The organism is Sphingomonas faeni (genome assembly GCF_003053745.1).
GTDB lineage: Bacteria > Pseudomonadota > Alphaproteobacteria > Sphingomonadales > Sphingomonadaceae > Sphingomonas > Sphingomonas faeni.
On sequence record NZ_QAYE01000002.1, the window covers coordinates 344,469 to 402,139 of the forward strand.

Consider the following 57,671-nt stretch of genomic DNA (forward strand, 5'->3'; position numbering starts at 1 on the left):
CGGTATCCATTCGTTCTCCAGGCGATCAACAGCTTTCCGTTTATGATGTCTAGTGGCGAAGGTGGCGGGCGTCTATCGTGCGGTCAAAGCATAGGAGTGCAGCATGGCCGAGATGATCGAAAAGGCAGGTCTGAAGATCGCCGCATCGCTCGTGGACTTCATAGAGACACAGGCGTTGCCGGGGACGGGTCTCGACGCCGCCGCGTTCTGGCAAGGCGTGTCCGATATCTACGCCCGGTTCGCGCCGGAAAACGCCGCGCTGCTCGCGGTTCGCGACGACCTTCAGGCCAAGATCGATGCCTGGCACGAAGCCCGCGCCGGCAAGCCGATCGACCAGGCCGAGTATCAGGCGTTCCTGCGCGAGATCGGCTATCTGGTCGACGAGCCTGCGCCGTTCGCGGTCGCTCCGACCAATGTCGATGCGGAGGTCGCCTCGCTCGCTGGTGCGCAGTTGGTGGTCCCGATTCTCAACGCGCGCTTCCTGCTGAACGCGGCGAACGCGCGTTGGGGGAGCTTGTACGATGCGCTCTACGGCACGGATGCAATCCCGGGCGCGGCGTCCGGCAAGGGCTATGACGCCGCCCGAGGCGCGCAGGTGATCGCGTGGGCGAAGGCGTTCCTGGATGACGCTGTGCCTCTGGCGATCGGGTCATGGACCAACTGGACCGGCGGGACGCCGCAGCTTGCCGATCCGAGCCAGATCGTCGGGCATGCGGGCGACAATATCCTGTTGAATCACAACGGCCTCCACATCGAGCTTGTGATCGATTCTCAGCATCCAATCGGTCGCGACGACCCTGCGAACCTCGCTGACGTCGTGCTCGAATCTGCGCTCAGTACGATCGCCGATCTCGAGGATTCGGTCGCCGCGGTCGATGCCGAGGACAAGGTGGCCGCCTATGCCAACTGGCTCGGGCTGATGAAGGGCGACCTGACAGCCAGCTTCGACAAGGGCGGGCACTCAGTCACGCGCAGGCTCGAACCGGACCGCCACTACACCGCCCCCGACGGCAGGGCGTTCACGCTCCCCGGCCGCAGCCTGATGTTCGTCCGCAATGTCGGCCACCTGATGACCACGCCTGCGATCCTTCTCGCTGACGGCAGCGAGGCGCCCGAGGGTATCCTCGACGGCATCGTCACGTCGCTCATCGCGCTGCACGATCGGAACGGCACGGGACCGATCCGCAACAGCCGCGCGGGCTCGATCTACATCGTCAAGCCGAAGATGCACGGCCCCGACGAAGCCGCGTTCACCAACCGGCTGTTCGACGGAATCGAGGACCTGCTCGGCCTCGCGCGCCACACGATCAAGGTCGGCGTGATGGACGAGGAGCGGCGTACCTCCGCCAACCTGGCCGCGTGCATTGCCGCGGTGAAGGATCGCGTGGTATTCATCAACACTGGCTTCCTCGATCGCACCGGCGACGAGATGCACACCTCGATGCGCGCCGGTCCGATGATCCGCAAGGGCGAGATGAAGGCCTCGTCGTGGATCAAGGCGTATGAGGATCGCAACGTCCAGATCGGGCTCGCCTGCGGGCTCAGCGGCAAGGCTCAGATCGGCAAGGGCATGTGGGCCGCGCCGGACCGGATGGCGGATATGCTCGAGCAGAAGATCGCGCATCCGATGACCGGCGCGAACACCGCCTGGGTGCCGTCGCCGACCGCCGCGACGCTGCACGCGACGCATTACCACCGCGTCGACGTCTTCGCGCGGCAGGTGGAGCGCAAGGCCGAGCCGATCGCCTCGCTCGATGCGCTGCTGACGATCCCCGTCGCGACCGGGCACAACTGGCAGCCGGACGAGGTGCGCGAGGAACTGGAGAACAATGCGCAGGGGATCCTCGGCTATGTCGTGCGCTGGGTCGACCAGGGCGTCGGCTGTTCGAAGGTGCCCGACATCCACGACATCGGCCTCATGGAGGACCGCGCGACGCTGCGGATCAGTTCGCAGCACATGGCGAACTGGCTGCTTCACGGGGTCGCGACGCCCGACGAGGCGGATGCCGCGCTGCGGCGGATGGCGGCGAAGGTCGATGCGCAGAATGCGGCCGATCCGCTGTACCGGCCGATGGCGGGGCACGAGGACGACAGCCTCGCGTTCCAGGCCGCTCGCGCGCTCGTGTTCGATGGTCTCACGCAACCGAGCGGTTATACCGAACCGCTGCTCCACGCGTTCCGCGCGCGGGCAAAGGAAAGGGACGCTGCCTGATGCCACTCTACGCGATCGAGGGGAAACGACCGACGCTGGCCGACGGCGTCTGGGTCGCGCCGTCCGCCGACGTCATCGGCGACGCACGGCTGGGGGAGGGGGCGAGCGTCTGGTTCGGGGCGGTGATCCGCGCGGACAACACGCCTATCCTCGTTAGCGCGTGGACCAATATCCAGGAGGGTGCGATGCTGCACTCCGATCCGGGCGCGCCGCTGACCATCGGCGAGGGCTGCACCATCGGCCATCACGCGATCCTCCACGGCTGCACGATCGGCGACAACGTGCTGGTCGGGATGGGCGCGACGATCCTCAACAACGCGGTGATCGGCGACGATTGCCTGATCGGTGCGAATGCGCTGGTGACGGAGGGGAAGGTGTTTCCTGCGGGGAGCCTGATCGTTGGGGCGCCCGCGAAAGCGGTGCGCGAGCTGTCTCCGGAAGCGATCGCCGGGCTAAAGATGTCCGCTGCGGCGTACGCGGCCAAGCAGCGGGTCTACGCCGAGGGTTTGAGGTTGGTCGAGGTATAAAACCCTCCCCCGCAAGGGGGAGGATCGTGAAGGCGGACCCTTAGAAGCTCAGCCGGCCACCGAGCGACAGCACGACAGCCGACGCATCGCGAAGTGCGCCCGAAGTCAGGATGTTCGTCTGCGCGGCGGTGCCGACATAGGCAGCCGTCCTGCGGTCGATCGTGGTGTTTTCGAAATCGACATACTGCGCGGCGGCGTCGAGCGCGATGCGCGAGGTCAGCTGGTACGACCCACCTGCCGCATAGGTCCAGCGGTCGGCGTCGGGCACGCGGGCATCGCGCAAGCCGTCCTGCGTGGGCGTCTTGGTGCGCTGGACACCCGCGCGGATCGTCGCCTTGGGGGTGACGGCGTAGTCGAAGCCGCCCGCGAGGCTCCAGCTGTCCTGGTAGTTTTCAGGGATCGCGGTGTTCAGCGGGGCGCCGAGATCGATCGTGTCGAACTTGCTCCAGTTGTACGCGACGACCTGTGCGTTGAGCGTCAGCGCATTGGTGGCGCGGATGCGGCCGGCGACGATCACCTGGCCCGGCGTGTTGAAGCTCGCCTTGGCGTTATCGATCGAGACGTTCGAGCTTGCCAGCGGACCGACCAGCCCAGTGATGTTCAGGCTGCCCTTCAGATTGTGGCGGATGCTCGACTTGTAGCTGACGCCGACGGTAGCGAAGTCGTTGTGAAGCTGCACGCCTGCGGTCCAGCCGAAGTCCCAGCCGTCACCCTTCAACTCCTGGAAGCCGTCGGGCAGCGCAGCAGACAGGTTGGGGAGGGCGTTGTTGAGCGTCGCGTCGGTATATTCGACGTTCAGCGCACCACCGACACGCAGCCAGTCGGTCACGGCAACACCGATCGACGGCTGGATATCTATCGTCCGCAGCCGGGTCTTGTCGGCGCTGTAGCGTGCCCAGCTGTTCGCTTCGTAATTGGTGGTGAAGCTGAACGGCGACGTCACCGCGACGCCGATCGCGATCCGGTCGGTCAGCGGATAGGCGATCGCGCCCGACGGAACGACACCCTTGTTGATCGGATCGCTCGAGATGCGGTTGCCGCCGACCGGCGCATAGTTGAACCCGGTTGGCCGGCCGGTCGTCGGCGAGAAGGTCGGGCGGCCGATGAGCGTGCCGGTGTCGACGACGTCGCCCTTGGGCAGGATCGCGCTCGCGCTCAGCGTCGCGCTGCCGTCGCGGATACCGGCGATCGCCGCGGGGTTCCACCACAGCGAGTCGGGTCCGGTATCGGCGCCCTCACCCGAGAATGCGCGACCGGCGCCACGCGCGGACTGTGCCTGGAGATAGAAGGCGTCGGCGTAGGCTGTGCTGGCGAAGCCGAAGGCGGACACGAGAGCGGATACCGCGAGAAGCGGAGCTTTGGTGCGAAGCATCATGGGTAAGGTCCTGAAAGCTATACTGATATTATGGAAGAGGAAGCGCCGCTTCAGCGCACACGCGTCCAGGTCTGGGTCTTGCAGAGCGGGAAGAAGACGCAGCCGCGCAGCTTCAGCTGGTTCGCACCCAGGGGCGTGATCTTGCCGCTATAGGTCTTGCCGTCCTCGGCATTATAGACTTGGCCACTGCTCCAGACACCGTCCGAGTCCGACTTGAACCCGCTGAGCATCTGCATGCCCTGGATCGGGCGGTTGCGCAGCGCGGTGTTGGAATTGTTCGCGTCCTTCATCGAAGGATTGGCGCGCAGCGCGTCGGAGGTGAGGATCTTGCCGCAGATCGACGGGCCGCAGCGGGCGATCTCGACGATGGCGTTGTGCGTCTCGGTCTTCCAGCGGCCGATGACGGTTTCGGGCGTGGCGGACGCGCCGGCGAGCAAGGCGGTGGCGATCAACAGGGACATCTTCTATCCTCTCCTAGTGTCGTTGGGCGCGCCGTATGCGTACGGTCGCTAAAATCTCGTAAAGTCGGCGACGTTACCGCGACTTCGTTGCCGTATACGGCAGTTATCGGCCCCGACTAGAATTGTACGAAGACAAGTCAAGTCTTCTTACTGATTTCGGGCGGTGAAAAAGTGTTCATGCGCACGGTGTGCCCCCGCGCAGGCGGGGGCCCAGGATCACGAACGCAACGCTGCTTGACCCTGGGCCCCCGCTTTCACGGGGGAACAGTCTTAGTTGCGGAGTGGTTTGCCAGTCTGCAGCATGTGCACGACTCGCGCCTGCGTCCGCGGATCCTTCACGCTCGCCATGAACGCCGCGCGCTCGAGGTCGAGCAACTGGTCTTCAGTCACGGTGTCGACAAGATCGGCCTCGCCGCCGGTGAGCACCTCGGCAAGACGATCCGCGACGACGAGGTCGTAGTCGGTCGCCATGCCCTTCTTGTGGAAGTCCGCCACTGCCATGTTCAGCCCCGTCCGGCCGCTCGCGCCCGCCAGGCGGAAGGTCGGCTTCTCCGGCGGCGTATAGCCCTCGACCAGCGACAGCGCCTTGGCCTTCGCATCCGCCAGCAACCGGTCGCGGTTCATCGTGATGCCGTCGGCCTTGCGCAGGATCATCATCTCCTTCGCCTCCGCCGCCGACTTGGCGACCTGAGCGGTGGAGACCGCCTGGAACACTTTTGTCAACACCGGCATCGGCCCGTTCGGGAGCGTGCGCGACTTCGTCCAGCGGTCGAGCATCTCGCCATTGCCGCCCCAGCCTGGGACGAGCCCGACGCCGCACTCGACGAGCCCGGCATAGGTCTCGGCATGCGCCTGCACCGCGTCGGAGTGGAGCAGTATCTCGCACCCGCCACCCAGCGCGAGGCCGGCGGGCGCGCTGACGACCGGGAAGGGCGCGTATTTGAGCGCCTTGTACGCCTGCTGACCACCCGAGACGCTGGCCTCGACCATGTCCCAAAGGCCCGCACCGACCGCGAACATCGCAGCGCCGAGGTTCGCGCCCGCCGAGAAGTTCGACGCCTCGTTATACACCACCAGCGCCTTGAAGCGCTCGCGCACGACCGGGATCACCTCGTTGATGAGCGCGACGACCTGATCGTCGAGCGCGTTCATCTTGGTGTGGAACTCGAGCGCCGCGACGCCGTCGCCAACATCCCAGAGCGACGCCGACAGGTTCGTGAGGATCGGCTGCGAGCGGAGCTTGATGTCCTCCAGCAGTTCGACACCGTCCGCGCGCGGCACGTCGGCATACTCGCCGCCAGCGGTGAGATACTGACGCTGCCCGTTCTCGACACGGTAGAACGGACGATCGCCCGCAGTTGTCAGGATCGCCGGAACATCGCGACCTTCCTCGGCAAGGCGAGCGGCGAGCACGCCCGGCCCCATCCGGTCGATCAACTCGAACGGCCCGTATTTCCAGTTGTAGCCGAGCTTCATCGCGTCATCGATCGCGACGATATCATCCGCCGCTTCACCGACGAGCATCGAAGCATAGGACAAGACGCTGCCGAGGATCGTCCACGCATAGGTGCCGATCTTGCCCGGCTCGGCGATCAGCGCGGCGAGATCCTTGCCGGTCTTGCCCGGCAACTCCACGGGCTTGGCTTCCGCACGGTACTCGCCGGTCGCGAGGTCAAGCGACAGCTTGGTGCGCGTCGCCTTGTCGAAGCGGTAGAAACCACCCTTGCCCTTGCGGCCGGTGAACCCTTCCGCGATCATCTTGTCGACCAGCGGCAGCGGGCGCACCGTATCGAAATACGGATCGCCCGCGGGGAGCGTCGACGAGAGGCTCTTCGACAGCAGCGGCATCAGGTCGACGCCGACGAGATCCACCAATCCAAAGATCCCGGTCTTAGGCACGCCCATCGGACGACCGCCGATCTGGTCGGCTTCCTCGACGGTCAGCCCCTGGTCCATCGCCGCGTTGATCGCGATCGCCAGCCAGTAGGTGCCGATGCGGTTGGCAATGAACCCTGGCGTGTCCTTCGCGCGGACGATCCGCTTGCCCATGAAGCGATCGACGAAATCCTCGACCTTCTCCGCGACCGCGACGTCAGTTGCCACGCCGCGGACGATCTCGACCAGCCGCATGTAGCGCGGCGGGTTGAAGAAGTGCGTGATGAGGAAGTCGGCCTTGAACTGGTCGGAACGCCCCTCGACGAGGTTGCCGAGCGGGATCGTCGAGGTGTTCGACGACACCGCAGTGCCGGGGCGCTTCAGCGCTTCGAGCTTGGCGTACAGCGCCTGCTTGATGTCGAGCCGCTCGACGATCGCCTCGACGATCCAGTCGCATTCGGCGACGCGACCCAGATGATCGTCGATGTTGCCCGTCTCGACCAGCTTGGCCGCGCGCTTCGACATGAACGGAGCGGGATCGGTCTTGAGCATCTTGGCGACCGCGCCCTTTGCCACTGCGTCGCGGTCGTCGCCATCGCGGGGGACGATGTCGAGTAGCAGCACCGGGATGCCGGCATTGGCGACCTGCGCGGCAATGCCCGCGCCCATCACGCCTGCGCCGATGACGCAGACCTTTTTCACAGCATCGACCATCATGCGCGCTCCAGCACCGTAGCGATGCCCTGACCGCCACCGATGCACTGCGTCGCGAGCGCATACCGCCCACCCTCGCGCGCCAGCAATGCAGCCGCCTTGCCGACGATCCGAGCGCCGGTCGCGCCGAGCGGATGACCGATCGCGATCGCGCCGCCGTCGAGGTTGATCGTCTCGTCCTTCAGTCCGAGATCGCGGATGCAGGCGATCGCCTGGCTCGCGAACGCCTCGTTGATCTCGACCACGTCGAGGTCGGCGACGGTGATTCCGGCGCGCTCCAGCGCCTTCTTCGACGCGCCGATCGGGCCGAGCCCCATCGTCTCGGGCGCACAACCCGACACGCCGATCGACTTGATCCGTGCGAGGATCGTCAGGCCGTGCTTCTTGGCGAACTCTTCCGAGGTAACCAGCACTGCCGACGCGCCATCGGTCAGCGGCGAGGACGTGCCGGCGGTCACAGACCCGTCCGCGCTGAACGCGGGCTTCAGGCCGGCGAGCGCTTCGGTCGTCGTGCCGGCGCGGATCGTGCCGTCCTGGCTGACCGGGCCCGCCTTGGTCTGGATCGTCACGATCTCGTCGGACAAGCGGCCATCAGCGCGCGCCGCGGCAGCCTTGTCCTGGCTCTTCACCGCGAACGCGTCCTGCTCGGCGCGCGTGATCTGGTAGTTGCGCGCGACGTTCTCGGCGGTCTCGCCCATGCCCATGTACGCGCCGGCGCTCTTCTTCGCGAGCTCGGGGTTGGGGAGGGGGTTGTAGCCGCCCATCGGCACGCGGCTCATCGATTCGAGGCCCGCGCAGATGAACGCCTCGCCCGCGCCGACCGCGATCTGGCCGTATGCGATATGGATCGCGCTCATCGACGAGCCGCAGAACCGGTTGACCGTCATGCCGCCGACCGAGATCGGCAGGTCGGCGATCTGTGCGATCAGCTTGGCGACGTTGAGGCCCTGCTCGCCTTCGGGGAAGGCGCAGCCGAGAATGATGTCCTCGATCTCGGCCGGATCGACGCCGGTCTTGTCGAGCAACCCGCGAATCGTCTGCGCGGCGAGATCGTCCGGACGGACGCGGGCGAGATCGCCCTTGCCGGCGAGGTGGAACGGCGAACGGGCGTACCCGGCGATGACGACGTTGGTCACGATGATCCTCTCATATTGCGGTCGACCCGGTTAACGCTTGCGGGTTACCCTTAAGGTGCGATACCTCACCTTTACGTCAAGGTGAAGCGGCCGACAATATGGCTTACGCACACTGAGCAATGGAGAGCGAGATGCAGGACACTTCCGGGGGCAAGGCGATCGGCGTTCCGTTGCTGGGCGAGCCGCGGCTGCTGGGCGACATGCTCGACCTGTCGGTGCAGCGGTTCGGGTCGCGCAACGTGCTCGACTTCATGGGCCGGACGCTGACCTATGCCGAGCTCGGCGAGTCGGTCGACCGGGCAGCGCGGGGGCTCCAGGACATGGGCGTCGTGAAGGGCACGCGCGTCGCGCTGTGCCTGCCGAACACGCCCTATTATCCGATCCTGTTCTTTGCGATCCTCAAGGCCGGCGGCGTCGTCGTCAACGTCAACCCGCTCTATGTCGAGCGCGAGCTTGCGCATCTGCTCGAAGACTCCGGCGCAACGATCATCGCCACCTGCGACATCGCCGAGATCCACGCACGCGTGCTCAAGGTCGCGGGGCAGATGGGCGTGAAGCACGTCATAACCTGTCCGATCGCGGGCGCGCTGCCGACATTGAAGTCGATCGCCTACCGCATCTTCAAGCGCGCTGAGATCGGCCAAGCGTCGAGCGATGCGCGCCATTCCACGTTCGACTCGCTGCTCAAAGCGAAGGGTGCGCCGTCACCCGTTACCGTTTCCCCGGACGAGGTCGCGGTGCTGCAATATACCGGCGGGACGACCGGCGAACCCAAGGCCGCAATGCTTAGCCACGGCAATCTCGTCGCCAACGCCGATGCGATGGTCGTGTTCGTCGGTGGCGAGCAGCCGCACCAGGACCGCGTGCTCGGCGCACTGCCACTGTTCCACGTCTTCGCGCTGACCACCGTGCTGACCTATTCGATCCGCACCGGCGCAGAAATGATCTTGCTGCCGCGCTTCGAATTGCAGCAACTGCTCAAGACGATCGAGCGCACCAAGCCGAGCTATTTCCCCGCGGTGCCGACGATCTATGCGGCCATTACGACGGCCGCCGAGACGCAGAAGATCGACCTGTCCTCGATCCACGCCTGCATCTCGGGCGGCGCGCCGCTGCCAGCGGAGGTGCGGATCGCGTTCGAGGCGGCGACGGGCGCGAAGCTGTGCGAGGGGTATGGCCTGTCTGAAGCCTCGCCGATCATCACCTGCAACCCGATCGATGGCCTCAACAAGCCAGGCTCGGCGGGGCTGCCCTTTCCCGGCACGACGATCGAGATCCGTGACCGCGAGGACCCGACCCGGCTGCTGCCGGTCGGCGAGAATGGCGAGATCTGTGCGCGCGGTCCTCAGATCACGCATGGCTATTGGCACAAGCCTGCCGCCACCGCGGACCTGTTCGCGGACGGCGCGCTGCGCACCGGCGATGTCGGGCATCTCGATGCGGACGGCTATCTGTTCATCGTCGACCGGATCAAGGACCTGATCCTCGCCGGCGGCTACAACGTCTATCCGCGCGTGATCGAGGAGGCGCTGTACGAACACCCCGCGGTGCTCGAAGCGGTGGTGATCGGCGTCCCCGACAGATACCGCGGCCAGGCGCCGAAGGCCTTCGTCGTACTGGCCGAAGGGACGGTCGCTACCCCGCTCGAACTGCGCGATTTTCTGCGAGATAAGATCAGCAAGATCGAGCTTCCCCGCGAGGTCGAAATCCGCGACAGTCTCCCCAAGACGCTTATCGGCAAGCTATCCAAAAAGGAACTTGTCGCTGAAGAGACCGCAAAGGCGGCGGCGTCGGAGGCGAGGGGAGTGGACGCGTGAACGACCGACAGGACGATCTTACCGGCATACAGGAAGTCTCGCGCATGCTCGGCGTGAGCGCGCGGACGTTGCGGTTCTACGAGGACAAGGGGCTGATCGAGCCCTGCCGGATCGGTACGACGCGCGTCTACACGCGGCGCGAAGTGGCCCGGATGCAGTTGATCCTGCGTGGCAAGCGGCTGGGTTTCACGCTGCGCGACATCGAGGAGTTCCTCGACCTCTACGACGCCGATCCGCAGCACGTGGAGCAGATGCGCGCGCTGGCCGAACGGTGCCGACAGCGGATCGACCTGCTCGACGCGCAACGCGAGGCGATCGTCCAGACGCGCGATGAGCTTGAGAAGATCGAGCACGAGGCGCTGGCGCGGATTCCGGCGGGGACGGTCTAGGGCCTACGGGACGCGACCGCCCTGAAACTGCACCACCCCTCGAAACTGCACCACCCCGGCGAAGGCCGGGGCCCAGTTGGAGAGGTGGCAATAACGAAGCGCAGCGCGGGTCAGCAACGTCCCCCCAACTGGACCCCGGCCTCCGCCGGGGCGGGGTTTGTCGGTGTGATAGAGGGACGCTAAAATCTCCGCCCGCCAGGGAGAGGTGGCTGGCACGTGCCAGACGGAGGGGGCGGACAGGGAAACCGATGTTCCGTGTCCTCCCCATCCGCCACCTTCGGTGCCACCTCCCCCTTGCGGGGGAGGATCGCAAGGGTTCTTGAGCTTAAAGCCCCACCACACCCCCGTCGGTCTTCGTAATCACGATCGTCGAGGACCGCGGCCGCGACGGCGTCGTCACCGCGCCCGCCTGGTTGGCTGGCCAGCTGCTCGTGATGTTCGTCGGTCCGCCATTCTCGCCGGGATGCTGAATGTTCACGAACAGCGACCGGCCGTCCGGCGTCGTATGGATACCGGTGATCTCGCACTCCTTCGGCCCGACCAGGAAACGGCGCAGTGCCGCGCCCGGTGCCTTGCCGACCCGCGTCGTTACCGAGCCGGTCGCCGCACCGATGTTGTTCGTGACCGTCCGCGTACCGCCATCGTTGACGATCCCCGGCACCGAGGCGAGCAGCATGCAGTTGGTGGCGTCGGTGTACGCGCCGTCATCCGTCTCGATCCACATGACCGGTGCGATCGTACCCGACGCGTTGCTGGGCAAGCCAAACCACAGGCCGTCGGGCGACGAGAAGTCGTTGGTCGCATCGAGACCCGACAGGTTGATGTTGGTCGCATCCAGATCGGAGCCGGCACCGAACGCATAGATGTCCCAAGCGAACGTCGTTGCCTCGGACGTGTCACCGGTCTCGCGCAGGCGGATGATGTGGCCGTTGGCGTTACCCGTGGTCTGGCCGCCCGTGGTCTTGGGATCGACATAGGCGCGCGGGTTGGGCGCGTCCGCGGTAGCCACCGTGCGCGACGAGTTGTTGGTAAGCGTGCAATACATCTCGCCGGTCGCCGGATTCACTGCGGTCCACTCCGGACGATCCATCCGGGTCGCACCCAGTGCATCCGCCGCCAGCCGCGTGTTGATCAGCACATCGACCTGGCTTGCGAACGGATAGGCTGCGTTGGCCGAGGTGAGGGGCCCCTGGCCGAAAACCAGTGGGAGCCACTGGCCGCTACCATCCGCTGCAAGCTTTGCGACATAAAGTGTGCCTGCATCGAGATACTTGTCCCCGATAGCGAGACGGTTCGCTGCGCTTGCATCCGCCACAGACCACGGTGTCGCTGATACGAACTTGTAGATGTACTCGTTCTGCGCGTCGTCACCCATGTAGAAGGCCGGCTTCACGCCCGCGATCGTCCGGCCGATCTCGCAGCCTTCATGGTTCATGCGACCGAGTGCGGTCCGCTTGCGCGGCGTCGAGGCTGCGTCGAACGGGTCGATCTCGACCACCCAGCCGTACTGGAAGATCTCGTTGCGGAAATCTCCTGTGCCATCGGCGGGCGCGCCAGCCTGCGCGGTGATGTTCCAGCGCGAGTAGACCGTGCTGGTCGTGTCCGCTGGCGTGACCGTCGACCAGCCATAGTTGCCACCGGTGTTGTTCTCGCCCTTGCCGTAGCGCGTCAGCGAGGTGTTCGCCTTTACGCCCACAGGGCCAGTTGCCGCGCGCCGCGCCGCGTCGCCGATTTCACGCTTGAAATAGCCGACCCAGTTCTCTTCGTTGGTCAGGTACGTGTGCCAAGGCATTGTACCGTTTGCACAATTGTTGATCGTGCCGCGGCCCGTGGTGGCATCTGGCGAGTAGCGCGTCTTGAGGCTGTCAGCGCCGCGCACCGGCCCCGAGAAGCTCATCGGCGTCAGCGGCGTGATGCGGCGATTGAACGACGAGGCGGTCGTGTAGCTCCAGGCGGCGGCGCGGTTGACCTCGATGACCGACACGCCGTGGCACTCCATCTCCTTCAGCGCCTCGGCTTCGGGACGGACGCCGGCGGTGGTGGTCGGGCCGTTCGGATGCAAATAGGCTTGCGTGATGTTCTCATGGTTGAGCACGAGCAGGCCGCGCGTGTTGCCGTTGGCGTCAGGCGTTCCGGTCGCGGACATGCCGAAATAGCTCATGCCGTCATGATGATCGCCCGCGCGCTTCGAGAAGGTCGCGTCGGTACCGTCATTGGCATACGCGCCAACGCCGCTGCCGATCGGATCACCGAGCCGGTACAAGACCGTCACCGCGTAACCCGCAGGCACTGCAACGACATCCGCAAGGCTCTTCGCAACGGCCGTGAAGCCCAACGAGGCCGCGCCGACGGTCACGCTTGTCGTCGCGCTGACCGAACCGCTGGCCGAAACTGCGGTGAACTGGAAGCTGAGGACGGTCCCGGCAGCAGCACCCGGTACGACGAAGGTCGCGGTGGCAGTCGACGCACCGGCTAGCGTGACGGCGGGGCCGGCGGTCTGAGTCCAGATCACGCTGTCGACCTGGCCGATCGCTGCACCGGTCAGCGTCGCGACGCGGCCTGCGGTCGAGCTGCCGCCGGCGGTCGCCGTCACCGTGACGGGGCTCGAGCCGTTGCCGTCATTGTCATCGTCGCACCCGGTCAGCAACATACCGCCGAACACCGCCGCGGCGGTCGCGGACATGCCGCCCATCAAGGTCTGGCGACGCGAATAGCGCGTTTCGATCAGGTCGTTGATATGCGGATTGGCGGTCGGGTTGGTGTCGATATCGCCGTCGGTATAGATGGTTTCGAACGTCATGCTTGGTCCCCCCGGGGATGGTTGCGTGGTGTGTAACGATGCGTGGAAATCAGAATTTCGCGCCCAGCTCGACGCCGTAGAAGCGTGGCTCGCCGGCGATGTAGGTCGGGATGCCGAAGCCGCCGCCGGTGTTGCCCGCGTCGATCAGGTACCGCTTGTTGGTCGCGTTCCGGACGAAGCCGCCGACACTGTAGCGACCTTGCGCGAACTCGACCCCGGCGCGCGCGTTGACCAGCGTGTAGCCGGGCGTGCTGATCGCGGGGTTGTTCGGCAGCTCGAAGAACGCCTTGGCGCGGTAGGTGACGCTCGGCGTGGCGTAGATTGTCGCGCCGCCGACCGGCAGGCGAAGGATCACGCCGCCCGACGCGGTCGTGTCCGGCTGAAGGCGGAAACGGTTGCCGGCGAACACACCGTTCGCCGCTTCGTCGCCGATGCCGCCGTCGATGTAGGCAAACGTCCCGAATACCGAGAGATACGAGGCGAGTTTCAGATTGCCTTCGAGCTCGACACCGAGGTTCTTGGCGGATCCGGCGCTCTGCGTCGTGGTCACGCCGTTGTTCGTCACCGACACCTGGAAGCCGTCATAGGTCTGGTAGAAGACCGATGCCGCGCCGCTGAACGGACCGACGCGTCCCTTGATGCCGCCTTCGTAGTTCCAGACGTTCTCCTGCGGGACGACCTGCAGGTTGGGGCCGACGCCGAACGCGGTGCGCTGCGCGGCGAGCTGAACCACCGGCGAACGGCGCCCCTTGCTGATCGTGGCGTAGAGATTGACCGCCTCATTGAGCTTCAACAGCGCATTGAAGCGCGGCAGGATCGCGGTGAAGCTCTTCTCCGCGACGAACTTGTTGCCGTTGGTGTTGGCCGTGCCGAGCAGGCTCGACTCGATGCCGAGGGCAGCCAGGATCACCGAGTTCGGCTGGACCGACGAATAGCCTGACTGGCGGTCCTCGATCAGGATGCGCGCGCCGGCGGTCAGTTCGAGCGCGGGTATTGGAATGTACGTCGCGTCGGCGAATACCGAGTAGGTGTCGTTGTTGCCGTAGTTCGTGAACTCCGCGGCGTAAGGTATTGCCGTTGCTCGACCACCTGTGAGTGCTGCGGTTGCGCGCGTCGCGGGAACCGTGCCGTTCGGTGCGACGCATCCGGTCCCGGTCGGGATGCCGGCGCCGTTCAGCGCCGAGCGGATCGGGGCGTAGGCGGGCGTGACCGAGCAGGCGAGATACGTGCCCTCTTCGGTCGCGAACGGAACGCGCTGGAAGCCGTTCTCGAAGAATGCGTTCCAGCCGACCGAGGCGCGGTACTTCGGCCCTTCGAAGGCGAAGCGGCTCTCATGGCTCCACTGGTCGCCCTTCGCGTCTTCGGCGAACTCAAGATAAGCGGCGGGCCCACCATCCGCGTCGAACACTTCGAGCGCGTCGAACTTGCGATACCCGTTGACGGTGGTGAAGGTGATCCCCGGCGACAGCTCCGCGGTGATCGTCAGGTTCGCGTCATAGACATTGCGGTCGAGACCGAGCTTGCGCGCGCCCAGAACCGCGGCGCTGTACGGAGAGCCGGAGAGTTCCGCATAGCCATAGTCGCCGGTCTGGCCGCCGGTCGGGGCGTGCGCGCGGCTCTTGAATGCGGTGCCGGGGTTGCGCTGTCCGTCATAGGTCAGGACGAGGTCGGCGGTGATGCTGTCGCTCGGGCGATAGCGGAGCGAACCGCGGATGCCGCGCTGGTCCTGGCCGTTCAGATCGTCCTGGTCGACGCCGCCCTGGTTCTGGTTCGGCACGTTCGCGTCGCCGGCGATGTTGCGGACGTAGCCCTTGCGATATTTATACGCGAAGGCGATGCGACCGGCGAGCACGTCGTTGCCCGCATTCAGAAAACCCGACACCTGGGTGCGGTCGAAATTACCGTACGTGCCGTTGATCGCGCCCGATATGCCGGGCTCTGGCTTGGCCGACACAAGGCTGATCGCGCCGACCGCAGCCGCGGTGCCGAACAGGGTCGCCTGCGGACCCTTCACGACTTCGATCCGCGAGAGGTCGAACAGGTCCTGATAGGCGCCGCGCGAACGGCTGATGTCGATACCGTTGTAGTATAGCGTGACGCGCGCGCCCTGCTGCGACGAGCCGTTGTCCGAGGTGATGCCGCGGATCACGAAGCCGGGGTTGTTCGCGCTCTGCTCCTGGATCTGGAGGCCGGGAATATAGGCGGCGACTTCGCTCAACGAGTTGACGCCGATCGACGCCATGCGAACGCCAGTCAGCGCGGTGACGGTAATGGGGACGTCTTCGATCCGCTGCTCGCGCTTCTGCGCGGTGACGACGATCTCGTCGTCCGACGTTGCGGCCTCGGTTTCGGCTTGGGCAGTAGCTGGCGTGCCGGCTTGTGCGAGCGCCATGGTCGAGCAGGTCGTGGCGAGCGTCGCAACTGCGAGCCGCGTAAAGATACGTGTCATTAAGTCCCCCGTGTCGTTGCCGTCGCACTACGGGGACGAGGTGACGTTTCGATGGCGTCTTCATGAAAGCAAAATGACTATTCCGTAACGGCGCTGTCACATCGTTGCCGCCGGGGTGTCTTCGATCGTGGCTAGCAGGCGGGCAACACCCGTTACGAAAGTCCGAGACGATGACGATCAACCGCCGCGATGCGCTCAAGAATGCTTTGAAACTCGCTGGCTCCGGCGCGACGCTCGCGCTTCCCGCGGTAGCGACACATGCGGCAGGTACGGCGAAAGCACGCTTCGATCACGGGGTGGCGAGCGGCGATCCTTCGGTCGACGGCGCCATTCTCTGGACGCGGGCGACACCGGTCGATGCGACGCAGGCCGGCGACATCTCGCTGACCTGGCACGTCGCGGAGACCGAAGGCGGCAAGCCGATCCGCTCGGGCAGCATCAAGGCCCGTGCGGCGCGCGACTTCACCGCGAAGGTGGAGGCGACCGGGCTCCAGCCGGGCCGCGAATATCGCTATTGGTTCGACGCCGCGGACGGCACGCGCTCGCCGATCGGCCGGCTCCGCACGCTGCCCAAGGGCAAGGTCGCCGATGTCGTGATGGCCGTCGTCTCGTGCCAGCTCTACGCGGGCGGTTTGTTCAACGCGTATGACGCGATCGCCAAGCTCGACCGGCTCGACGCCGTGCTGCATCTCGGCGACTATATCTACGAATATGGCGTCGACGGGTACGGCGCCGACATCGCCAAGAAGATCGGCCGCCTGGTCGAGCCGCGCCACGAGATCGTCAGCCTCGCCGACTACCGCATGCGCCACGCGCAGGTGAAGCGCGACGTCGACATGCAGGCCGCGCACGCCCGCGCCGCGTTCATCTGCGTGTGGGACGATCACGAGGTCGCCAACGACGACTGGATGCACGGTGCCGAGAACCACGATCCCAAGACCGAGGGCGACTGGGACGCGCGCAAGGCGGCCGCGATGCAGGCCTATTTCGAGTGGATGCCGATCCGCGATCCGAAGCCCGGCCAGCCCTGGGCGGCGATCAACCGCAGCTTCGATTTCGGCGATCTGGCAACGCTGGTGATGGTCGAGACGCGGTTGCTCGCGCGCAGCCATCAGGTCGTGTCGAAGGGCGAGGCGATCACACCCGCCGAATACGCGCCGATGCTGGCCGAACGCGCGCGGCCCGACCGCGAACTGCTCGGGTCGGCGCAGCTTGCCTGGGTCGAGAGGACGATGGCGGCATCGGCGACGGCGGGGAAGCCTTGGCAGGTGCTGGGCAACCAGATCGTGATGGCGAAGGTCGCGGGGCCGGACATGGAGCGGCAACTCGGGCCGGTGAAATTCGGCGAGACGATGGCGAAGCTGCCGGCGATGTGGCGCGAGCGACTGGCGGCGGGCATCGCTTCGTACCGTGCCGGCATGCCGTTCGGCCTCGACAGCTGGGACGGCTATCCGCCCGCCCGCGAGCGCCTGTACGCGGCGTTCCGGCGAGCGAATTCGCGGCCGATCGTGCTATCGGGCGACAGTCATGCCGCCTGGGCGAATGATCTGCACGACGACGCGGGCAAGCTGGTCGCGGTCGAATTCGGCTGCACCGCGATCACCAGTCCGTCCTACGGTTCGTTGTTGCCGGGTATCGGCACGTTGATCGCCGACGCCAACAAGGGCGAAGTGCGGTTCTGCGATCAGGACGCCAAGGGCTTCACGCTGCTGACGCTCACGCCTGAGCAGGCGACCGCCGATTTCGTGACCGTCTCGACGGTGTTTGCCAAGCCGTTCACACAAGCGACCGTGAAGCGGTTTCGTGCGCTCGCGGCACGGCCCGAACTGCCGCTGGAAGAGATCGCCTGAAACGATCTTCTCCCGCCAAGTGGAAGTGTCGCCGAAGGTGACGGGGGAGAAACACGGAACATCGGTTATCGCTTGCCGCCCCCTCCGTCAGGCATACGCCTGCCACCTCCCCCTGGCGGGGGAGGATTGGATCGCCGTCGATGCCTCGGACTAGCGCCTGACAATCAAAGTTTTTCCGCCGCAAAGTTCAATCGACTGTCAATTCCCATTGAGCTAGGGGATATTAGTCTCCTCGGACGGAGATGGGAATGCAGCGAGAGGCTTCGAGTTCGACGGTAGGATGGCCGACCGTCCTTCTGGCAGGTATCGTGTACGGCGGATGGATGGTCGCGACGGCGTGGCATGCGGTCATTCCGACGCCGTTGCTGGTGCTGATCGGCGGGTGGCTGCTCGCCTGGCAGGGATCGCTGCAGCACGAGGTCATTCACGGGCATCCGACGCGGATCCGGTGGATCAACGACGCGATCGGGTTTGCGCCGCTGTCACTGTGGTTGCCCTACCGCCTTTATCGCCGAAGCCATGTCGCGCATCACCGGGCGGAGGTCATCACCGATCCGCGGCATGACCCCGAGTCCCGCTACCGGGTGCAGGCGCGTGGTTTCGCCGCAGTCCTCGGCCGGCTTCAATCCACGCTTCTCGGTCAGATGGTCTTCGGACCTGCGATCTCGGTCGGCCGCTTCTTCCTGCAAGAGACCCGCCGACTGGCGCGCGAACCGGGGCGCGTCGTGCGCGATTGGGCGCCGCACCTCGTCGCGGTCGTGCTGGTGCTCTCGTGGCTCGACCATGTCGGTCTTGGCGTCGGCCGTTACGTGCTCTGCTTCGTTTATCCGGGTATGGCGCTGACCATGGTGCGCTCCTACGCCGAACATCGCGCCGATCTCGCAAGCCCTGGTCGCGCCGCCAGCGTCGAGCATGGAGGGCTGTTCGGGCTGCTGTATCTCAACAACAATTTGCATGCCGCGCATCACGAGCGGCCGTCGCTCGCCTGGTACGACCTGCCAGCGTACCACCGACATAACCGAGCCCGGTTCGCGGAGGCGGGGGCGCCGATCTATCAGGGATATGGCGAGATCGTCCGGCGGTTCGCCTTCAGCGCGCATGACGACATGGTCCATCCCCTCCACCGCGAGCCCGCGTCTTGACGGGCCGGATCGCCTCGCTCGGGATGTACGATCACCCCGCGCAGCACGCTGCGAACGACCGGCTGTGGTCGGCGATCGCTGCCGTTTTGCGCGAACGCGGTGTCGCGGAGGTGCCCGATCGGCTCGATCGAACGCGCGACGTCCATGCGATCTGGCGTGATCCGGCGCTGCTGTTCGGTCAGGCCTGTGGCTATCCGTTGATCGCCGATCCGACGCTGGATCTGCGCGTGATCGCGTTCCCGATCTACGCCGGGCGAGAAAGTGGCAGCGTGATCGTGGCGAGAGCGGACGATCCCCGCGGTTCGGTCGCGGTGTTCCGCGGTAGCCGCGCGGCCATCAACGACCGCCAGTCGAACACCGGCATGAACCTGTTCCGCGCGACGGTAGCGCCGTTTGCAGGGCAGGGGCCGTTCTTTGCCGAGGTGGTCGAAACCGGCGCGCATCGAGCCAGCATCGTCGCGGTCGGGACGGGCAAGGCGGATCTCGCCGCGATCGACCGCGTAACCTATGCGACCATCGCACGGTTCGAGCCGGCGTTGGTCGCGCGCCTGAAGATCGTCGCGCCCAGCCCCGCATCGCCGAGCCTGCCCTTCGTGACCGCGACCGGGACCGACGCCGAGACGGTGGCGGCATTGCGAAGCGCGCTCGATCATGTCGCCGCCGATCCCGCGCTCGCGGCGGTACGCGAGACGCTGCTCCTCGCCGGGATCGTACCCGCCGAGCCAGGTGCGCTGACCCCGATATCGACGCTGGAAGCCGACGCCGTCCGGGCCGGCTATCCCACGCTCCGCTGACATGAAGGACAACGCCGTGTCATCAGCATCCGACCCGATCGACCTCGCCGCGACGATCGACGAACTGCGCAGCGCACGTCGCGCCTGGCGGCAGGAGCAGGACGGCCGACATAGCGTCGCGCGCTTCCCGTCGCTGGACGAGACCGGTCGCGCGCTCGACGATCTCGTCGCGGCGCTGTTTCCCGGGCGGCTCGGCATGTTCGCAGGTCCGGTCGAGCGCGAGGACGCGTTCGTCGAGACACGGCTCCGACAGGCGCTGGAACGGCTGCAACGGCAGGTCGAACGCGAATTCGCCTATTGGCAGGAAGAGGCGGTGCTGTCGTTCGACGTCAGCCATGCGAGCATGATCATCGGCCTGTTCTGCGCCGAACTGGGGCCGATCCGCGAACTGGTCGACGACGATGTCCGCGCGGCATTCCTCGGCGATCCGGCGGCCCGCAGCGCGGACGAGATCCTGATCTGCTACCCCGGCATCGTCGCGATCCTGTATCACCGGATCGCGCACGCGCTCTACGGCCTCGGCGCGCCAATCGTCGCGCGGATCATCTCCGAACTCGCCAACAACCGCACCGGTATCGACATCCACCCGGGCGCGACGATCGGCCGCAGCTTCTTCATCGATCACGGCACCGGCGTCGTGATCGGCGAGACCGCGATCATCGGCGACCGGGTGCAGATCTACCAGCACGTCACGCTCGGCGCGCGCAGTCCGCTCGGCGTGACCGACGTGTCGGCGCGTGAACGGCTCGCGCGGCATCCGATCGTCGAGGACGACGTGGTGATCTATGCCGGTGCGACGATCCTTGGTCGCGTGACGATCGGGCAGGGCGCGACGATCGGCGGTAATGTCTGGCTGCTCGAAGACGTACCCGCCGGCAGCGTGGTCGCACAGCCGACCGCGATGATCCTCGCGGGCGATGCGGCGGACCAGTTGCACGAGACGCTGAGAGGGCGCGCCGCATGATGCGTTTTGCCTGCTGCCGTCGGGAGGATGGGCCGCCCAAGCCCGTGATCGGCGTGTTGTGCTGCAACGAAGTGGTCGATCGTCCGATCCAGGCGGTCGCCACCCGCTTCGTCGAGCCGCTGGTGCGCTATGCCGGCGCAACCGTCCTGCTGGTGCCGGCCGTGGCGGATGCGATGGACACGCGGGCGCTGGCTGGACGCCTAGATGGCCTGTTGCTGACCGGGTCGCGCTCGAACGTCGCAGGGGCACGCTACGGCAAGTCGGACGCGGCCGACGATGCGCTCGATCTGGACCGCGATGCGGTGGCGCTCGAACTTGCGGGCCGGATGATCGAGGCGGGGCGGCCGGTGTTCGGTATCTGCCGCGGGTTGCAGGAGCTGAACGTGCTGTTCGGCGGCACGCTGACCGATGCGCTGGACGATGGCCATCACCGGTCGACCGACGACGCGACAGCGTACGAGACGCTGTTCGATCATGTCCACGACGTGAGACTGCGATCGGGCGGGATGCTCGCGGCCGCGATCGCCGAGCCCAGCATCTCGGTCACGTCGGTTCACCGCCAGGGAATCGATCGGCTGGGGGAGGGGCTCAGCGTCGAGGCGCATTCGGTGTCGGACGGGCTGGTCGAGGCGTTCTCGGCGCGCCCATGCGGCGGCGACGTGCTGGCGGTGCAATGGCATCCCGAATGGGACGTTGCAGCCAGCGCATCCAGCCGCGCATTCTTTTCACTTATCGGCCAGTCGCTTGGGACCTATCGGGACCGATGACTGCGACCGCTCGTTTGGTTCGCACGGAGATCGTCGCAGAGCGATCCACTAACAGGGACACTATCATGACTGCTTATCGTACCGCGTTGACGCTCGCCGCCTCGACCCTTGCCTTTGCCAGCGCGCAGGTAGCCCATGCGCAGGACGTGCCCACGCAAACGGCGACGGCGCCTGCCGCAGACACGGCTGCGGCACCCGACACGGCAGACGATATCATCGTCACGGGCACCCGCGCGGTTGGTCGGTCGCGGCTCGACAGCGCGTCGCCGGTCGACGTGCTGAGCTCGGCCGCGATCCAGCGTCAGGGGACGACCGAACTGGGCGCGGCGCTGTCGGCGATCGCACCGTCGATCGACTTCCCGCGTCCGTCCGCCGTCGATGGCACCGACGCGATCCGCCCGGCGACGTTGCGCGGCCTTTCGCCCGACCAGACGCTCGTGCTGGTCAACGGCGTGCGTGGCCATACTGCGGCTTTGCTCAACGTCGGCGGGTCGGTCGGGCGCGGGTCGGCCGCGGTCGACCTGAACACGATCCCGACCGTGGCACTCGACCGAATCGAAGTGCTGCGTGACGGGGCGTCCGCACAATATGGCTCGGATGCGATCGCCGGCGTCGTCAACCTGCGACTGCGCGAGGCCCGGTCGGGCGGCGGCATGACCGTCAACTACGGCTTCTACAACACCGATATCGACACCGCGCGCGGCAGCCGCAGCACGAATGGCGAGCATGCGCTGACCGTGTCCGGCTGGCAGGGCATCGGCTTTGGCGAGGACGGCTTCCTGACTGTCTCGGGCGAGTATCTGGATCGCCAGGCGACCAACCGCGCCGACTTCGACACGCGCGCGCTGGTCAAAGTCCCCGGGACGCCGGGTCGTGTGACCGGCCTCTTCGGCGACCCCAAGGTCGAGCAATACAGCATCTTCGCCAACGCCGGCACCACGCTGACCGGCACGTGGAAGCTGTACGGCTGGCTCGGCTATCAGGACCGCGACACGCGCAGCGCGGCCTTCCCGCGATTGCCGCTGCAGTCGGACCCGGTAGCAGTCGCGCGACTGGAGCTGGCAGGACTTTCGGATGGGTTCCTGCCGCTGATCAATACCAAGTCGCGCGACATCAACTCGGCCATCGGGATCAAGGGCGTGGTCGCCGACTGGAACGTCGACCTGAACGCCAGCTATGGCCGCAACAAGATCGGGTTCCGGACGCTCGATTCCGCGAACTATGCCTATGGCCGCACCACGCAGCGCGACTTCTCCGACGGTGCGCTGATCTACGACCAGTACATCGTCGGGCTCGACGTCGATCGTAAGTTCGACGTGTTGCAGGGCGTCAACGTCGCGTTCGGGCTCGAAGGGCGCCGCGAGGGGTTCAAGATCCAGCCGGGCGAACTCGCATCCTATGGCTATCCCGCCGATCGGACAGTGACCGGCGCATTGCCGACCGCACCTCCCGGCGCGCAGGGCTTTGGCGGATTCTCGCCGGACAACGCGATCGAGCGGAGCCGCCGCAACGGCAGCGTCTATCTCGATGTAGAAGCGCAGGTGACGGACAAGCTGCTGCTCGGACTCGCCGGACGCGGTGAAGACTATTCCGATTTCGGCTCGACCGGCACCGGTAAGGTCTCCGCGCGCTATGACTTCGCGCGCTGGTTCGCACTGCGTGGAACGGCGTCGACCGGCTTCCGCGCGCCGGCTTTGCAGCAGCAGTATTTCACCTCGGTTGCGACCGTCATTCAAAACGGAAATCCAATCCAGACCGGCACCTACCCATCGGTGAGCCCCATTGCGGCTAGACTCGGAGGCCTTCCGCTGGAGCCCGAGAAGTCGACCAATTTTTCGGTGGGCACGGTGATCCGCGCCGGCAGGTTCGAGCTGACGGTCGATGCCTACCGCATCCGCATCCGCAACCAGATCGGACTGTCGGAGAACCTTGCCGCAGCGGGCAATCCGCAGGTCGCGGCCCTGCTGTCGCCGTTCAACGTCAGCGCCGCGCGGTTCTTCGTCAACGGCATCGCCTCGACCACAAAGGGCATCGACGCGGTCGCGCATTACCGGCTGCCGACCGATGCTGCCGGGACGTTCGACCTGACGATCGCCGGTAACGTCAACGATGTGAACGTGACGCGCGTGCCGACATCGACCTCGGCGCTTAACCCGGCACCGACGCTGTTCGCCCGCAACCGCATCGAGTCGCTCGAGAACGGTACGCCGGGCGAGAAGGTGACTGGGTCGATCGACTGGTCGCTCGACCAGCTCGGCGCACTGGCCCGCGTCACCTATTATGGCGACGTGACGCAGCCCGGCACGACGGCGGCCGGCGACGTGCATAGCGGTAAGCACCTGATCACCGATCTCGAACTTCGTTACCAGGCGAAGAAGGGCGCGCAGATCGGGCTCGGCGTCAGCAACCTGTTCGACGTCTATCCCGACGCGACGAGCATCGCGAACAACCCGACCGGGGTGATCGGCTACCCGTATTACTCGCCGTTCGGGTTCAACGGCCGCTACGTCTACGCACGCGCCGGCCTGAGCTGGTGATTAAATCATAGTCTTACGATAGGGTATTGCGTTCGGCGGCATCGCTGGTTAGCTTTCGGTTCCAGGATCGATTTCGCGCATTGCGGTCGTAATTCTGCACTAGTCATCACGGAGACCATTCGATGAAGAAGATCACGATCGTGCCAATGATTGCAGTCCTGGCACTTGGCCTCGCCGCCTGCACGAAGCCCGCAGCGACCGAGAACGTTACCGACATTCAGTCGAACACGGTCGTCGAAGAGTCGGACGCGAATCTTTCCGCGGTAGATGGTATCGAGACGAGCAACTCCACCGATCTCGAGAACTCGGTCGATTCGAATTCGAGCGGCAACGCGCTCTGATCACGACTTGAAATGTAACCGACGACTTGGTTCCGTAATCGAACCATCTGTTGGAAAACTCAAAAGGCGACGTACTTCCCATTTTAGGGAATGCGTCGCCTTTTGTATTTCGAACGATCGAAGTACGTTTTCGAGTCGATGCATTTCGGCGCAATTTATACTCTGCTCACCGATCGTGGTGAATAACTCTATTCCCATTTGATAAGTGGGTATTACAACGGGGCAACGTCAAGGCGAAGTGAAGCTCCCTAGACGGAAACTCGTGGTCCAGCGGATCCCCTCTGCTGGGCCACCATTTTTGAGCGCGAGCTCTGGAAGAGTTCGCGGCCTGCCGGCATCTGACAGGGACCGTACTCACGAGTATTCGCTATTAGTCAGCTGGTCTTCGGTACCGCGTTGGATCGACGTCCGCGCCAATAACGGATCGCGGTCATCACCACCGCGACAACGACTGCGAGGATCGCAACGCCGGCCAGCTTGTGCCTCGGCATGATGCTGTGGACCGCGTCGAGCAGCGTATCCCCGAACAGATAGCCGATGCCGGTGAACATCACGCCCCAGACCGCCGCGGAGATCGCATTGAGCATCATGAACGTGCGCGCGGGGACGTGCGACGTGCCGATAGCTATGGGGCTGATCGTCCGCAGACCGTAGAGAAAGCGGAAGCCAAGGATGAAGACGGTCGGGTGGCGTTCCAGCGTATCGAGTGCCTTGGCGAAGGCCGGCTTGGCGGCGATCTTGCGGACGCGGGCGGTGTCGCGGTAACGACGCCCGGCGAGGAAGAAGAGCTGGTCCGCGGCGAACGATCCCGCGACTGCCGCGGCGGCACTACCCCAGAGCGGCAGCAGGTTCTGATGCGCCAGCACGCCGCCGGTCACGACCGCGGTTTCGCCTTCGAGCCCCGCACCCAGGAATATCGCGGCGAGGCCGTATTGGGCGATGAGCGTTTCGATCGACATCGCTCGCCCTTGCCGCAGCGCGGAGTTCTCCGCCAGTATGATTTATCCGCCTCGCTGCAGGCGGTTATCGACCGGACGATGGGCTTCTACCGACCGAGATAATCCATCTTGCCGATCGGTACACCGCGCATCCGCAACAGCGCGTAGGCGGTCGTGATGTGGAAATAGAAATTGGGCAGCACGAACCCGAGCACATAGCTCTGCCCCGTAAAGTCCAACGTCCGGCTGGGCGTGACGATCGTGACGACAGCATCTTCCTTGCCGTCGATCGCGTCGCGCGGGACGCCATCCAGGAACGCAACCGTTGCGGCGATGCGCTGCTGGAGCGCTGTGAAACTCGTCTCGTCGTCGGCCATCGCGATCGTCGGGACGCCGCCAAGCCGGACCATCGCGCCCTTGGCCGTATCGCTCGCCCGCTGGACCTGAGCGGTCAGCGGCGCCATGTCGGCGATCAGTCGCGTGCCAAGCATGTCCGCCTCGGCGATGCCGTGCTCCTGTGCATAGGCTTCGCCCGATTTCAGGATCGCCGAAAGACTGGCGAAACCGCGGCGAAACGCGGGGACGGTGAGGTCATAGAGCTGGGTCATGAACGCAGGCGTAGGCGCGCAATCATGTCCGGTCGAGGAGGAACGCGGCAAGCTGGTTCCAGGCAGGCTGCTTTGCCGCGACGCCAATCGTATGCAGCGGGCTGCTGGAAGGAAGCGCGACGACGCTCGGTCCAGCATAGTTTGGTCCGAGCAGCTTCATGCCCTGCTTGAGCGCGGTGCCGCCGTTGAAGGCGATCGCACGAAGCTTCGGCAATCGTCCGATGAGCGCGACGATGTCGTTGCCTTCCACATCGAGGATCGCCGCGTCGCTGCTTCCACTTCGCCGCGCCGAGCTGATCACGTCCCACAGCGCCACGCCGTACGCACGCAACGCCGCCAGCCGATCCACATAGTCGAGCGTCGCGAGATCGCGTCCGACGACCGGCGATATAAGTTGCCAGAACTGGTTCTGCGGGTGCGCATAATAACGCTGCGCGGCGAGCGAGCGGTCGCCCGGCAGGCTGCCCAGAACCAGAACCCGCGCTTCAGAATTGAAAACCGGCGGAAACGAGTGCTTGAGCGACATTAAGTTCCTCGGAGTGGCGCGACCGTAAGGCTATGCGATACGCCGGTTATAACCTAGAACGAGAACATATGGTCGCACCATGCGCGGTACGATCACAGGAAGGACTGCCACTTGGCACTGAACGGACAATTACCGGCGCTCGCACGGACCGGTATCGACGGGCTCGACGACATTCTGAATGGGGGGCTGACGCCGGATCGGATGTACCTGGTCGAGGGTACGCCTGGCACGGGCAAGACGACGCTGGGGCTCGGCTTCCTGCTCACGGGCGCATCGGTCGGCGAGGCAGGGCTGTACATCACGCTGGCCGAGACCGAAGTCGAGTTGCGCGCAGTGGCGCAGACGCACGGCTGGTCGCTGGATTCGCTGTCGCTGTTCGAGATGGTCCCGGCCGACGGTTTTGGCGAGGATCACGAGCAGACGTTGCTACACCCTAGCGAGGTCGAGCTCGGCGAGACGATCCGGGACGTGATGGCGAAGGTCGACGAGCTTCGCCCCAAACGCGTGGTGATCGACAGCCTGTCCGAGCTGCGACTGCTGGCACAGAGCCCGATCCGCTATCGCCGCCAGATCCTCGCGCTCAAGCACTTCTTCTCGACGCGCGCCTGTACCGTGCTGTTCCTCGACGACAAGAGCGGGTCGGGCAGTGATCTCCAGTTGCACAGCATCGCGCACGGTGTGATTTCGCTCGAACAAACCTTGTCCGGGTTCGGCGCGCAACGTCGTCGCATGCATGTCGTGAAGATGCGCGGCGTACGGTATCGCGGTGGCTATCACGACTTCGAGATCGAACGCGGCGGGTTGTGCGTGTATCCGCGCCTGATCGCGTCCGAACACGTCATGAAATATTCGGACGATGCCGTATCGACCGGGTCGACCGAACTCGACACGCTGCTGGGCGGTGGGCTCATCCCCGGCACCGCGACGTTGCTGACTGGGCCGGCCGGTGTCGGGAAGACGACGGCATCGGTGCAGTCGATGATCGCAGCACTGAAGCGTGGCGATCGGGCTGCGTATTTCCTGTTCGACGAGCGCTTGCCGACGTTGCTGAAGCGGAGCGCGTCGCTTGGTATGGACCTGATGCCGTTCGTCGAAAACGGGCAGCTCGAACTCCGGGCGATCGATCCAGCCGAGATGTCGCCGGGCGAGTTCTCCGGTGCGGTGCGGGCGGCAGTCGAACAGCACGGCGCGAAGATCGTCGTGATCGACAGCCTGAACGCGTATCTTCAGGCGATGCCGAACGAGCAGTTCCTGATCCTCCAGATGCACGAGATGCTGACGTATCTCGGTCAGAAGGGGATCGTGAGCCTGCTGATCCTCGGCCTGCACGGGATCACCGGCGACGTTCGCTCGGATGTCGACCTCAGTTATCTGTCCGATACGATCGTCCAGCTTCGCTATTTCGAGGCACACGGCGAAGTCCGGCAGGCGATTTCGGTGATCAAGACGCGCACCGCACGGCACGAACGGACGATCCGGGAGTTTCAGATCGGTAGCAACGGATTGCTAGTCGGCGAGCCCCTTCGCGAATTCCAGGGCGTGCTGACGGGTGTTCCGACATTCTCGGGCGAAGGAAAGACGTTGATGGCCAGCCGGATGGGGATCCAGGATATTCGCGGCTGATATGGACGATCGCGTCCTGATCCTGGCGCCGCGTGGGCGCGATGCGGCGATCGCATCCGACCTGCTTGGCCGCAACGACATCGTCGCCTTCGTCTGTCGCGACCAGGCTGAGTTGCTCGTCGAACTGGCAAAGGGGGCCGGGGCAGTCATGCTTACCGAGGAAGCCCTGATCACCGAGGAGGTCGCGTCGCTCGCGGGATGGGTGGCGGCGCAACCCAATTGGGCCGATATCCAGTTCGTCGTACTTGCGAATGGGACGCGGACGCCGCGCAGTGCACGCGCCACGCAGCGGCTCGCCGATCTCGGCAATGTCCTGTTGCTCGAACGACCGCTGCACGCCGAGGCGATGCTGGGCGCGATCCGGTCGGCGCTCACGGCGCGGCGGCGACAGTATGAGTTGCGTGATATCGCGGTGACGCTCGAACGCGCGGTGCTGGACCGGACCAGCGAGTTGCGATCGGCCCGCGAGAGCCTGGAGATCGCGCTCGAAGCCGCCGGCATGGGAAGCTGGGACATTGATCTGACGACCGGCGAGTCCCGACGGACCCTGCGGCACGATGCGATCTATGGCTATCCGGAAGGCCGACCTGACTGGACCATGGAAACGTTCCTGAGCCATATCGACGTGAAGCAACGCGGTATCGTCACGCGCGCGATGACCGAGGCGACCCGAACCGGCGTTATCGACGTCGAGTACCGCATCGATGCGGCCGACGGTGCGTCACGGTGGCTCGTTGCCAAGGGACGCGTCCAGTATGACGACGCGGGCAAGGCGGCGCGGATGACCGGCGTGGTCTCCGACGTCACCGATCGCAAGGAGGCCGACGCGCAGCTCGCGCAGGCGCAGAAGATGGACGCGATCGGCCAGCTGACCGGCGGTGTCGCGCACGATTTCAACAATCTCCTGACGCCGATCGTCGGCAGCCTCGACCTGCTCCGCCGGCGGCACAAGGACGACGAGCGTACGCAGCGGATGATCGGCGGCGCGTTGCAGGCGGCGGAGCGGGCCGCGACGTTGACCCAGCGACTGCTCGCGTTCGCGCGGCGGCAGGCGCTGCAACCGCGCGCCGTCGATATCGGCGCGCTGATCGATGGGTTGGTCGACCTGATGCGACGCTCGCTCGGGCCATCGATCGCGGTGACGCTTGAGATTCCGCGGCACCTGTCGTCCGCCCGCGTCGATCCGAACCAACTCGAACTCGCGCTGCTCAATCTCGCGATCAACGCGCGCGACGCGATGCCTGGTGGCGGCAAACTCACTCTCACGGTCAGCGAGGTCGTCGTCGACGATCGAAACGTAGTCGGCCTGGCGCCGGACCGCTACGTCCGGATCGCGGCGATCGATACCGGCGTCGGCATGGACCGCGCCACGCTGGCCCGGGCGACCGAACCGTTCTTCTCGACCAAGGGCGTCGGCAAGGGGACCGGGCTGGGGCTGTCGATGGTCCACGGCCTCGCTGCGCAGTCGGGCGGCACGCTCCGCCTGACGAGCGAACCCGGTTCCGGCACGACGGTCGAACTCTGGCTGCCGGCAACCGAGGAAGCGGCGACCGAGACGGTCGAGAATACCGCGGAGCCGGTCATCGCGCGGCGTGCGGCAAAGGTTTTGCTTGTCGACGACGAGGACCTGGTACGCGCCGCGACCGCCGACATGCTGCGCGACATCGGCTATGTCGTGGTCGAGGTCCCCTCCGCCAGCCAGGCGCTGTCGGCGATCCGATCCGGCGTCGATGCGGATATATTGGTCAGCGATTATCTGATGCCGGGCATGACCGGCGGGCAGCTCATCACCGAACTCTGGTCATCGGGTAATCGCATCCCGGCTTTGCTGGTGACCGGCTATGCCGCGGCAGGCGAGGACGTACCCGAGGGCGTCACCCGTCTGTCGAAGCCGTTCCGCCAGACCGATCTCGCCGCGCGGGTCGACGAACTGCTGCGCCAGTCGCCACCGGGCCGCCCGAAGCTGCGCGCGGTCGAGTGAGATCGGACCGGGCGAATGCCGCCCGGTCCGATATCCTTCCTAGGTTTAGAAGCCCTTCTTCAACGAGACGAAGAACTGGCGTGGTGCGCCGGCGAGCAGCGTCTGGTTGTCGCCGCTTGCGGTGTAGCCGTTCGAGCCGATCGTCGCGATGTACTTTTTGTCGGTCAGGTTGGTGACGCTGCCCTCGATCGCGACGCCGCGCAGTGCGCCGTCGCTCTCGAACCGATAACCGATGCTGGCATCGACGAGTACGCGGCTCGGCACCGACTGGTCGTTGAGATACGTGAAGTAGCGCTTGCTCATGTAGTCGGCGCCGACCCGGCCGGTGAAGCCCGATTGTTCGAGGACGATCTCGCCCTTGACCATGTGCTTGGGCGTGTCGACGACGGTATCGCCCTTGCGAACCTGGACCGAGCCGGAGGCGTCGGTAACCGTGTCCTGATATTCTGCGTTGGTGTAGGAATAGCTCGCGAACAGCGAGAGCGGGCGGAACACGCGGTAATTGGCGGAGACTTCGGCGCCGTACGTGCGCACGCTGCCCGCGTTGTTGAGCGTCGGTGCGTTACCGAGGATACCGACGCCGTTCGCAAACGCGAGCAGGCGGTTCGAGAAGTCGACATAATAGCCGACTGCCGAGGCCTGGAACGGGCCGCTGTGGAGGCGGACGCCGCCTTCTGCGGTCTTCGAGCGCTCGGGCTTGAGGCGCCCGCGGACCGCGTTGAAGCCGGCCTGCGTCGCCGCGAACGGCCCGGTGGTCGCCGACGAGACGAAGGCACGCATGTTCTCGGTATAGTCGGCGAAGACCTCCGCCGCGGGAGTCAGCTTGAATAGGATACCGGCCTGTGGCTGGAACCAGTCCTTGGCAGAGATACGGCCGACCGACAGCGGCGCAGTCGTATCGGGCAGCATCGTCGCGCTGTTGACGACATAGGCGCCCTTCCAGCCGGCGTTAACGATCAGGCGGTCGTTCATAAGCTTCAGCGTGTCCTCGACATGATACTGCATCGTGTCGGTGCCGTATTTGCCGTCCCACTGCGTCGCGTACGAGTTCTTCTGGAACTTCAGCACGTCTCGGTTGGGCTCCGCGCTGTCGGTCATGCCGTAGAAACGTCGTGCCTGGGTGAAGGTGTTGGTCTCAAGCCAGCCACCGATCTCGAAGGTGTTCGCGCCCGTCTCGTACGCGATGTTGCTTAGCGCACCGCCGCGCTTGATGCTGTATTCCGTCGTCCGGAAGCCCAGCGGGCTGGGCGCGGTGATGGCGCTGCCGTCCTGGTTCAGCGCGCCAGCCGGGGTCGGGGAATAGGGCGTGATCCACGACCCCTGACCCTTGTTGTTGTGATAATAGCCCGTGGTGGTCATCGTCAGTTCGGGCGTCAGGTTCGCGTCTAGCGTAACGCCGCCGAGGTAGTCGCGCCGCACCCCGCCGGCATCGAAATACGCATCATCGACAGTGCCGAACCCGGTAGGGAAGGTCGTGCCGACGCCGGCCCACGGCGCGACGAAGCCGACCGACGACCCGTTGTTCGCCTTCGTATACGTCGCGAGCGCACCCTGGTTCTGGTAGGTCTTCGCGATCTGGAGCGCGAGCGGATAGTTGTCGGCGATGTTGTCGTTGCGCAGGCCGCGACGACGGATGATGTCGTAGCTGAGATCCTGGTAATCCTGCTCGCGACGATCGGAGAAGTTCACGAACGCGGACAGGCTGCCGAACGCACCGAGATCCTTGACGATCTTGCCGTTCGCCTGATGCTGGCGCTGGACGCCGTCGCCTTTCCATTTGTCGGTGGTGAGGTAGCCGTAGCTGAGATAGCCCTTCAGCCCGCCACCGAGATCGCCGCTGTCGATACGCGCATAGCCGCGGTACGTGTTGTCCGAGCCATAGGTGCCGCCGCAGGTGACGTTGGCCGTATCGCGGGGCTTGTCGCTGAAGAACTGGATCGTGCCGCCGAGATTGCTGGTCGATGCGGTGCCGAGCGCGCCGGCGCCCTGCGCGACTTCGGTGCGGGCGACGTTCTCGGAGATGATCGCGCGGCTGATGTGGAGGCCGTTGACGTTGCCGTAGCTCATGTCGCCGAGCGGCACGCCGTCGAGCGTGAAGCCGAGCTGGTTCTGGTTGAACCCACGCAGCGAGATGCGGACCGCCCATTCATACGCGCCGAACGGATCGGACGCCTGGAAATTGACGCCGGGGAGCTTCTCGATCGCCTTCAACGGGCTCGAACCGGGGGTGAGGCGCGCGAGGTCGACGGCGCTGACGCTCTGGACCTGGCGGCTCTGGCCGAAGCCGAGCACGACGATGTCGGGCGACGTCTCGGGTGCCGGATCGGCTTGGACTTCTGCCGGCGCCGCTACCGGGGTTTCCGGCGCTACCTGGGCGAACGCGGCAGGCGTGACGAGCGCCGCGAGTGCGACACCGGCGAAAAGCGACGATATGGTCTGCATGATGTCCCCTGAAGCGCGACGGCGCTCAGCGGCCCTTTGCCGATCGACGTGACGCGTCGGCGACAGATCGAAGACGATTTAGAGACGATCGGCGATATTGTTACGGTAGTGACCCGAATGCCTCGCCCAACCGGAGATAGAAGGGGCCGTGGCTACTTAGCCGTGGGAAGGGTGAGGGCACGCGCGGCGACCACGCACAGAATCACCCCCGCATCATCCGCGCGATCGTCTTCGCGGCGGCTGCGCCGTAAGGTGGCTTCAACCCGGCAAGCTTGGCGACGTCGAACTTCGACTGCTTGTAGACTGCCCGCGCATGGCTGAACGTGCGGAAGCCGTCGATGCCATGATACGCACCCATCCCCGACGGGCCGCTGCCGCCGAAGGGGAGGTCCTCCATCGAGACGTGGAAGACCACGTCGTCGAGCGTCACGCCGCCCGAGATCGTCCGGCCGAGCACGCGGCGGCGTTCGGCGTCGTCGCTGCCGAAATAATAGAGCCCGAGCGGTCGGTCGCGGCGGTTCACCTGCGCGATCGCGTCGTCGATCCCGTCGTAGCGGCGGATCGGCAGGACCGGGCCGAAGATTTCCTCCTGCATCACGATCATGTCGTCGGTCGCGTCGCGGACGATGTGCAGCGGCATCTTCCGCAAGTTGGAGGCGCCGAAATCCTCGTTGGCGGGGTTCACGACCTCGACGGTCGCGCCCTTCGCACGGGCGTCGGCGATCCAGTCGGTAAGCCGCTGGTGGTGACGGTCATTCACGACCGACGTGTAGTCGGCATTGGCGAGCAGCGTCGGGTACATCGCGCTCGCCGCCGCCTTGATGCCGTCGACGACCTGCGCCTCGTTCGCCGATGGAACGAGCAGGTAATCGGGTGCGAGGCAGATCTGCCCGGCGTTCATCATCTTGCCAAGCGTGACGCGTTCGGTGGCCTTCGCGATATCCGCCGAGGCGCCAAGAATGACGGGCGACTTGCCACCCAGTTCGAGCGTGACGGGCGTCAGGTTGTCGGCGGCGGCGTGAAGGATGTGGCGACCGATCGCAGTCGCGCCGGTGAAGATCAGGTGGTCGAACGGCAGCGCGGCGAACGTCTTCCCGACATCCGCGCCGCCCGAGATGACGGCGAATTCGTCCTGCGCAAAATATTTCGGTACGAGGTCGTCGAACAGCGCGGCCGTCGCGGGCGTATACTCACTCGTCTTCGCCATCGCGCGATTGCCCGCGGCGAGCACGCCTGCGAGCGGCGCCATCAGGAGGTTAACCGGGAAATTCCACGGCGCGATGATGCCGATGACGCCCTTGGGCTGATATTCGACCCAGGCCTTCGCGCCGAGCAGCCCCAGCGGAAACTGGACCGCGCGCCGCTCCCGCCGCATCCACCGATCGAGATGCTTCGCGGCATGCGCGATCGGCGCGAGCGAAGCGCCGATATCGGCGATCATCGTCTGCTCGCGGCTACGGTGCCCGAAATCCTCCGATACCGCGTCGCAGAACGCCGCAGCATTGTCCCGCACCATCGCCGCCGCGCGCTTGAGCCGGTCGAGGCGCACCGCCTTCGTGACGGGAAGCTCCGCCATGAACGCATCGCGCTGTGTGGTGAGGATGGTTTGCATATCGGTCATTTAGGCGTCCTCTAGAGCTATGGGCTCGAATGGATCAGGTTATCAGTTCGCAGACCCCGGTTCGGGCGGCGCATATTGGTGGACGAACCTTAGCGTGAAGCCCGTTTCGCCGGCTGCAAGCCGTTTGGGATCGGTGATCCTTTGCTCGAAGAAGAACAAGGACTCGCTCGTTTTGTCCGGAAGCGTACGCGTCTCGCCAACGGCGTGGATGTGAATGTCGCCCTGATCGCCGTCCATAGGACTGATCGGGACAAAGCCCCCAATCGCGTCTTCGTAGGTTTTGGCGATGGCTCGATACGCATCCATGTTGCCGATGTCTGGTGCGCTCCACCGGACCGAGCAGGCATGAAAGGGCGGATACTCGATCCACAACGTGGCGCCCTCATCGTTCAGATCCCAAGCACGTGCAGGATCATCACGCATCGTAACCTTCACGTCGGACTTGGACAGTTCTCGTGCTCCTCGTGCTATCATCATGGCCTCGACACCTTTGTCGTCCGGAAAGCGATGGAGACAGATATCCTCGTACAATTTGGTCAGTCGTGAGAGACGTTCCTCCGCAGCTGGAGTGGTGGTTATCGTCAACAAAGCCAGCAAGAGCGACATAGCTTTCCCCCGTTTACCCCGACAGTGTCCGCCGGGTAGGCCATAGTATCGCAGCTAACCTACACGTTCTCAGGTGCGAGACATCACGCCCCGACCGGGAGGTCCCGGAAAGCCTGATCCTTGTCGACGCGAATTTCACCAGGCAGGCCGAGCACGCGTTCGGCGATGATGTTCTTGAGGATCTCGTCGGTGCCGCCGGCGATACGCAGGCCCGGCGCCCACATCGTCGCGGCGTGGAAGGCGCCTCTGAGCGGGGCGAGCGCGGGGTCGGATATGATGCCGTATTGATCGCCCGCCTCGACCGCGGTGTTGCCGATCGCCTGCAATTGGTTGGCGGCGACGATCTTGCCGATCGAGCTTTCGGGGCCGGGCACCTGGCCCTTTGACAACGCGGTGATCGTCCGCATGCGCGTGTTGCGCAGGCCCTCCGATTGCACCCACCAGTCGGCAAGCGTCTGGCGGAACGCGGCGTCCTTCAGCAGCGGGCCGTCTGCGCCGTTGGCCTGGGCGGCGAAGGCGAGGATGTCCTCGGGGCCGACGCCGCCGCTGGTGCCGATCGCGAGGCGCTCGTTCATCAGCGTGAACAGCGCGACCTTCCAGCCGCCATCGACCGGTCCAAGCCGTTGCGCGTCGGAAATCCGGACGTCCTCGAACCAGACCTCGTTGAAGCTCGACCCGCCGGACATCTGGTGGATCGGGCGAATCTCGATCCCCGGCGCCTTCAGGTCGAGCCAGAACATCGTCAGGCCCTGGTGTTTCGGCACGTCGGGATTGGTTCGCACCAAAACGATGCCGTAGTCGCTGTAATGCGCGCCCGAGGTCCAGACCTTCTGGCCGTTGATCACCCAGTCGTCGCCGTCACGGACGGCACGCGTGCGAATCGCGGCGACATCCGACCCACCGGCGGGTTCGGAAAATAGCTGCGACCAGATCTCGTCGCCGCGTACCGCCGGGCCGACGAACCGCCGCTTGGTCGCGTCGTCGGCATAGGCCATCACGGTCGGCACGCACATGCCGAGCCCGATCGTGAAATAGCTGCCGTCGACCGCGTGACGCGCTTCTTCCTGCCCGAAGATGACGCTTTCGATCGGGGTGCCGCCGCCGCCGCCCCATTCCTGCGGCCAGGTGATGCAGGCGTAGCCACCGACCGCTTTGCGCGCCTGCCAGGCCTTCGCCTTGGCCATGTCGTCGGGGTAGTGGCCGGCATCGTGCTCGGCGATGTTCGCGTCGAGCCAGTCGCGCGCGGCGGCGCGATACGTGGCTTCGGCGTCGCTGTCCTTGAAGTCCATGTGCTGCTCCGATCAGGCGGCGTTGCGCATTTCGAGTTGGCCGACGAGGCGTTCGCGCCATGCGGCGGGGCTGCCGGCGACGAGCGCGAGCTGGCGCGAGCGGCGGTAGTATAGGTGGCAGTCGGACTCCCAAGTGAAGCCCATCCCGCCATGCGTCTGGATGTTCTCCTTCGACGCGAACCAATAGGCGTCGGAGGCGGCGACGCGCGCGGTGGCGGCGGCGAGCGGCAGTTCGGCGGCGCCCGCGTTCAGCGCCCACGCCCCGTAATAGGCGTTCGAGCGCGCGAGTTCGTTCTTCACGTACATGTCGGCGAGCTTGTGCTTGATCGCCTGGTAGCCGCCGATCTGCCGTCCGAAGGCGTAGCGATCGAGCGCGTAGCCCTTCGCCATTTCGAGGCACCGATCCGCGCCGCCAAGTTGTTCGAACGCGAGGAGGACGGCGGCACGGTCGAACACCGCCTGCATCGCGGCGATGCCGTCGTCGCTGCCAAGTTTCTCGCAAGGCGCGTCGGCGAAGGTGAGGCGGGCCGCGCTCCGGGTCGGGTCGAGGGTTTCCAGGACTTCCGCGGTGATGCTCGCGCCCTTCTCGACGAGGTAGAGGCCGTCGCGCGCTAGTACGATGATCAGGTCGGCGACGTCGCCGTCGGTGACGGGGATCTTGTCACCGGTGAGCTTGCCACCGGAGACGGTGGTGCGCACCGAGCGCGCCGTGACCGGGCCGGCGCCTTCGGAGGTGGCGAACGCGCCGATAACGTCGCCCGCTGCTATCCGCGGCAGCCATCGGACTTTCTGGGCGTCGCTGCCGTACAGCATCAGTGCTTCGGCGACGAAATAGACGGTCGACGCGAACGGGAGCGGGGCGCAGGCTCGCCCAAGTTCCTCGGCGATCGCGCAGAGTTCGATATGTCCAAGCCCTAGTCCGCCGAATTCCTCGGGGATCGCTGCGCCGCGCCAGCCTTGTTCGCCGACCGCCTTCCAGAGATCAGCGTCATAGGCGGTGGCGGGATCGTCGAGCACGGCGCGGACGCGGTCGCTGCCGCAATGCGCGCCGAGAAACTTGCGCGCTTCGTCCTTGAGGAATTTCTGGTCGTCGGAATAATCGAAGTTCATGCGGACTCCTTGGCTTGCGCCCAATATTCGTCGCGGAGCAGGCGCTTGTAGAGTTTGCCTGTCTCATGCCGCGGCAAGGTCTCGCGGAAGTCGATCCGGCGCGGCGCTTTCACATGGCTGAGGTTCGCCCGGGCGAAGGCGCTGAGCTCGGCGGCGAGCTGCGCGCGGTCCTCCGACGGGTCGGCAGGGCAGACGATCGCCACCACCTGTTCGCCCATCTCGTCGTCGGGCGCGCCGATCACCGCGACGTCGGCGACCTTCGGGTGGGTGACGAGCAGGTTCTCGATCTCGGCGGGGTAGATGTTCACGCCGCCCGAGATGATCATGAAGCTCTTGCGGTCGGTGAGGTAGAGATAGCCCTCCTCGTCGAGCCAGCCGACGTCGCCGAGCGTCGTCCAGCCGTGTGCGTTGGCGGCCTCCGCGGTCTTGCCGGGGTCGTTGTGATATTCGAACGCGCCGCCGCCCGCGAAATAGACGTCGCCTTCAGCGCGTGGCGGCAGCGCGTTGCCGTCCTCGTCGCAGATCATCGTCTGCGCGGTAAGATTGCGGCCGACCGAGCCCTTGTGCGTCAGCCACTCCATGCTGGAGATCGCGCAGAACCCGTTGCCCTCGGTGCCGGCGTAATATTCGCCGATGATCGGGCCCCACCAGTCGATCATCGCCTGCTTGACCGGAAGCGGGCAGGGGGCGGCGGCGTGCCAGACCGCTGTCAGCGACGACACATCGTAGCGAGCGCGGACTTCGGACGGCAACTTGAGCAGGCGGATGAAGTGCGTCGGCACCCATTGCGCGTGCGTGATCCGATAGCGCTCGATCGCAGCGAGCGCGGCTTCCGGGTCGAAATGCTCCATCACGACGACGGTGCCACCGACCTGATGCACCGCCATCGACCAGCGCAGCGGCGCCGCGTGATACAGCGGCGCGGGCGAGAGATAGACCATCTCGGGCGTGAACCCGTAAAGCCCCTTCCCGAGCATCACGAGCGGCGAGACGTTGGTGCCGAACGGCTCGTCCGACAGTGCGTGCTTGACGCCCTTGGGCTTGCCGGTGGTGCCCGAGGAATAGAGCAGGATGCCGCCGGGCGACGGGTCAGCGATGGGCGTGGCGGGCATCGCGTCGCGCGCGGCTTCGTAAGACGCGTACCCGTCGATGGCGCCGTCTACGACGTAGCGCCGCACGTCATCGAGCATTGGAACGAGGGCCGCCCCAACCTCCGCGCAACCCTTGCTCGCGATCAGCACGCGGCAGTCGCCATCGCGGATGATGTACGCCGCCTCACTCGCAGTGAGTTTCGACGACAGGCAGGTGCAGTACACGCCGGTGCGTTCGGCCGCCCACATCACCTCCAGATAGCGCGGCGAATTGTCCATCAGCACGGCGATGCCGTCGCCGCGCTTCAGCCCGAGCGACCGGAGCAGATGCGCGCCTTGGTTCGCCCGTTCGTCCAAGTCGCGATACGTCACCGCCTCGCCCGTCGCCGCCATGATGTAGGCGGGTTTGTCGGGCGTCGTCAGCGCGTGCGCGACGGGGTGCATCAGACGCGCTCGATGATGATCGCCGGCGCCATCCCGCCGCCCGCGCACATCGTCACGAGCCCACGCTTGAGGTCGCGGCGTTCGAGTTCGTCCAAGATCGTGCCGATCAGGATCGCGCCGGTCGCGCCGATCGGATGGCCGAGCGCGATCGACCCGCCGTTGACGTTCACCTTGTCGCGGTCGAGCTTCAGGTCGCGGATGAACTTCTCGGCGACCACCGCGAACGCCTCGTTGATCTCCCATAGGTCGATATCGTCGACCGTCAGCCCGGCCTTCGCCAGCACCTTACGCGCCGCAGGGACGGGGGCGTTGAGCATCAGCGTCGGGTCGTCGCCCATGTTGGCCATCGCGACGATCCGCGCGCGCGGTTTCAGGCCATGCTTGGCGGCGTAATCGGCACTCGCGAGCAGCACGGCAGCAGCGCCATCGACCACGCCCGACGAATTGCCGGCATGATGGACGTGCTTGATATCCACGTCGGGATAACGCCGGTTGATCTGCTTGCGATACGTCGTGCCCTTCTCGTCGAGCGGAATGTCGGCAATCCCGGCAAACGAAGGGCGCAACGCCGCGAGACCCTCGGCGGTCGTATCGGGCCGCGGATATTCGTCCTTCTCGAGCACCAGCGCCCCGGTGTCGTCGGTGACCGGCACGAGGCTCCGATCGAACCGCCCTTCGGCGATCGCCACCGCAGCACGGCGCTGGCTCTCGAGCCCAAGCGCTTCGAGCGTTTCGCGGTCGATCCCCTCGATACTGGCGATCGCGTCGGCGCAGATACCCTGGTTCGATTGCGGATGCGCGGCGTCGAGCCGTGCGTTGCCCGAACCGATCCCGAGCGGTCGCTTCCCCGCCGCCATGTCGTCCTGCATCATCGTCGTGGTCAGCGACATCATCTCGGTGCCGCCGGCGATGACGAGGTCTTCCATCCCGCTCATGATCTGCGCTGCGGCGAAGTTCACCGCGGTAATCCCGCCGCCGCAGAACCGGTCGAGCGTCGTCCCGCTCGCCTTGACGTCATAGCCCGCATCGAGCGCCGCCATCCGCCCAAGATCGCCGCTCTGCTCGCCACGCTGAGTCGAGGTCGACCAGATGATGTCGTCGACATCGGCGGTATCTAGCTTGTTTCGCTCGGCAATCGCCTTCAGGACGGTCGCGGCGAGATGTTGGGGGTGCATGTGCGCAAGCGCGCCCTTGCCGGTCTTGCCGATACCGCGCGGGGTACGGACGGCGTCGATGATCAGTGCCTCGGCCACATCGCTCTCCTGTTGCACCCGCCGGTTCGGTCGTGGTGCCTGATGCCGGATTGCGTCCGGCTTCGGTACGACGTAACATTCGTTATGGGGAATGGCTTGTCAAGCAGGGTATTGTTGGAAGACGGGGCGGCACCACGCGCAGATCTGGCGCCGCGCGACTGGTTGGAAATCGGCTTGCAGTTGCTGAAGAATGGCGGTCTCCGCGCGCTGAAGCTTCGCGGCCTGGCGCAGGCGCTTGGTGCGTCGACGGGAAGCTTCTACCATCATTTCAAGGACTTCGATGGATATCATGCGGCGCTCGCAGGGTATTTCGTCGAAGCGCATATCGATCCCCTGATCGTCGCGCTGTCCGCGTCGGGGCTTCCACCGGTCGAGCGCATTCGGGCATTCGCGGATCATGTTCGCGACCACGACATGGCCCAGCTGGCCTTGGCGATGCGGGCCTGGGCGAAAAGCGACGCGCGGGTGGCGGCGGCGATCCGCGAGCATGACGACACGGTGATGGCGTTCCTCGTCGAGCAACTCGTGGCGCATGGCTTCGAGCCTGCCGAGGCGGGGATTCGCAGCTATGCGCTGTTGGCGATCGGCCTCAGTCAGGTCCATGCCGCCGAAGGGATTGAGCGCAGCGTCGTTCGCGAGGGATTGCTGACATTGCTGTGCGAGCGCTAGCGTAGTGGGCTGACGCGACTCCGTAAAAAAGCGGAGCGCGAACAAGAGGATGCAGGCATGCAGACGTATGACTACGTGATTATCGGTGCGGGCTCGGCCGGCTGTGTGCTCGCCGCGCGACTGACCGAGGACCCCGACGTGTCGGTGCTGCTGCTTGAGGCGGGCGGACGCAATGATGGCGTGCTGGTGCGAATGCCCGCAGGTGTCGGGGAACTCATCAAGAGCAAGAATGCGTGCAACTGGGGCTTCTCGACCGAGCCCGAGCCGCATCTCGACAAGCGCCGGCTGTGGTGGCCGCGTGGCAAGGGGCTTGGCGGCAGCTCGTCGATCAACGGCATGATCTACACGCGGGGCCACCCGCAGGATTACGACGAGTGGCGACAGATGGGCATGCCCGGTTGGTCGTTCGACGATGTCCTCCCGTATTTCAAGCGGCTCGAGGGGCATCATCGCGGCGAGTGCCCCTTGCATGGCGGCGGCGGGCCGTTGACGATCTCGGGCGGCGAGTCCGACAGCCCGTTCTACGACGCGCTGGTCGAGGCGGGACGGCAGGCGGGCTATCCGGTGACCGAGGATTTCAACGGCGCGAGCCAGGAGGGCTTCGGGCGCTACGACCTGACCGTCGCGGACGGGAAGCGCTGGAGCACCGCGGCGGCGTATCTGCGGCCGGTGTTGTCGCGGCGGAACCTGACCTGTGTCACGGGCGCGCGGACGACGCGGATCCGGATCGACAAGGGGCGTGCGACCGGCGTCGATTACGTGCTCGACAAGGGCGGGCGGAAGGAGAGCGTGACGGCGACGCGCGAGGTACTGCTGTGCGCGGGGGCGGTGCAGTCGCCGCATATCCTCCAGCTGTCGGGGATCGGCGATCCGGACCGGCTGACTGCGGCGGGGGTCGGCGTGGTGCACGCGCTGCCCGGCGTCGGCGAGAATTTGCAGGATCATCTCGATGTCGTGATGAACTGGAAATCGCGCGGGCTGCGGACCGGGTACGCGATGACCAAGGGCGTGGGGATGATCGGCGTCGGGCTCAATTACCTGTTGCGCGGCAAGGGGGCGGGGCGGCAGCAGTTCCTCGAGGCAGGCGCGTTCGTGTCGTCGCGCGAGGGTCTGTCGCGGCCCGACGTGCAGATCCACGCGGTGCTCGCGATCATGCAGGATCACGGCAAGGTCAAGGCGACCGAGGACGGCTTCACGCTGCATCTCTGCCAGTTGCGCCCTGAAAGCCGGGGGCGGATCGGGCTGCGCTCTGCCGATCCGTTTGCCGATCCAACGATCGTCGCGAACTATCTCGCGACCGCGGAGGATCGCCGGGTGATGCGGGCTTGCGTCGGGATCGGTCGCGATGTCGCGCGGCAGGCGGCGCTCGATCCATACCGGGCGGGGGAATTGTCGCCCGGCGAGGACGTGCGGACCGACGACGAGATCGACGCCTGGGTGCGTCGAACGGCGGAGACGATCTACCATCCTGTGGGGACGTGCAAGATGGGCGCCGCAGACGATGCACTGGCGGTGGTCGATGCGACCTTGGCCGTGCGCGGACTTCAGGGGTTGCGGGTGGTGGACGCCTCGGTGATGCCGACGCTGATCGGGTCCAACACCAACGCGCCGACGATCATGATCGCGGAAAAGGCGGCGGATATGATCAAGGGACGGCAGTTGGCGCGGGCGGCCTGAGGGCAACCGCTCTTCAGCTTGCCGCCACCCCGGCGAAGGCCGGGGCCCAGTTGGAAAGGTCGCAGTAACGGAGCGCAGCGCCTCGTTACCAACGTTCCCCAACTGGGCCCCGGCCTCCGCCGGGGTGGTGGTTTTATGAACCAATGTTCAGCCGCGTTACCGAGGCGCCATCCGGATCGCGCCGTCCAGACGCACGTCTTCCCCATTGAAATACCCGCACTCGATCATCGTCAGCGCCAGCGCCGCAAACTCCTCCGGTCGTCCCAAGCGCTTCGGAAACGGCACAGAAGCCGCCAGCGCATCGCGGACCTGCTGCGGCGCGGCGGCCAGCAAAGGTGTGTCGAAAATCCCCGGCAGGATCGTGTTCACCCGGATCCCCTCGCTCATCAGGTCGCGCGCGATCGGCAGGGTCATGCCGACCACGCCGGCCTTCGACGCCGAATAAGCGGCTTGCCCCATCTGGCCGTCCTCCGCCGCAGCACTCGCGGTGTTGACGATCGCCCCACGCTCGCCGTCCTCGCCCGGCTCCAGCGTCAGCATCCCCGCCGCCGACTTCGCGAGACAACGGAACGTGCCGACGAGGTTGATCTGGATGATCCGATCAAACGCATCGAGCGGGAAATGCTTGATCGAGCCGTCCTGCTTCGATCGCCCCGCAGTCTTCGCCGCGTTCCCCGTGCCCGCACAATTGACCAGGATCCGCTCTTGGCCGTGCGCCGCGCGCGCCGCCGCGAACCCAGCATCGACGCTGTCGTCGGACGTGACATCGACCTTGCAGAACACCCCGCCGATCTCCCCGGCAAGCGCTTCCCCCTTGTCTGCCTGGACGTCGAAGATCGCCACCTTCACCCCCTTGGCGGCCAGCGCGCGCGCCGTGGCGGCACCCAGGCCCGACGCGCCGCCGGTCACGACGGCAGCAGTGTTTGCGAGGTCCATGCATCTCTCCTGTCAAAGCCCCGAGGTCCGCGCCCCGGTTGCAGAACAATAGTTATGCCGGTATTCGAGGCTTGCCAAGCCGGCATGTCGCTGAGGATCCGACGATGAGCCATGCCATGTTGCAGAACGCCAGCCCGCACTGGCTCCCACGTCAGTCCAAGGGTGCGCTGGATCATATTCCGGGGAGCAACGGCCTGCCGTTCGTCGGCAACACGTTCAAGTTGCTAGCCGATCCGATTGCGTTCTCGGAAGGCATGGCGGCGCGGTACGGCCCGATCTATCGCAATCGCGCGCTTGGCGGGACCGGCGTCAACCTGCTCGGCCCCGATGCGAACGAACTGGTGCTGTTCGATCGCGACAAGATTTTCTCGTCCGAACAGGGTTGGGGGCCGCTCCTCAACATGCTGTTCCCGCGCGGCCTGATGCTGATGGATTTCGACAAGCACCGCGCCGATCGCAAGGCGTTGTCGGTCGCGTTCAAGCCCGAGCCGATGCGACATTACGCGACCGAACTCGATGCCGGGATCGAGTCCGCGATCGGCGGCTGGGCCGGGCAGACCTTGCGCTTCTACGACGCCGTCAAGAAACTCACGCTCGATCTCGCCGCGACCAGCTTTCTCGGCGTGCCGCTCGGCGCGGAGGCGGACCGGATCAACCAAGCGTTCGTCGACGAGGTCCAGGCGAGCGTCTCGCCGATCCGCAAGCCCTGGCCCGGCACACAGATGCGCAAGGGCGTGCGTGCCCGCGCCTATCTGGTCGACTTCTTCAAGCGCGAAATCCCCGCGCGCCGGACCGGCGACGGCCAGGATTTCTTCTCGCAATTCTGCCGCGCGACCGATGACGACGGCGCGCCGCTGACCGCGCTGGCGATCGCGGACCACATGAATTTCCTGATGATGGCGGCGCACGACACGATCACCTCGTCCGCTACGAGTCTCGTCATGCTGCTCGCGCGCAACCCGGAGTGGCAGGAGCGGTTGCGCGAAGAGGTAGACGCGCTCGATCCGTCGGTACCGCTGACAGAGCAACTAGATCGCCTCGTCCTCACCGAATACGCGTTCAAGGAATCGCTGCGGATGATGCCGCCGGTCCCGTCGATCCCGCGGCGCGCGCTCAAGGATTTCAGCTTCGGCGGGTTCGATATCCCGGCGGGCACGAGCGTCAACACTGCCATCACCTATACGCACCGGATGGCCGAGCACTGGCCCGATCCCGACAAGTTCGACCCGCTCCGCTTCACGCCCGAAGCGTCGAAGGGCCGCCACCGGTTCGCCTGGGTGCCGTTCGGCGGCGGCGCGCACATGTGCATCGGCTTGCACTTCGCGACGATGCAGATGCGGCTGCTGATCGCGCATCTGCTCACGCGCTACCGGATCGAGGCGGCGGCAGGCAGCGGCGATGCGTGGCAGGTCTTCCCGATCCCGCGCCCGAAGGATGGTTTGCCGGTGACGTTCGTACCGCTTGCCACCCCGTAATAGTGTGTCATCCTCGCGCGGTTCATTCGAAGGAGCCGTTCGTTGCGCTTGACCCTTGCCCTCCTCCTGCTCGCGGCGACGCCGGCCTATGCCCAGCAACAACCGGCCGCACCGATACCTGCCCCCGTGCCCGACGGCCCGACGCGCAGCTTCACCGGCAGCGACCTGTTCGGCCTGACGATCGCGGCTGACCCGCAGATCAGTCCGGACGGCAAGACGATCGTCTATGTCCGCCGCACCGGCGACGTGATGACCGACAAGATGCAATCCTCGCTCTGGCTGATCGACGTCGCAAGCGGCCGCCAGACGCCGTTCGCCACCGACGGCAGCAGCCCGCGCTGGTCGCCCGACGGGGCAAGGATCGCTTATGCCGCACGCGACGGCGAGGGATCGCAGCTGTTCGTCCGCTGGCTAAGTGGTTCGACGAGTGCGCGCGTAACGAGCTTCCCCGGCGATCCGCAGGCGCTCGCGTGGTCGCCCGACGGGACCAAGCTCGCCTACATCGCGACGGTAGCAGGCGAGGGGACCAAGCTCGGCACGCAGCCGCCCAAGCCCGAGGGCGCGAAATGGGCCGAACCGCTGACGATCATCGACCGAGTCAACTACCGCAACGACGGGCCGGGCTATGTGAAGCCGGGCTACGACCATCTCTTCGTGGTCGGAGCCGACGGCGGTGCGGCGCGACAACTGACATACGGCAAGTTCGACGATGGCGGCCCGCTGTCATGGACGCCCGACGGCCGCAGCATCGTCTTCGCCGCGATCCGTGGGCCCGCCGCCGACCGCCAGGTGATGAATTCCGACGTGATCGCGGTCGATGCGACGAGCGGCACGATGCGGACGCTGACGACGCGCGACGGCCCCGACGCCCAACCGCGCGTGTCGCCGGATGGCGCGAAGATCGCGTGGCTCGGTTTCGACGACAAGCGCCGCAGCTACGAGAACACGCAGCTCTATGTCGGCGACCGCGACGCCGCCTCGCCCCGCTCGCTCACCGCGACGCTCGACCGCGCGATCGAGGACGCGGTGTGGTCCGCCGACGGCCGCAGCCTGTACGCGAGCTACGACGATCACGGCCAGCGCCGCGTTGCACGGATCGGTGTCGATGGCCGCGTCACGCCGCTGATCGACAACGTCGCGGGCGGCGGGCTCGACCGGCCCTATACCGGCGGCGAGTTTTCGGTCTCGAAGGGCGGGACGATCGCCTATACCGGCGGCGATGCGAGCGCGCCCGCCGACGTCTGGGTGCTGGCGGGCGGGAAGCCGCGCCGCCTGACGACGCTCAACGCAGTGCTGACCGGATCGAAGGCGCTCGCACAGGTCCGCAAGATCGCAGTGACCGCACCCGATGGTCGCCCGATCGACGCCTGGCTCGCCACCCCGTCGGGCCGTGCCGCAGGCCAGCGCGTGCCGCTGATCCTCGAAATCCACGGCGGTCCGAACGCCGCCTACGGCCCCGGCTTCGCGACCGACATGCAGCTCTACGCCGCCGCCGGCTACGCGGTGCTCTGGACCAACCCGCGCGGCTCGACCTCGTACGGCGCCGAGTTCGCCAACCTGATCGACAAGACCTATCCCGCCGCCGATTACGACGACCTGATCGCCTCGGTCGACGCGGCGATCAAGGACGGGACCGCCGATCCTGACAATCTGTTCGTGACCGGCGGGTCGGGCGGCGGGCTGTTGACCGCATGGATCGTCGGCAAGACCGACCGGTTCAAGGCCGCCGCAACGCAGAAGCCGGTGATCAACTGGATCAGCGAGGCGCTGACGATGGACAACACGCTGTTCACCTCGCGCTACTGGTTCACCAAGCTGCCGTGGGAGGATCCAATGAGCTATTGGAACCGCTCGCCGCTGAGCCTGGTCGGCAACGTCAAGACACCGACGCTGGTGGTGGTCGGCGGCGACGATTACCGGACGCCGGTGAGCGAATCCGAGCAATATTACGCGGCGCTGCAGATCCGCGGCGTGCCAACCGCGCTCGTGAAGGTGCCCGGCGCGAGCCACGGTGGCCTCGCCGCTCGCCCGTCGCAATCCGCAGCCAAGGCATCGGCGATCATCGCCTGGTTCGATCGATACCGGAAGCCGGCAGGCGCAACGACGCCGGCACAGGGAGCAGCACAATGACGATACGGTACATGATGCTCGCCGGCGTGGCACTGGTCTCGACGGCGGCGGTCGCGCAGGTCCAGCCCCCGCGCGTGGCGAAGAAGCCGTTCCAGGTAACGTCGCCCAACGGCGTGCGCGAGGACGATTACTACTGGCTGCGCGACGACACGCGGAAAAACCGCGAGATGCTCGCCTATCTCGCCGCCGAGAACGCCTATGCCGATGCGCAACTCGCCTCGCTGAAGCCGCTTCAAGCCAAGCTCTACGAAGAGACAGTCTCGCATATCAAGCAGGACGACAGCTCGGTGCCGTATGCAAAGAACGGCTATTATTACGGTTCGCGGTTCCAGACCGGCGCGGACTACCCGATCCTCGAACGCCGCAAGGGCAGCCGCACCGCGCCTGCCGAAACGCTGTTCGACGAGCCGGCGATGGCGAAGGGCCACAGCTTCTTCGCGCTCAGCGACTGGGCGGTAAGCCCCGACAACCGCCGCGTCGCCTGGGCCGAAGACACCATCGGCCGTCGCCAGTATGTCCTCAAGGTGAAGGACCTCGCGACCGGCGCGACGATCGCCGACACCGTCTCGAACATAGAGCCGAACGTCGTCTGGGCGGACGACAACAAGACCGTCCTGTACGTCGAGAAGGACCCGGTCACGCTGCGTGGCTACCGCGTGAAGGCGCATGTTCTCGGCACGCCCGTCGCGAGCGATCGGCTGCTGTACGAGGAGAAGGACGACACCTATTCGATGGGCGTCTCGCGCACCGCCGACGACAAGTTCGTCTGCATCGGCGTGAGCAGCACGGTCAGCGACGAGCAACGCTGCGCGCCGGCCGCGGCCCCGAGTAACTTCACGATCGTCGCACCGCGTGTACGGGAATTCCGCTACAGCGCGGATCATATCGGCAATCGCTGGATCATCCGCACCAACAAGGCCGCGAAGAACTACAAGCTCGTCACCGTCGCCGACGCCGATCTGGCCAAGGGCACGGCCGCATGGCGTGACCTGACGTCAGCCAGCGACACCGTCTTCATCGAAGGCTTCAGACCGTTCGACGGCTTCGTCGCGATCGACCAGCGCGAGAACGGCAACCGGATGATCCGCGTCCTCAGCGATGCGGGCAAATCCACGCCGGTGACGGCGGATGAACCTGCCTACCGCATGTCGCTCGACGTCAACGAGGAGACGGCAACGCCGTGGGTCCGTTACACCTACGGTTCGCTCGTCACGCCGACCACCACCTACGAGGTCAACGCAAAGACCGGCGAGCGCCGCGTGCTGAAGGTCGCGCCGGTGCCGGGCTATGACCCCGCGAAATACGTCACCGAACGCGTCTGGGCGCCGGCGCGTGACGGCACGCGGATCCCGGTCTCGCTGGTTTACGCCAAGGGTGCCAAGCGCGACGGCACCGCGCCGCTCTTCCAATACGCCTATGGCAGCTATGGGATATCCAGCGATCCGGCAGTCGATCCCGGCCGCATCGGCCTGCTTGATCGCGGCCTGGTCTACGCGATCGCGCATATCCGCGGCGGGCAGGAGATGGGCCGCGGCTGGTATGACGACGGCCATCTACTCAACAAGAAGAACAGCTTCACCGACTTCATCGACGTCACCCGCTATCTCGTCGCGCAGAAATACGCGGCGAAGGACCGTGTCGCGGCGATGGGCGGCAGTGCGGGCGGGCTGTTGATGGGCGGCGTCGCGAACATGGCGCCCGCCGACTACAAGCTGATCATCGCGCAGGTGCCGTTCGTCGACGTGGTGACGACGATGCTCGACGCGTCGATCCCGCTGACGACGTTCGAGTACGACGAGTGGGGCAACCCCGCGCAAAAGGCGTCGTACGATTACATGCTAAGCTATTCGCCGTACGACAACGTCAAGGCGAAGGCCTATCCAGCGCTCTATGTCGGCACCGGGCTGTGGGACAGCCAGGTGCAATATTACGAACCGACCAAGTGGGTCGCCAAGTTGCGCGAACTGAAGACCGACAAGAACCCGCTGCTGTTCCGGGTAAACATGGAGGCGGGGCATGGCGGCAAGTCCGGCCGGTTCGAACGCTATCGCCAGAACTCCGAGTGGCAGGCGTTCATGCTGCAACAACTCGGCCTCGCGAAATAGCACGCCCGTTGGCAGGCGATCCAAAGCAGGGTACCGATCGTGCGGGACGCGGCTTCCAGCCGTTTCCCGTGATCGCGTCGGTGCCCGGAAGGGCTTGATTGGGAATGCGGTGCGGACGGTTCGCCGTCCCATGCCGCGGCTGTCCCTGCAACTGTAAGCGGTGAGCGAGACGCACGAGCCCTTTTCGCAAGGGCAGCCACTGGGTGAAAACCTGGGAAGGCGTGCATTGAGCAGCGACCCGCGAGCCAGGAGACCTGCCGGCGTCTGGTCGCTCTTGTCCCGGTCCAGGGGGTGGCCGAGGCACGGTGAACGCCGCCTGCGTGACACTGGCTGAGCGACGACCATGTGGCGGGGGCCGCATCGGCGTCGTGCGTCGGTCGCTCATGGCGTCCGGTCGTCGCATGGCCCGGCCGTTCGCGGCAGGCCCCGGTCCTCGTCGGACGCTGCGGGGTTTGTGCATGACGACTTTGACACTTGAAAGACCGACGCGGGTTTCGACCCGAAAGCGCATCGGCTGGATGTTCGCAGGCCTGGTCGCGGCCAACATCGCCGCATGGTGCTGGGCGTTCTCGCTGTTCCACGCACAACCACTGATGCTGGGCACAGCCTTGCTGGCCTGGGGGCTCGGTCTGCGTCACGCGGTCGATGCCGACCACATCGCCGCGATCGACAACGTGACGCGCAAGCTGATGCAGGACGGACAGCGCCCGATCGCGGTCGGCTTCTGGTTCGCGATCGGCCATTCGGGGATCGTGCTCATCGCCGCCGTCGCGATCGCACTGACCGCGAACGCGCTGTCGCAGTTCGAGGCGTTCAAGCAGGTCGGCGGGGTGGTCGCGACCGTCATTTCCGCCGTGTTCCTGTTCACGATCGCCGCGATGAACCTCATCATACTCCGGTCGGTCTGGCGCACCTTCGGCCATGTCCGCGGCGGCGGCACCTATGTCGAGGAGGACCTCGACCTCCTCCTCGGCAACCGCGGTTTGCTCGCCCGGCTGTTCCGCCCGATGTTCCGGCTGGTCACGCGGAGCTGGCACATGGCGCCGCTCGGCTTCCTGTTCGGGCTCGGTTTCGACACAGCGACGGAGGTCGCGATCCTCGGCCTGTCGGCCAGCCAAGCCGCCGATGATCTCTCGATCGGCGTCGTCCTAGTCCTCCCCGTGCTGTTCGCTACCGGCATGGCGCTGGTCGATACTGCGGACGGCGTCGTCATGCTCGGCGCCTATGAATGGGCGTTCGTGAAGCCGATCCGCAAGCTCTACTACAACATCACCATCACCTTGATCTCCGCGATCGTCGCGATCGCGATCGGCGGGATCGAGACGCTGGCGCTGCTCGGATCGAAGCTCGGCTTCACCGGCGGCATATGGGACGTCGCAACGGCGCTCGGCGAGAACTTCAATGGCCTCGGCTTTGCGATCATCGGCCTGTTCGTGTTCTGCTGGGTGCTGAGCTTCGCGATCTACCGCTGGAAACGCTTCGACGAGATCGAAGTCGTGCACGGATAGCGCCCCCGCCAATTTCGATCCTCCCCCGCTAGGGGGAGGTGGCGCGAAGCGACGGAGGGGGAGGGCGGCGATCACGTTTGTTCCGTGTCCTCCCCCTCCGTCTGACAAGTGCCAGCCACCTCCCCTGGCTGGGGAGGATCAAAAACTACCGATATGCGAATTGGCACGCCCGCCATATTCCTCTAACCCACCCCCAAGGCTCGGTTTCACCGAACCTCAGATCGCGCCGGTGCCCTTCGGGGCTTGAATGGGAATGCGGTGCGGGAGTTGCTCCCAATGCCGCGGCTGTCCCTGCAACTGTAAGCGGTGAGCGAGACGCACACGCCCTTCACGAGAAGGGCAGCCACTGGGGAAACCTGGGAAGGCGTACGTCGAGCCTCGACCCGCGAGCCAGGAGACCTGCCAGCGCAACGGTCGCTCTTGCTACGATCCAGGGGATGGTCGCGGCACGGTACTCCGTCTGAGCGACGAACGCGTGCGGCCCTATGGTCGTGCGTGCGTGTGCTCGCAGGAGAATACCAATGCCCGATCTTTCAAAGGTCCCCGTTACCATCGTCACCGGCTTTCTCGGAGCCGGCAAGACCACGCTTATCAGCCACCTGATCCGCAACGCGAACGGCCGCCGTCTCGCCGTCGTCGTCAACGAATTCGGCACGCTCGGCATCGACGGCGACATTCTGAAGGGCTGTGCGATCCCCGATTGCCCGGCGGAGAACGTGATCGAGCTGGCGAACGGCTGCATCTGCTGCACGGTGGCGGACGATTTCATCCCGACCGTGGAGTCGCTCCTTGCGCTCGACCCGCGCCCGGATCACATCCTGATCGAGACCTCCGGCCTCGCGCTGCCCAAGCCGCTGCTGAAGGCGTTCGACTGGCCAGCAATCCGCTCGCGCATCACCGTCGACGGCGTCATCGCGCTCGCCGATGCGGAAGCCGTTGCCGCGGGCCGCTTCGCCTCCGACGTGGCCGCGCTCGACGCCCAGCGCGCCGCCGACCCCAGCGTCGATCACGAGACGCCGCTATCTGAAGTATTCGAGGATCAGCTCGCCTGCGCCGATCTGGTGCTCCTGACCAAGGTCGATCTCGCCGGCCCCGAAGGCGTCGCCAAGGCACGCGCCGTCATCGCCGCGGAGTCCGCACGGCCGCTCCCGGTGATCGACCTGACCGACGGCATTATCGATCCCCGCGTGATCCTCGGCCTGAACGCTGCGGCCGAGGACGATATCGCCAGCCGCCCGTCGCATCACGACGGCGAGGACGATCACGAGCATGACGATTTCGACAGCGTCGTCGTCGAGCTTGGCGAGATCGCCGACCCCGCCGACCTCACCGCGAAGATCGAAGCGCTCGCCCGCAGCGCCGACATCCTCCGCGTGAAGGGCTACGCCGCCGTCACCGGCAAGCCGATGCGCCTGCTCGTCCAGGCGGTCGGCGCGCGCGTCCGTACGCAGTACGACCGCCCTTGGCGTGCCGACGAACCGCGCCGCACGCAACTCGTGGTCATCGCCGAGCACGACCGGATCGACGAGGCCCGCATCAAGGCCGCGCTGGACGGCTGAGGCCCACGATGCACGTCGTCTTCCGCGAGACCCACGGGCTGGAGGAAAGCGCGGTCCCGCAGGACCTCGCCCAATCCCCCGCGGACCTCGTCGTCCTCTCGTTCTCCGACGGCGACCTCGGTGCGTTCGCCGCGGGCTGGAGACGTGCGGACGCCGCCGGAAGTCGGCTGCCGTCGGCGCGCCTCGCCAACCTGACCGCGCTCCAGCACCCGCTTTCGATCGACACCTACGTCGAACAGACGTTGGCGGGTGCGAAGGGCATCCTGATCCGGCTGATCGGCGGGCGTTCGTACTGGAGCTATGGCCTGCAGCAGGTCGAAAACCTCGCGCGGGAGAGGGGCATCGCGCTAGCCGTCCTCGCCGCAGACGGCCGCATCGACACACGCCTCGACGCCGCCTCGACGATCCCGCTCTCGACGCTACGCCGCCTGGCCCATCTCTGCGACACCGGCGGCGCCGTCGCGGCGCAAGCGGCACTGGCGCAGTTCGCGCTCGCGGCCGGCATCTACGCCGGCCCGGTCGCCGGCGTCCGCGCGATCGCAGACGTCGGAGGCTGGCAGCCGCATGACGGCGTGACCTGCCCGGCCGCGTTCGCCCTGAACGCGACACGTCCCCGCATCCTGATCGTCTTCTACCGCTCATACCTGACCGCCGCGGACCTCCACCCGATCGAAGCGCTTCACGCCGAGCTAACCGCGCGAGGCTTCGACGTGATCGGCCTCTTTGCACCCTCGCTCAAAGCCCCCGACGCAGCCCGCTGGCTGAGCCGCTGGGCCAATGCATTAAGGCCTGCCGCGATCGTCAACGCCACCGCCTTCTCCGCACGAGGCGCCACCGAGACCACGCCGCTCGACGGTGCCAACGTTCCGGTCTTCCAGATCGCGCTAGCCACCTCCGACCGCGCCGCCTGGGCCAGCGCCACCCGCGGCCTGTCGCCCGCCGACCTCGCCATGCACGTCGTGCTACCCGAAGTGGACGGCCGCCTCTTCGCCGGCGTCGCCAGCTTCAAGGAATCCGCCGCCCGAGATGGCGACCTCGAATACACCCGCCGCGAACACCGCGCCGACCCAGCCCGCATCACCGCCATCGCCGCGCGGATCGAAGCCTGGACCAGGCTTGCCAGCAAGCCCGTCGCCGACCACCGCCTCGCGATCATCCTCTCGACCTACCCCGGCAAGGCGTACCAGATGGCACACGCCGTCGGTCTCGACGCGCTAGCCTCCACGCAAGCGATCGTCGCCGACCTCACGGACGCGGGCTACGCGATCACCCCCGACCCAACTGACCTCGCTACATCACGCATTCACTGGCCGCTTGCCCAGTACCGCAAAGCCCTCGCGCATCTCCCCGAATCCCTACGCAAGGACCTTCAGGAAACCTGGGGCGAACCCACCGAAGACTTCGCCTTCACAGCGATCGACCGGGGCGGGGCGCTCGTCGCGCTCCAACCCGAACGCGGCCGCACCAAGCAACGCGCGGAGGAGTATCACGACCTCTCCCGCTGCCCCTGCCACGCCTATGTCGCCTTCTACCTCTGGCTCCGCGCGCGCGGCACCGACGCGCTGGTCCATGTCGGCGCGCACGGCACGCTCGAATGGCTGCCCGGCAAGTCGGTCGCACTGTCGGACGATTGCTGGCCGGCAGCGCTCACCGGCGCGATGCCCGTCATCTACCCGTTCATCGTCAACGATCCCGGCGAAGCGGCCCAAGCCAAACGTCGCATCGGCGCGGTCACGCTCGGCCACGTCCCCCCGCCGCTCGAACGCACCCGCACCGGCGCAGGTCTCGGTCGCCTAGAAGCCCTGCTCGACGAATTCTCCAACGCCGACGGCCTCGACCCAGCCCGTCGAGACCGCCTGCAACGCGACATCCGCGACGAAGCCACCGCCACCGGCCTCGCCGCCACGCTGGGCCTCGACGATGCGCAATCCCCAGCCGACGCGATCACCCGCATCGACACCTTCGTCTGCGACGTGAAGGAGAGCCAATATGGCGACGGCCTCCACATCTACGGCCGCGGTGAGCAAGGCGAAGCCGAACGCGCCGGTCTCCTGTCCGCGCTCCAAGGCAAGCGCGTTGCATCAGGCCCCTCCGGCTCCCCGTGGCGAGGCCGCGCCGACGTCCTCCCGACCGGCCGCAACCTCTATACAACCGATCCCCGCGCGGTCCCGTCGCGCGCCGCGCATACCCAGGGCGTCAAACTTGCCGATGAACTCGTCCGCCGTCACCTCCAGGACCACGGCGACTACCCCCGCAACCTCGTCGTCGACCTCTGGGCCTCGGCGACGATGCGAACGGCCGGCGAAGAGTTCGCGATGGCACTCCACCTGCTCGGCGCGGAACCGGTATGGGACATGCAATCCGACCGCGTGACGGGCGTCGAGATCCTCCCGCTCGCCAACTTCGATCGCCCCCGCATCGACGTCACCCTGCGCGTATCCGGCCTGTTCCGTGACGCGTTCCCGACGCTCTGCACGATGTTCGGCCAGACTGTTCGAGCCCTAGGCGCGCGCGACGAGCCGGCCGACTGGAACCCGTTCGTTGGCAAGCCAGCCACCGCGCGCGTCTACGGCCCCGAACCCGGCCGTTACGGCCTGAGCATGGGCGACGCGGCCGAGACCTACACAGGCGAAGCGCGCCTGACGGCCGGCCAAGCGTGGCTGTCCGCGTCCAGCCATGCGCTCGACGCCGCTGGGGAAGGGGGCCAGGACACGTTCGACCCTGCCGGCATCCGCGACCGCATCGCCGCCGCCAATGCCTTCGTCCACGTCCAGGACCTGCCCGAAACCGACCTCCTGCTCGCCGCGGATTACGCCGCACACGAAGCCGGCTTCGCCGCCGCGCAGTCGGTCGCGGGGGGCAGCGCCACGCTCTACCATCTCGACGCACGCGATCCGAACCACGCCAAGGCCCGCCCCCTCAACGAGGAGATCGCCCGCGTCGTCCACGCCCGCGCAGCACATCCGGCCTGGGTCGACGGCATGATGCGCCACGGCTTCCGCGGTGGCGCGGAGATCGCCGCAACGCTCGATCACCTCGGCGCCTTCGCGCACCTCGCCAGCGCAGTCCGTCCCGAACTGATCGACCTCTATTACGACGCGACGCTGGGCCGCGACGACGTCCACGCCTTCCTTGCAGAAGCCAATCCCGGCGCGCTCGCGGCTATGCAGGCGCGTTTCGCCGCGCTCCACGCCGCCGACCTCTGGCCGACCCGTCGCAACTCGATCCTCGCAGCGCTGGACCTGCCGGCATGAGCGCATTTGTCGTGAAAGGCTGGTGCCCTGATGCATGGCGCCCGATGCTGGCCGGCGACGGTCTGCTGGTCCGCGTCCGCCCACCGCTCGGTCGCCTGATACGGGAGCAAACGCTCGGCCTGTGCGAGGCGGCGACGGCGCACGGTAACGGCCTGATCGACTGGACCCGCCGCGCGAACCTCCAGATCCGCGGCGTCCGCGAGGAAAGCTGGCGTACATTGATCGACACGCTGCTCGACCTCGACCTGATCGATCCCGATCCGATCCGGGAAGCGCGCGCGAACATCCTCGTCGCGCCGGAATGGCAGACAGGCGACGACACCCACCGCATCGCCGAGCTTTTACGCGCAGGTCTCGCGGACTTGCCCGAACTCCCCGGCAAAATAGGCTTTGCGATCGACGCGGGTGAGACGCCGGTGTTACAGGACGCCCCCGCCGACTTCCGCATCGAGCGCGCTGCATCGGGAACGCTTATCATGCGCGCCGACGGCCGGACCCTTGGCACGCCAGTATTGCCCGGCACCGAAGTCGACCGGTTGATCGCACTCGCGCACTGGTTCGTCGACAGCGGCGGCACCGCCAGTGGCCGCATGGTACGCCACGGCGCGCCTCTCCCGAATTGGGCAGCCGCGACAACCCCTCCTGCCGCAAGCGCGCCACCACTTGGCGTCGGACAACATTCCCTAGGACTCGCGCTAGGCCTCCCATTCGGTCGGATCACAGCGCGCGCGCTGGCACACTACGTCGATACCGAGCGAGCAATTCAAGCGATCCGCATTACCCCTTGGCATATCGCGATCTGCGAAGCCGACGCGGTGCTTCTCATTGAGCCCGACCCGGTCGACTTCATCACCGATCCCGCCTCGCCAACGCTTCACGCGGACGCCTGCGTCGGCGCGCCAGCCTGTCCGCAGAGTACCGTCGAAACGCGCGCGCTCGCCCGACGCCTAGCGCCGCACATCGCCGGACGCCTCCACGTCTCCGGCTGTGCCAAGGGGTGCGCCCGCGCCGCCCCCGCCGACGTCACGCTCACCGGCCGCGAAGGCCGCTACGACCTCGCGTTCAACGCGCGTGCCGGCGCGCCACCCTCCCGCGCAAGCCTCGACGTCGCGCAGATCCTCGCCCAGTTCGGAGCCGCCTGAATGCCGTACGCCTATGAAACCGACGGCGCGGCGATCTACCGCCAGTCCTTCGCGATGATCCGCGCCGAGGCGGACCTCGCCCGGTTCTCGCCCGAGGAAGAGCCAGTAGCGGTCCGCATGATCCACGCCGCCGGGCTGGTCGGCCTCGCCCAACACCTCCGCTTCTCGCCCAATTTCGCCATCGAAGCCCGCCGCGCATTGCAAGCCGGCGCCCCGATCCTCTGCGACGCCCGCATGGTGACCGAAGGCATCACGCGGGCACGCCTGCCCGCCGACAACCGCATCGTCTGCACGCTCCACGCCCCCGAAACGACCGAGCTCGCGCGGACGATGGGCAACACCCGATCCGCCGCCGCACTCGAACTCTGGCGCCCGCATCTCGCCGGCGCCGTCGTCGCGATCGGCAACGCGCCGACCGCGTTGTTCCACCTGCTCAACATGCTCGAAGACCCCGATTGCCCGCGTCCCGCGGCGATCATCGGCTGCCCGGTCGGCTTCGTCGGCGCGGTCGAATCCAAGGCGGCGCTGTGGACCGACCAGCCCGTGCCTTGCGTCGTCGTGGAAGGCCGGATGGGCGGCAGCGCGATCACCGTCGCCGCGATCAACGCGCTTGCGAGCGGCACGGAATGACACCCGTAAGAACTGGGGGCACGATCCACGGCGTAGGCTTGGGCCCCGGCGCGCAGGACCTGATGAGCGTCCGTTCGGACCGCCTCGTCCGCGGTGCGCGCCACATCGCCTATTTCCGCAAGGCCGGTCGCCCCGGCCAGGCGCGAAAGATCGTCGACGGCATGCTCCGCGACGACGTGATCGAATTCCCGATGGAATACCCCGTCACCACCGAGATCCCTGTCTCGGATCCCCGCTACAACGACTGCCTGTCCGCCTTCTACGCCACCTGCATCGACCGCCTCGCAACGCTTGCAAACGCAGGCGAGGACGTCGTGGTCCTCTGCGAAGGCGACCCGTTCTTCTACGGTTCGTTCATGCACCTCTACACCCGCCTCCAGACGATCGCGCCGGTGAAAGTCGTTCCCGGCATCACGGGCATGTCCGGCGCATGGACGGCCAGCGGCGCGCCGATCACCTGGGGCGACGACGTCCTGACGGTCCTGATGGGCACGCTGCCCGAAGACGATCTTGTCCGCCGCATCCGCGACACCGACGCGCTGGTGGTCATGAAGATCGGCCGCCACCTCGCCAAGCTCCGCCGTGCCGTCGCCGCTGCGGGGCGCGAGGCCGAGGCATGGCTAGTGGAATACGCAGCGATGGCCGACCAGCGCGTGACGCGGCTGTGCGATGCGGAGGCGATCACGCCGTATTTCTCGATCCTGCTGATCCACGGGCGGGGGCGGCGGCCATGACTGGCTGGCTCGCCATCGCCGGCCTCGGCCCCGGCGACGAAGCGCTCGTGACGCCCGAAGTCACCGTGACGCTCGCCGAAGCGACCGACGTCATCGGCTACATTCCCTATGTCGCACGCGTCGCCCCCCGCGAAGGCCTGACGCTCCATCCCACCGACAACCGCGTCGAA

General features: G+C 66.2%; 43 protein-coding genes and 2 riboswitches (2 of these 45 cut by a window edge). Of the genes, 25 read left to right on the forward strand and 18 right to left on the reverse strand.

The annotated features are described in order from the left end of the window. Positions 1-10 carry the 5' portion of a LysR family transcriptional regulator gene (locus tag C8J25_RS06220; RefSeq protein ID WP_107953226.1) on the reverse strand. The gene continues 866 nt to the left of window position 1, outside the view, so the window shows 10 of its 876 coding nt (coding positions 1-10); it begins with the start codon at positions 8-10; its stop codon lies off the left edge, out of view. A gap of 102 nt (positions 11-112) precedes the next feature. On the opposite strand from C8J25_RS06220, the gene C8J25_RS06225 reads away from it, so the two are divergent. Both C8J25_RS06225 and C8J25_RS06230 read left to right on the forward strand, forming a co-directional pair. Further along, on the forward strand, positions 113-2,212 hold the full coding sequence (locus C8J25_RS06225) for a malate synthase G (RefSeq protein WP_107953430.1): 2,100 nt from the start codon (positions 113-115) through the stop codon (positions 2,210-2,212). Then, positions 2,212-2,739 carry a gamma carbonic anhydrase family protein gene (locus C8J25_RS06230; protein ID WP_107953228.1) on the forward strand — a complete coding sequence of 176 codons (528 nt, stop codon included), beginning with the start codon at positions 2,212-2,214 and terminating at the stop codon, positions 2,737-2,739. The genes C8J25_RS06225 and C8J25_RS06230 overlap by 1 nt, the downstream gene beginning before the upstream one ends. A gap of 40 nt (positions 2,740-2,779) precedes the next feature. Here the strand turns inward: C8J25_RS06230 and C8J25_RS06235 are convergent, their stop codons facing one another. The 4 genes from C8J25_RS06235 to C8J25_RS06250 form a co-directional block, all read right to left on the reverse strand. Further along, on the reverse strand, positions 2,780-4,114 hold the full coding sequence (locus C8J25_RS06235; protein WP_107953230.1) for an OmpP1/FadL family transporter: 1,335 nt from the start codon (positions 4,112-4,114) through the stop codon (positions 2,780-2,782). Between the two features lie 50 nt (positions 4,115-4,164). Beyond that, positions 4,165-4,575, reverse strand: a complete 411-nt coding sequence (locus C8J25_RS06240; protein ID WP_107953232.1) for a DUF2147 domain-containing protein — start codon at positions 4,573-4,575, stop codon at positions 4,165-4,167. 270 nt (positions 4,576-4,845) lie between these two features. Then, a complete protein-coding gene (locus C8J25_RS06245; protein ID WP_107953234.1) occupies positions 4,846-7,164 on the reverse strand; it encodes a 3-hydroxyacyl-CoA dehydrogenase/enoyl-CoA hydratase family protein in 2,319 nt (772 codons plus the stop codon). Continuing rightward, positions 7,164-8,300 (reverse strand): thiolase family protein, encoded by a 1,137-nt coding sequence (locus tag C8J25_RS06250; protein WP_107953236.1) that lies wholly within the window; start codon positions 8,298-8,300, stop codon positions 7,164-7,166. The genes C8J25_RS06245 and C8J25_RS06250 overlap by 1 nt, the downstream gene beginning before the upstream one ends. 131 nt (positions 8,301-8,431) lie before the next feature. Here C8J25_RS06250 and C8J25_RS06255 point away from each other — a divergent pair, with 131 nt between their 5' ends. Beyond that, positions 8,432-10,117 carry a long-chain-fatty-acid--CoA ligase gene (locus tag C8J25_RS06255; protein WP_244186831.1) on the forward strand — a complete coding sequence of 562 codons (1,686 nt, stop codon included), beginning with the start codon at positions 8,432-8,434 and terminating at the stop codon, positions 10,115-10,117. Beyond that, entirely contained in the window at positions 10,114-10,506 is a 393-nt protein-coding gene (locus C8J25_RS06260; RefSeq protein ID WP_107953238.1) for a MerR family transcriptional regulator, read from the forward strand. The genes C8J25_RS06255 and C8J25_RS06260 overlap by 4 nt, the downstream gene beginning before the upstream one ends. Before the next feature lie 325 nt (positions 10,507-10,831). Here C8J25_RS06260 and C8J25_RS06265 read toward each other — a convergent pair whose 3' ends face one another. Together C8J25_RS06265 and C8J25_RS06270 are read right to left on the reverse strand one after the other, a co-directional pair. Continuing rightward, a complete protein-coding gene (locus C8J25_RS06265; RefSeq protein WP_107953240.1) occupies positions 10,832-13,306 on the reverse strand; it encodes a PhoX family protein in 2,475 nt (824 codons plus the stop codon). Between the two features lie 49 nt (positions 13,307-13,355). Further along, positions 13,356-15,755 (reverse strand): TonB-dependent receptor, encoded by a 2,400-nt coding sequence (locus C8J25_RS06270; RefSeq protein ID WP_107953243.1) that lies wholly within the window; start codon positions 15,753-15,755, stop codon positions 13,356-13,358. Between the two features lie 170 nt (positions 15,756-15,925). Between C8J25_RS06270 and C8J25_RS06275 the strand changes: the two genes are divergently transcribed. The 7 genes from C8J25_RS06275 (at position 15,926) to C8J25_RS06305 (ending at position 24,150) form a co-directional block, all read left to right on the forward strand. Continuing rightward, entirely contained in the window at positions 15,926-17,605 is a 1,680-nt protein-coding gene (locus C8J25_RS06275; RefSeq protein ID WP_107953245.1) for an alkaline phosphatase D family protein, read from the forward strand. Between the two features lie 248 nt (positions 17,606-17,853). Next, positions 17,854-18,747 carry a fatty acid desaturase gene (locus tag C8J25_RS06280; RefSeq protein ID WP_107953434.1) on the forward strand — a complete coding sequence of 298 codons (894 nt, stop codon included), beginning with the start codon at positions 17,854-17,856 and terminating at the stop codon, positions 18,745-18,747. Beyond that, positions 18,744-19,541 (forward strand): phosphate/phosphite/phosphonate ABC transporter substrate-binding protein, encoded by a 798-nt coding sequence (locus tag C8J25_RS06285; RefSeq protein WP_107953247.1) that lies wholly within the window; start codon positions 18,744-18,746, stop codon positions 19,539-19,541. Before C8J25_RS06280 ends, C8J25_RS06285 begins: the two co-directional genes overlap by 4 nt. 1 nt (position 19,542) lies before the next feature. Next, positions 19,543-20,505 (forward strand): serine O-acetyltransferase EpsC, encoded by a 963-nt coding sequence (gene epsC, locus C8J25_RS06290; protein WP_056481704.1) that lies wholly within the window; start codon positions 19,543-19,545, stop codon positions 20,503-20,505. Continuing rightward, the gene (locus C8J25_RS06295) at positions 20,502-21,272 is read left to right on the forward strand and encodes a gamma-glutamyl-gamma-aminobutyrate hydrolase family protein (RefSeq protein ID WP_208622525.1); all 771 of its coding nucleotides are present in this window, start codon (positions 20,502-20,504) and stop codon (positions 21,270-21,272) included. The genes epsC and C8J25_RS06295 overlap by 4 nt, the downstream gene beginning before the upstream one ends. Before the next feature lie 65 nt (positions 21,273-21,337). Then, complete coding sequence (locus C8J25_RS06300; protein WP_107953249.1) at positions 21,338-23,809, forward strand: TonB-dependent receptor plug domain-containing protein; 2,472 nt, start codon at positions 21,338-21,340, stop codon at positions 23,807-23,809. A gap of 122 nt (positions 23,810-23,931) precedes the next feature. Next, positions 23,932-24,150, forward strand: a complete 219-nt coding sequence (locus tag C8J25_RS06305) for a hypothetical protein (RefSeq protein ID WP_056058912.1) — start codon at positions 23,932-23,934, stop codon at positions 24,148-24,150. A gap of 374 nt (positions 24,151-24,524) precedes the next feature. Here the strand turns inward: C8J25_RS06305 and C8J25_RS06310 are convergent, their stop codons facing one another. The 3 genes from C8J25_RS06310 to C8J25_RS06320 form a co-directional block, all read right to left on the reverse strand. Next, positions 24,525-25,109: a DedA family protein gene (locus C8J25_RS06310; protein ID WP_107953251.1), complete on the reverse strand. Its 585-nt coding sequence runs from the start codon at positions 25,107-25,109 to the stop codon at positions 24,525-24,527. An 86-nt stretch (positions 25,110-25,195) separates the two neighbouring features. Beyond that, positions 25,196-25,696: a DUF1993 domain-containing protein gene (locus C8J25_RS06315; RefSeq protein ID WP_107953253.1), complete on the reverse strand. Its 501-nt coding sequence runs from the start codon at positions 25,694-25,696 to the stop codon at positions 25,196-25,198. A 22-nt stretch (positions 25,697-25,718) separates the two neighbouring features. Then, entirely contained in the window at positions 25,719-26,222 is a 504-nt protein-coding gene (locus C8J25_RS06320) for a DNA-deoxyinosine glycosylase (protein ID WP_107953255.1), read from the reverse strand. Between the two features lie 111 nt (positions 26,223-26,333). Here C8J25_RS06320 and C8J25_RS06325 point away from each other — a divergent pair, with 111 nt between their 5' ends. Continuing rightward, positions 26,334-27,845, forward strand: a complete 1,512-nt coding sequence (locus C8J25_RS06325; protein ID WP_107953257.1) for an ATPase domain-containing protein — start codon at positions 26,334-26,336, stop codon at positions 27,843-27,845. Position 27,846: 1 nt separating this feature from the next. Beyond that, a complete protein-coding gene (locus C8J25_RS06330) occupies positions 27,847-29,826 on the forward strand; it encodes a PAS domain-containing hybrid sensor histidine kinase/response regulator (RefSeq protein ID WP_107953259.1) in 1,980 nt (659 codons plus the stop codon). Positions 29,827-29,871: 45 nt separating this feature from the next. Here C8J25_RS06330 and C8J25_RS06335 read toward each other — a convergent pair whose 3' ends face one another. The 7 genes from C8J25_RS06335 to C8J25_RS06365 form a co-directional block, all read right to left on the reverse strand. After that, positions 29,872-32,268: a TonB-dependent receptor gene (locus C8J25_RS06335; protein WP_107953261.1), complete on the reverse strand. Its 2,397-nt coding sequence runs from the start codon at positions 32,266-32,268 to the stop codon at positions 29,872-29,874. Positions 32,269-32,470: 202 nt separating this feature from the next. Next, positions 32,471-33,880: a coniferyl aldehyde dehydrogenase gene (locus C8J25_RS06340; RefSeq protein ID WP_425275455.1), complete on the reverse strand. Its 1,410-nt coding sequence runs from the start codon at positions 33,878-33,880 to the stop codon at positions 32,471-32,473. Positions 33,881-33,931: 51 nt separating this feature from the next. Then, positions 33,932-34,495 (reverse strand): NMCC_0638 family (lipo)protein, encoded by a 564-nt coding sequence (locus C8J25_RS06345; protein WP_107953265.1) that lies wholly within the window; start codon positions 34,493-34,495, stop codon positions 33,932-33,934. 83 nt (positions 34,496-34,578) lie between these two features. Beyond that, positions 34,579-35,784, reverse strand: a complete 1,206-nt coding sequence (locus C8J25_RS06350; RefSeq protein WP_107953267.1) for an acyl-CoA dehydrogenase family protein — start codon at positions 35,782-35,784, stop codon at positions 34,579-34,581. A gap of 12 nt (positions 35,785-35,796) precedes the next feature. Beyond that, entirely contained in the window at positions 35,797-36,894 is a 1,098-nt protein-coding gene (locus C8J25_RS06355) for an acyl-CoA dehydrogenase family protein (protein ID WP_107953270.1), read from the reverse strand. After that, on the reverse strand, positions 36,891-38,429 hold the full coding sequence (locus C8J25_RS06360; protein WP_107953272.1) for an acyl-CoA synthetase: 1,539 nt from the start codon (positions 38,427-38,429) through the stop codon (positions 36,891-36,893). The genes C8J25_RS06355 and C8J25_RS06360 overlap by 4 nt, the downstream gene beginning before the upstream one ends. After that, positions 38,429-39,682 (reverse strand): acetyl-CoA C-acetyltransferase, encoded by a 1,254-nt coding sequence (locus C8J25_RS06365; RefSeq protein WP_060525731.1) that lies wholly within the window; start codon positions 39,680-39,682, stop codon positions 38,429-38,431. Before C8J25_RS06365 ends, C8J25_RS06360 begins: the two co-directional genes overlap by 1 nt. Before the next feature lie 96 nt (positions 39,683-39,778). On the opposite strand from C8J25_RS06365, the gene C8J25_RS06370 reads away from it, so the two are divergent. Both C8J25_RS06370 and C8J25_RS06375 read left to right on the forward strand, forming a co-directional pair. Next, on the forward strand, positions 39,779-40,351 hold the full coding sequence (locus C8J25_RS06370; protein WP_167397675.1) for a TetR/AcrR family transcriptional regulator: 573 nt from the start codon (positions 39,779-39,781) through the stop codon (positions 40,349-40,351). Positions 40,352-40,408: 57 nt separating this feature from the next. Beyond that, positions 40,409-42,028 (forward strand): choline dehydrogenase, encoded by a 1,620-nt coding sequence (locus tag C8J25_RS06375; protein ID WP_107953276.1) that lies wholly within the window; start codon positions 40,409-40,411, stop codon positions 42,026-42,028. A 156-nt stretch (positions 42,029-42,184) separates the two neighbouring features. On the opposite strand, the gene C8J25_RS06380 is transcribed toward C8J25_RS06375, so the two are convergent. Continuing rightward, the gene (locus C8J25_RS06380; RefSeq protein ID WP_107953278.1) at positions 42,185-42,964 is read right to left on the reverse strand and encodes an SDR family NAD(P)-dependent oxidoreductase; all 780 of its coding nucleotides are present in this window, start codon (positions 42,962-42,964) and stop codon (positions 42,185-42,187) included. A gap of 104 nt (positions 42,965-43,068) precedes the next feature. Here C8J25_RS06380 and C8J25_RS06385 point away from each other — a divergent pair, with 104 nt between their 5' ends. From C8J25_RS06385 to cobJ, 10 genes are all read left to right on the forward strand, one after another. Continuing rightward, complete coding sequence (locus C8J25_RS06385) at positions 43,069-44,439, forward strand: cytochrome P450 (RefSeq protein WP_107953280.1); 1,371 nt, start codon at positions 43,069-43,071, stop codon at positions 44,437-44,439. A gap of 42 nt (positions 44,440-44,481) precedes the next feature. Next, complete coding sequence (locus tag C8J25_RS06390) at positions 44,482-46,569, forward strand: alpha/beta hydrolase family protein (RefSeq protein WP_425275451.1); 2,088 nt, start codon at positions 44,482-44,484, stop codon at positions 46,567-46,569. Then, the gene (locus C8J25_RS06395; RefSeq protein WP_208622526.1) at positions 46,566-48,674 is read left to right on the forward strand and encodes a S9 family peptidase; all 2,109 of its coding nucleotides are present in this window, start codon (positions 46,566-46,568) and stop codon (positions 48,672-48,674) included. Before C8J25_RS06390 ends, C8J25_RS06395 begins: the two co-directional genes overlap by 4 nt. 61 nt (positions 48,675-48,735) lie before the next feature. Further along, positions 48,736-48,950: riboswitch (cobalamin riboswitch) on the forward strand. Positions 48,951-49,132: 182 nt separating this feature from the next. Next, complete coding sequence (locus C8J25_RS06400; protein WP_425275452.1) at positions 49,133-50,182, forward strand: HoxN/HupN/NixA family nickel/cobalt transporter; 1,050 nt, start codon at positions 49,133-49,135, stop codon at positions 50,180-50,182. Between the two features lie 210 nt (positions 50,183-50,392). Continuing rightward, positions 50,393-50,603: riboswitch (cobalamin riboswitch) on the forward strand. 100 nt (positions 50,604-50,703) lie between these two features. Further along, the gene (gene cobW / locus C8J25_RS06405; RefSeq protein WP_107953284.1) at positions 50,704-51,741 is read left to right on the forward strand and encodes a cobalamin biosynthesis protein CobW; all 1,038 of its coding nucleotides are present in this window, start codon (positions 50,704-50,706) and stop codon (positions 51,739-51,741) included. An 8-nt stretch (positions 51,742-51,749) separates the two neighbouring features. After that, on the forward strand, positions 51,750-54,995 hold the full coding sequence (gene cobN / locus C8J25_RS06410; RefSeq protein ID WP_107953286.1) for a cobaltochelatase subunit CobN: 3,246 nt from the start codon (positions 51,750-51,752) through the stop codon (positions 54,993-54,995). Then, on the forward strand, positions 54,992-56,137 hold the full coding sequence (locus tag C8J25_RS06415) for a cobalamin biosynthesis protein CobG (RefSeq protein ID WP_107953288.1): 1,146 nt from the start codon (positions 54,992-54,994) through the stop codon (positions 56,135-56,137). Before cobN ends, C8J25_RS06415 begins: the two co-directional genes overlap by 4 nt. Next, on the forward strand, positions 56,138-56,767 hold the full coding sequence (locus C8J25_RS06420) for a precorrin-8X methylmutase (RefSeq protein WP_107953290.1): 630 nt from the start codon (positions 56,138-56,140) through the stop codon (positions 56,765-56,767). It begins immediately after the preceding gene. Then, positions 56,764-57,501 carry a precorrin-2 C(20)-methyltransferase gene (gene cobI / locus C8J25_RS06425; RefSeq protein ID WP_107953292.1) on the forward strand — a complete coding sequence of 246 codons (738 nt, stop codon included), beginning with the start codon at positions 56,764-56,766 and terminating at the stop codon, positions 57,499-57,501. Before C8J25_RS06420 ends, cobI begins: the two co-directional genes overlap by 4 nt. Continuing rightward, positions 57,498-57,671: the beginning of a precorrin-3B C(17)-methyltransferase gene (cobJ, locus tag C8J25_RS06430; RefSeq protein WP_107953294.1), read on the forward strand. 576 nt of this gene lie beyond the right edge of the window; only the first 174 of its 750 coding nucleotides appear in the window; the start codon lies at positions 57,498-57,500; its stop codon lies off the right edge, out of view. Before cobI ends, cobJ begins: the two co-directional genes overlap by 4 nt.

Bases quoted from the DNA above. Each gene is read 5' to 3' on its own strand.
- C8J25_RS06320 (WP_107953255.1), bottom strand. From the start codon at position 26,222: ATGTCGCTCAAGCACTCGTTTCCGCCGGTTTTCAATTCTGAAGCGCGG.
- C8J25_RS06335 (WP_107953261.1), bottom strand. From the start codon at position 32,268: ATGCAGACCATATCGTCGCTTTTCGCCGGTGTCGCACTCGCGGCGCTC.
- C8J25_RS06240 (WP_107953232.1), bottom strand. From the start codon at position 4,575: ATGTCCCTGTTGATCGCCACCGCCTTGCTCGCCGGCGCGTCCGCCACG.
- C8J25_RS06355 (WP_107953270.1), bottom strand. From the start codon at position 36,894: ATGAACTTCGATTATTCCGACGACCAGAAATTCCTCAAGGACGAAGCG.
- cobW (WP_107953284.1), top strand. From the start codon at position 50,704: ATGCCCGATCTTTCAAAGGTCCCCGTTACCATCGTCACCGGCTTTCTC.
- C8J25_RS06360 (WP_107953272.1), bottom strand. From the start codon at position 38,429: ATGCACCCCGTCGCGCACGCGCTGACGACGCCCGACAAACCCGCCTAC.
- C8J25_RS06340 (WP_425275455.1), bottom strand. From the start codon at position 33,880: ATGCAAACCATCCTCACCACACAGCGCGATGCGTTCATGGCGGAGCTT.
- C8J25_RS06295 (WP_208622525.1), top strand. From the start codon at position 20,502: ATGATGCGTTTTGCCTGCTGCCGTCGGGAGGATGGGCCGCCCAAGCCC.
- epsC (WP_056481704.1), top strand. From the start codon at position 19,543: ATGAAGGACAACGCCGTGTCATCAGCATCCGACCCGATCGACCTCGCC.
- C8J25_RS06415 (WP_107953288.1), top strand. From the start codon at position 54,992: ATGAGCGCATTTGTCGTGAAAGGCTGGTGCCCTGATGCATGGCGCCCG.
- C8J25_RS06275 (WP_107953245.1), top strand. From the start codon at position 15,926: ATGACGATCAACCGCCGCGATGCGCTCAAGAATGCTTTGAAACTCGCT.
- cobI (WP_107953292.1), top strand. From the start codon at position 56,764: ATGACACCCGTAAGAACTGGGGGCACGATCCACGGCGTAGGCTTGGGC.
- C8J25_RS06280 (WP_107953434.1), top strand. From the start codon at position 17,854: ATGCAGCGAGAGGCTTCGAGTTCGACGGTAGGATGGCCGACCGTCCTT.
- C8J25_RS06420 (WP_107953290.1), top strand. From the start codon at position 56,138: ATGCCGTACGCCTATGAAACCGACGGCGCGGCGATCTACCGCCAGTCC.
- C8J25_RS06330 (WP_107953259.1), top strand. From the start codon at position 27,847: ATGGACGATCGCGTCCTGATCCTGGCGCCGCGTGGGCGCGATGCGGCG.
- C8J25_RS06375 (WP_107953276.1), top strand. From the start codon at position 40,409: ATGCAGACGTATGACTACGTGATTATCGGTGCGGGCTCGGCCGGCTGT.
- C8J25_RS06230 (WP_107953228.1), top strand. From the start codon at position 2,212: ATGCCACTCTACGCGATCGAGGGGAAACGACCGACGCTGGCCGACGGC.
- C8J25_RS06315 (WP_107953253.1), bottom strand. From the start codon at position 25,696: ATGACCCAGCTCTATGACCTCACCGTCCCCGCGTTTCGCCGCGGTTTC.
- C8J25_RS06400 (WP_425275452.1), top strand. From the start codon at position 49,133: ATGACGACTTTGACACTTGAAAGACCGACGCGGGTTTCGACCCGAAAG.
- C8J25_RS06255 (WP_244186831.1), top strand. From the start codon at position 8,432: ATGCAGGACACTTCCGGGGGCAAGGCGATCGGCGTTCCGTTGCTGGGC.
- C8J25_RS06265 (WP_107953240.1), bottom strand. From the start codon at position 13,306: ATGACGTTCGAAACCATCTATACCGACGGCGATATCGACACCAACCCG.
- cobN (WP_107953286.1), top strand. From the start codon at position 51,750: ATGCACGTCGTCTTCCGCGAGACCCACGGGCTGGAGGAAAGCGCGGTC.
- C8J25_RS06245 (WP_107953234.1), bottom strand. From the start codon at position 7,164: ATGGTCGATGCTGTGAAAAAGGTCTGCGTCATCGGCGCAGGCGTGATG.
- C8J25_RS06300 (WP_107953249.1), top strand. From the start codon at position 21,338: ATGACTGCTTATCGTACCGCGTTGACGCTCGCCGCCTCGACCCTTGCC.
- C8J25_RS06305 (WP_056058912.1), top strand. From the start codon at position 23,932: ATGAAGAAGATCACGATCGTGCCAATGATTGCAGTCCTGGCACTTGGC.
- C8J25_RS06385 (WP_107953280.1), top strand. From the start codon at position 43,069: ATGAGCCATGCCATGTTGCAGAACGCCAGCCCGCACTGGCTCCCACGT.
- C8J25_RS06345 (WP_107953265.1), bottom strand. From the start codon at position 34,495: ATGTCGCTCTTGCTGGCTTTGTTGACGATAACCACCACTCCAGCTGCG.
- C8J25_RS06235 (WP_107953230.1), bottom strand. From the start codon at position 4,114: ATGATGCTTCGCACCAAAGCTCCGCTTCTCGCGGTATCCGCTCTCGTG.
- C8J25_RS06270 (WP_107953243.1), bottom strand. From the start codon at position 15,755: ATGACACGTATCTTTACGCGGCTCGCAGTTGCGACGCTCGCCACGACC.
- C8J25_RS06225 (WP_107953430.1), top strand. From the start codon at position 113: ATGATCGAAAAGGCAGGTCTGAAGATCGCCGCATCGCTCGTGGACTTC.
- C8J25_RS06310 (WP_107953251.1), bottom strand. From the start codon at position 25,109: ATGTCGATCGAAACGCTCATCGCCCAATACGGCCTCGCCGCGATATTC.
- C8J25_RS06380 (WP_107953278.1), bottom strand. From the start codon at position 42,964: ATGGACCTCGCAAACACTGCTGCCGTCGTGACCGGCGGCGCGTCGGGC.
- C8J25_RS06350 (WP_107953267.1), bottom strand. From the start codon at position 35,784: ATGGACTTCAAGGACAGCGACGCCGAAGCCACGTATCGCGCCGCCGCG.
- C8J25_RS06395 (WP_208622526.1), top strand. From the start codon at position 46,566: ATGACGATACGGTACATGATGCTCGCCGGCGTGGCACTGGTCTCGACG.